We start from the raw sequence: 47,087 nt of genomic DNA on the forward strand, positions 1-47,087 counted from the left end.
TTTCTCCTTGCCCGCGAGGGCGATCGGAGTGACGCCCGCCGCCTTGAGTTTCTTGACGTCTTCGAGGAAATCGGCCCAGGTGGCCGGCGGCGCGGTGATCCCGGCCTTGGCGAAGAGCTTCTTGTTGTACCAGAAACCGACCATGCCGATGTCGTAGGGCACCCCGTAGGTCCGGCCCTCGATCTGATAGGCCTGCAGCGACACCGGGGTGAGGTCGGACGACCAGCCGAACGCGTCGGTGAGGTCCTCGACCAGCCCCGCGTCGACCTGCTGCTGCAGCACGCCGCCGCCCCAGGTCTGGAAGACGTCGGGGAGCTTGCCGGAAGAGGTGGTGGCGGTCAGCTTGGACTTGAACGCCTCGTTCTCCAACGAGGTCGTCTCGATCCTGATGTTCGGGTGAGCGGCCGTGAACGCCGAGGAGATCTGCGGGAAGAGGGACTTGCCCGGTTCCGTCGTGGCGATGTTCCACCAGGCGAAGGTCACCTTGCCGTCGGCCGCCGGCTTGCCGCCGGAGTCGTCACCGCCGCAGGCCGCGGTCAGCGAGACGGACAGGGCGGTCAGGCCCGAGAGCGCCAGGAAGCGTCGTCGACTCGGGGGGGTGCTGGCCATGGGACCTCCGGGGTGGGAAATGCCGACTCGAGCTCGAAAATATTTCGTAACACTCTCGAATTCTGTGCTGCCACAAACTAGGAACGCGAGGCTTCTCGGTCAAGACCTGTCACCAATTTCCCTGAAAACAACAGCTCTTTTTGCTTGACAAGCAGGTCACGCCAACCGGAAACTCTTCGAAAAGTTTGCGGTACATGTCGCCGTCCCCAGGCGCCGCGCGGAGGAGTGAAGTTGAGCGAGCAGCGTCCGACCCTGGCCGTCATCGCCGCGGAGGCAGGGGTCTCCCAGGCCACCGTGTCCAAGGTGGTCAACGGCCGCTCCGATGTCGCGTCCTCGACACGCGAACGGATCGAGACCCTGCTGCGATCCCACAACTACCTCCAGCCCGGCCGGCAGGGCAGGGCCCGCAGGTCGGGCCTGGTCGACTTGATCATCGGCGGTCTGGACAGCGCGTGGGCGGTGGAGATACTGCGCGGCGTCGAGGCCGAGTGCGCCCAGCGGAGCGTCGGCACCGTCGTGTCGCTCGTCCCGCCGGGCGAGGCCACGCCGTCGAGCTGGGCCGCACTGCCGGTCCTGCACCACAGCGACGGCGTCATCCTCGTCACCGCCTCGGTCACCCAGGCCCAGCGCGCCCAGGTCGAACGGGCCGGGGTGGCGCTGGTCGTCATCGACCCGATCGACCTGCCGGGCAACGGTGTGCCGAGCATCGGCGCGACCAACTGGGCGGGCGGCCTCGCTGCCACCGAGCACCTGCTGGAGCTGGGGCACCGCCGGATCGCCGCGATCGGCGGGCGCAAGGAGATGCTCTGCAGCCAGGCCCGCATCGACGGGTACCGGGCCGCGCTGGAGCGGGCCGGGATCGAGGTGGACCGCGATCTGATCCGGTTCGGTGACTTCCAGCACGAGGGCGGGTTCCAGCGCGCCCGGGAACTGCTCGCCCTCCCCGAGCCGCCGACCGCCGTCTTCGCCGGTAGCGACCAGCAGGCGATGGGCGTCTACGAAGCCGCCCGGCAGGCTGGGCTGAGCATCCCGCGGGACCTCAGCGTGGTCGGCTTCGACGACCTGCCGATGTGCGAATGGCTGTCACCTCCGCTGACGACGGTGCGTCAGCCGCTGGAGGAGATGGGCCGGCTCGCCGCCCGCACACTGTTCCAGCTTCTGGAGGACCAGCCCCTGGTCAGCCCCCGGATGGAGCTCTCGACCGAGCTCAAGGTCCGGCTCTCCTCCGCCCCGCCTCGTCCCTAGGAGAACCTCTTGACCGAGCCCTGGCGTGACCCCCTCCTGCCCGCGTCCGTGCGAGTCGCCGATCTGCTGAGACGGATGACGCTGGAGGAGAAGGCGGGGCAACTCGCCGGTTTCTGGGCGTTGCCCTCGAATCCGGGAGCACCTGTCGCGCCGATGGAAGACGATTCCGGCGAGTCCGCGCCCGGCCTCGACGACATCGTCGCCCACGGGCTCGGCCAGCTCACCCGGGTGTACGGAACCGCGCCGGTCACCGCGGAGGCCGGGATGGAGCGGCTCGCCTCACTCCAGCGGCAGGTGACCGGATCCGGCCGGTTCGGGATCCCGGCGGTCGCTCACGAGGAGTGCCTGACCGGGTTCATGACGTTCGGGGCCACGGTCTTCCCAGGGCCGCTCGCCTGGGGTGCGTCCTTCGATCCCGGGCTCGTGCGACAGATGGCCCTCGCCATCGGCACGGGGATGCGGCGGGTCGGCGTCCACCAAGGGCTGGCTCCAGTCCTCGACGTGGTCCGCGACTACCGGTGGGGAAGGACCGAGGAGTGCATCGGCGAGGATCCCTATCTCGTCGGAGCGATCGGCACCGCCTATGTGCAGGGCTTGGAAGGCGCCGGGATCGTGGCGACGCTCAAGCACTTCGCCGGGTACTCGGCCTCGCGCGGCGGCCGGAACATGGCCCCCGTCGCCTCGGGACCGCGCGAGTTCGCCGACGTGCTGGTCGAGCCCTTCGTACGGGCACTGCGCGAGGGGGGCGCCCGGTCGGTGATGAACAGCTACACCGACGTGGACGGTGTCCCGGTGGCCGCCGACGAACGGCTGCTGACCGAACTGCTCAGAGGTGAGCTCGGTTTCAGCGGTGTGGTCGTCGCCGACTACTACGCCGTCTCCTTCCTGGAGACCCGGCACGGCGTCACCGGATCGCGCGGCGCGGCCGGCGCGCTGGCGCTGACCGCCGGAATCGACGTCGAGCTGCCCACGGCCCGCTGCTACGGCGAGCCGCTGACCGAGCTCGTGCGGTCGGGAAGCGTACCCGAGGCGCTCATCGACCGGGCCGCGGAACGGGTCCTGCTGCAGAAGGCCGGGCTCGGCCTGCTCGACCCCGCCTGGGAACCCGTCAAGCCGGAGCCGGTCGAACTCGACCCGCCGGAGAACCGGGCACTGGCCAGGCTTCTGGCCGAACGGTCCACCGTGCTGCTCGCCAACGACGGCACCCTGCCGCTGCGGCCGTGCCGGGTCGCGGTCAGCGGGCCGTACGCCGACGACCCGCAGTCCTTCCTCGGCTGCTATTCCTTCCCCAACCACGTCGCGCTGCCCGGCGACCTCGGGCTTGAGATCCCGACGCTCGGCGAGGCGCTCACCACTGCCGGGTTCACGGTCACCGCGGACGATCCGGACGTGAACGTGGTGGTGCTCGGGGACCGGGCCGGCATGTTCGGCCGGGGCACCTCCGGAGAGGGCTGCGACGCCGAGACCCTCGACCTGCCCGGCGACCAGGCCGCACTCGCCTCCGCCGTCCTGGACTCCGGGGCGCCGACCGTCCTGGTCCTCGTCTCCGGACGGCCGTACGCGCTCGGCACGCTCGCCGAGCGCGCATCGGCCGTGGTGCAGGCCTTCTTCCCCGGCGAGGAGGGCGGGACGGCGCTCGCCCGGATCATCAGCGGGGCCGCGGAGCCGTCCGGGCGGCTGCCCGTCTCCATCCCCCGCCAGGTCGGCGGACAGCCCGGCACCTACCTGCACTCCAGGCTCGGCGGGCACACCGACTGGAGCTCGGTGGACCCGACCCCGCTGTTCCCTTTCGGACACGGGCTGAGCTGGACCAGCTTCACCTGCTCGGAGCTCTCGGTGGATCCCGTCGCCGCGACGGACGGAACCGTCTCCGTTGCGGTCACCGTACGCAACGTCGGCGAGGTGGCCGGGACCGAGGTGGCCCAGCTGTACCTCTCGGACCCTGAGGCGTCCGTCGTCCGGCCGCAGCGGTGGCTCGCCGGATTCTGCAGGGTCGAGCTGCAACCGGGCGCGGCCGCCCGGATCACCTTCTCCGTCCATGCCGACCGGACCTCCTTCACCGGGGTCGACCTGCGAAGAAGAGTGGAGCCCGGGGAGATCGGCGTGGCCGTCGGACGGTCCAGTGGCGATCTTCCGCTCCAGGGCTCCTTCACCCTGCACGGCCCCGTACGTCACCCGGCGGCCGACCGGGTGCTGTCCGTGCCGGTCGAGATCGTCCCGGTTCCATGACCACGTTGTCCGGTGATCCCGCGCTGCCCGGGTTCCGGCCCGGCCCGTCCGTCTGCCCGCGCCGAGTCCCGCGATCGCCACAGGCTGATCGCGGCGACACGCAGGAAGCCCTCCCTCTCCGCCCTGCCGGTCCGGGGAAGGCCGAGCGCCAGGGCTCGTTCAGGGTGGTCCCGTACGGCACCCGCCCGCCCAGGGCGCCGGCCACCAGGGCCTCGTACTCGCCGAAGCGTTCGGCGGTGTCCCGGGCGGGCCAGCCGCCACCAGGCGGCGAAGCAATCGGCGGGGGTGCGCCCGCCCTCGCCGACCGCTCCCCCGATCTGGTACGCCGAGGTGGCGCTGCCCCGCAGGAAGCCCGGGGAAAGCGGAGAGTCAGTCGGCGGCTTCCTGCTCACCGGCTCGCGGCGACGAGGCGACGAGGGCCTGGACTGATGGGGAGATGCGGGAGCGCTCGCCTGCTGACGGTGTGCCGGCTCGTGGAGCCTCCCAGCGGGAGAGGCGGAGGCGCTCGAAGAAGTGAGGGCGGCCTCCGGGCTCTGGAAGCGCTTCCAGGAGGTCACGCCGGGAAGTTTCTGCCGCACGAGAGGACGACGTCAAGACGTGGGGCGGCAATGGCCGGGAAACGCGTGGGAAGCGCGTCCGGTCCGACCGGGCCGGCCCTGACGGAAGCGCCCACCGATCAGGCCGACGCGGGCAGGCCGGGGGCGGACTCGCGCACGGTCAGGCGGGTCGGGAGGATCAGCGGGCTGGGGCGGTGTCCTTCGATGGCACTGACCAGCATTCTGGCCATCTCCTGCCCCAGCGCCCGTACCGGCTGATGGACCGTGGTCAGCGGCGGGCTGGTGTGCCGGGCGCTCGCCAGGTCATTGAAGCCGATCACCGCGACGTCCTCGGGCACCCGGAGCCCTCGTTCCCGCAAGGTGCGCAGAGCGCCGATGGCCATCGCGTCGGAGGCCGCGAACACCGCGTCGGCACCGGGGTGCGCCCGGAGGAGACGCTCCATCGCCTCGGCGCCGCCGTCCTCGGTGAACTGCCCGGGCTCGACCCCGAGCAGCGGCAGGCCGGACAACGTCAGTCCCTCGGTGAACCCCTGCTCCCGCGCGACGGCGGCCCTGGCGTCCACCTGTCCGGTGATCATGACAGGCCGTCGGCGGCCGGTGCGCGCGAAGTGCTCGGCGGCCAGGCGGGCACCGCCCCGGTTGTCGGCGTCCACGTACCACGTGGGCTCCCCGGTGAGCGGGAGTCCGCCGAAGACGACGGGGAGAGCGGCCTCCTCGCTCAGGCGTCCCAGCGGATCGTCGCCGCGCAGCGCCATCAACATGACGCCGTCGGCCCGGCGGGAGCGCAGCAACCGCTCGAACCGCTCCCGGCCGCGCGGGGTGTTGGCCAGCAGCAGGATCAGTTCCAGATCCGTCTGCTCCAGCGCCACGCTGACGCCGACGATGACCTCCGCGAAGAACGGGTCCGCGAACAGCCCCGGCTCGTCGCTGGAGACCGCCAGCACCACCGTTCCGACCCTGCGGGTCGCCAGGGCCTGCGCGGACGGATTGGGCACGAAATCCAGCTCGCGCACCGCCCGTTGGACCGCTTCCCGCTTGGCACGGCTGACGTGCGGGGCGTTGTTGATCACTCGGGAGGCCGCCGTGCGCGACACGCCGGCTCGTGCAGCCACCTCGTCGAGCGTCGGCATGCGCTTGGGTGACGGCTCCATGGAAAACTGCCCCTCAGGCTCACGCGGACGGCGAACAGGGGCCATGATTCCATGCACCGTCCCGATTTCGGACCTGCTCGCGGATGACGCTCTTGTCTCGATTTGGCAGCGCTTCCAACCTATCGAGCCACGCCGACCACCGCGGTGCTGCCGTGTTCAACCTCTTGACACACCTTTGCGACGGCCCCAATCATCCCATCAACGCGGTCCCACTCACGTCAAAACTGGAAGCGCTTCCACTTCCCCGCCCCCACCCATCGGAGGAAGAACCATGCGCAAGTCCGTCCGAGCTGCATCCGTCCTGCTGGCCGGTGTTCTCACCGCCGGTCTCGCCGTGATCAACGCCGGGACGGCGCACGCCGCCGACCCGACCGCCATGACCAGCGGCTTCTACACCGACCCCGACAACTCCGCCCTGCGGTGGGCCAACGCGAACCCCGGCGACGGCCGGGCCGCAGCGATCCGGACATCCATCGCCAACACCCCGGCAGCCCGTTGGTTCGGCAACTGGAGCGGCGACATCGGCGCGGCCGCCGGCGCCTACGTCGGCCGCGCGGACTCCTACGACAAGCTGCCGGTCCTGGTCGCGTACAACATCCCCAACCGGGACATCTGCGCCGGCCACTCCGGCGGCGGCGCCGGGAGCCGCGCCGCGTACGACACCTGGATCGCCGCCTTCGCCAGTGGCATCGGCAGCCGTCCGGCCGTCGTCGTCCTCGAACCCGACGCGCTCGGCCACGAGAGCTGCATGACGGCCGGCCAGATCGCCGAGCGCAACGCCATGCTGAAGAACGCGATCGCCCAGTTCAAGGCCAAAGCGCCCAACACCTGGGTCTACCTCGACGCCGGGAACCCCGGCTGGATCGGCGCCTCGACCATGGCGCAGCAGCTCGCCGCCGCCGGTGTCAGCGGGGCACACGGCTTCGCGCTGAACGTCTCCAACTACTTCACCACCGACCAGAACACCTCCTACGGCAAAGCGGTCAACTCCGCCCTGAGCTCCTACGGCTACACCAAGCCATTCGTCGTCGACACCAGCCGCAACGGCAACGGTTCCAACGGCGAGTGGTGCAACCCCGCCGGCCGCCGGATCGGTACGCCCAGCCAACGCGGCGGCGGTGCCGAGATGCTGCTGTGGATCAAGATCCCCGGTGAGTCCGACGGCAACTGCGGCGTCGGGGCCGGCTCCTCGGCCGGACAGTTCCTGCCGGAGGTCGCCTACAAGATGATCTACGGCTACTGACCCGTTCCCTCACCGAAGGCCGGGCCCTGGCGCCGGGCCGACCGCCACGCGGTCCGACGCCAGGGCCCGCGACACCGAGCACCCCCGCCGAAGGAACTCCGTGTGTATCCCCGTCCCGATCCGTCCCGGCCGCGAGCGCACTCACGCTGCTCCTCGGCGCCGGAGCCCCGGCCTCTGCCGAGGCGAGCTCCGCGCCGGCCTCCCCCGCGCTTCCCGCAAACACCCGCTTCTCCGTCGATCCCGGCAGCGACGCGGCCCACCAGGCCGTCACCGGCCTCCTCCACCGGCATTTCGAGGGCGTCAAGTCCATGGCGAAGCCGACCAGTTGGCCGGCTGCTGCCCGGCTGGTTCACCGACGGCAGCCCGAACCAGGTCGAATCCCGCGTACGCGACCTGGTACGCCGCGCCGAACGAACCCGGACGGTTCCCGTCCTGGTGGCCTGCGACATCCCGCTGCGCGACCGCTCTCCGTACGGCCTTACCGGCGCGATCACCACCGGACGCCTGTGGATCCGGACCGTCGGCCAGCCCGACGGCCGGTGGAACGCCGATCCCACCCCGGAGTTCCACACGGTCTTGCACTGACCGGGGTCCCCACCTCGCCGGACGTCGTTCCCGGCGAACAGTCGGGTACGGCAGCACGGGGCCCGTTCACGGACAGCTCAAGACGGCCCCGGGCATCGCAGGCGACCCGTGAACCACCGGAGGGGGCAGGGGGGCATCCTGCACTCCACCGGCGGTGGGGGCTTGGGCAAGGTCGCGGAGATGCAGCGGGCGAGCGCCGTGGGCTTCGGCAAGCCTGGCCCGGCGAGTGCCGTTACGCCGACGGCGGTCCCGGGGGCCGTCCATCCGTGCCGGCCGCGCACGGCTGCACGTGAAGACACGCTCCCTGCTTCAACGGGGGGGGCGCCCCGGGATGACGGATATCAGTGCCCCAGAGATGCGAAATGAAGAAAATACTCGTTCATGGCGGGAACTCCCCTCAGGAGCAGCCGTTCAGATCCAGCGCCCACTCGTTGGCGCTGATATCCGTGCCCGGCCCGGATTCCTCTCTGTTTGTCCGAAAGCGAATGTGAGGGACGGCCAGGAGCCAACACGAGACGGCAGGGGACGTCACGTGATCGTCTGGTTTTGCCTGAGCTTTCAAAGACACCTCGGCTCGGGCGATCCTCGTCGAAAGACTTTCGATGAGCCTTGCACAGCCGAAAGCCGCCACTGGACCGCATCGAGGGAATGATTCTCGAAATGCTTTCGAAACTCTTGACATGTTTCGGTGAGGTCTCCACGCTGAGTCCCGAGGCGGTGCCACCCGTCTGTGCGAGTGTCGGGTGCCGGCCTTGGATCGTTACGCCCTGCTGGTAAGCGCCCCTTGTCAATGGGCGCGGGCGTCCCTGACGCGGATTCGTTCTGCCGCGCTTTTACCCCTTCCGTGATTTCCTTCCTGGAGGCTCAGTCATGGGCTCAAATGCCATTCCCCCACCCACCGTCCGCCGGAAGGCCGGCCGTCTGTTAACGGCCCTGGTCGTCGGCGTCCTCGGTTCGGCCGCCGCGCTGGTGGCGCCGCAGACCTCACACGCCGCCGAGAGCACGCTCGGCAGCGCGGCGGCGCAGAGCGGCCGCTACTTCGGGACCGCCATCGCCTCGGGCCGGCTCAACGACTCGGCGTACACGACGATCGCGGGCCGCGAGTTCAACTCGGTGACGGCCGAGAACGAGATGAAGATCGACGCCACCGAACCCCAGCAGGGCCAGTTCAACTTCACCGCCGGTGACCGCGTCTACAACTGGGCGGTGCAGAACGGCAAGCAGGTGCGCGGCCACACCCTGGCCTGGCACTCCCAGCAGCCCGGCTGGATGCAGAACCTCAGCGGCAGCGCGCTGCGCCAGGCGATGACCAACCACATCAACGGCGTGATGGGCCACTACAAGGGCAAGATCACCCAGTGGGACGTCGTGAACGAGGCCTTCGCCGACGGCACCTCGGGAGCCCGGCGCGACTCCAACCTGCAGCGCTCCGGCAACGACTGGATCGAGGTCGCCTTCCGTACCGCGCGCGCCGCCGACCCGGCCGCCAAGCTCTGCTACAACGACTACAACGTCGAGAACTGGACCTGGGCCAAGACCCAGGCCATGTACGCCATGGTCCGGGACTTCAAGCAGCGCGGCGTGCCGATCGACTGCGTCGGCTTCCAGTCGCACTTCAACAGCGACAGCCCCTACAACAGCAACTTCCGCACCACCCTGCAGAGCTTCGCCGCCCTCGGCGTCGACGTGGCCATCACCGAACTCGACATCCAGGGCGCCTCGGCCACGACCTACGCCAACGTGACCAACGACTGCCTGGCCGTCCCGCGCTGCCTCGGCATCACCGTCTGGGGTGTGCGCGACACCGACTCCTGGCGACCGGAGCACTCGCCGCTGCTGTTCAACGGCGACGGCAGCGAGAAGCCCGCCTACACCGCCGTCCTCAACGCACTCAACGCCACCTCCCCCACCCCCTCGCCCGGTTCCGGACAGATCAAGGGCGTCGGTTCGGGCCGCTGCCTGGACGTGCCCGGCAGCAGTACCACCGACGGCACCCAGGTCAACCTGTGGGACTGCAACAACCGCACCAACCAGCAGTGGGCCTACACCGCCGCAGGCGAGCTCAGGGTCTACGGCAACAAGTGCCTGGACGCCGCCGGCACCGGCAACGGCACCAAGGTCCAGATCTACAGCTGCTGGGGCGGCGACAACCAGAAATGGCGCCTCAACTCCGACGGATCCATCGTCGGCGTCCAGTCAGGCCTCTGCCTCGACGCCGCCGCCAACGGCACCGCCAACGGCACCCTGATCCAGCTCTACTCCTGCTCGAACGGCAGCAACCAACGCTGGACCCGCACCTGACCTGCCACGGCGAAAAGGTGAAGCGATGAAGACCTACGGTGCGGCTTCCCCCGCCCCTCCACAAAGACATCGTTGGTGGTCCCGGATCGCCGCCGTGGTGGCGGCGACCCTCGCGACCGGCATGCTCGTCGCGGTGAATCCGACGCCCGCCGAGGCGGCGACGGTGGACCCCAACGCCTCGTACGTCCTGGTCAATCGCCACAGCGGCAAGGCGCTGGACGTCCCTGGCGCGTCCACCGCCGACGGCGCGCGAGTCAGCCAGTGGACGCGCAACGACGGAGCCAACCAGCAGTGGCAGTTCGTGGACTCCGGCGGCGGCTTCTACCGGCTCAAGGCCCGGCATTCGGGCAAGGTTCTCGACGTGGCCGACGCCTCGACCGCCGACGGTGCCGCGATCGCGCAGTGGGCCGATGCCAACGGGGCCAACCAGCAGTTCCGCCTGGCCGACTCCGACGCGGGCCACGTCCGTCTGGTCAACCGCAACAGCGGCAAGGCGGTGGAGGTGCAGGGCGCCTCCACCGCCGACGGCGCCCACGTCGTCCAGTACACCGACTGGGGCGGCGCCAACCAGCAATGGCAGATGGTCAAGCTGTCGTCCGGTGGCGGCGGCGGATGCGGCAGCGCCCCGACCCTGGCGAGCGGTACGCACACGATTCAGAGCAGCGGCAAGAGCCGCAGCTTCATCCTCAGGGTTCCCGCCAACTACAACAGCAGCCAGCCCTATCGGCTGATCTTCGCGTTCCACTGGAGAGGCGGAACCGCCGGTGACGTCGCCTCGGGCGGAACGAGCGGAACCGCCTGGTCCTACTACGGCCAGCAGGAACAGTCGAACAACAGCGCGATCCTCGTCGCCCCCCAGGGCCTCGGCAACGGCTGGGCCAATACGGGCGGCGAGGACGTCACCTTCGTCGACGACATGATCCGGCGAATCGAGGGCGGTCTCTGCGTCGACCCGGCACAGCGTTTCGCCACGGGCTTCAGCTGGGGCGGCGGTATGAGCTACGCACTCGCGTGCACCCGGGCGAACGTCTTCAGGGCTGTCGCGGTCATCTCCGGCGGCCAGATCAGCGGGTGCAGCGGTGGCACCCAGCCCACCGCCTACTTCGGAATCCACGGCATCAGCGACTCCGTCCTCACCATCGCGCAAGGACGGTCCCTGCGCGACAGATTCGTCAGCAACAACGGCTGCACCCCCCAGAGCCCGCGTGAGCCCGCTCCGGGCAGCCGGACGCACATCACCACCACCTACTCGGGCTGCCGTGCCGGGTACCCGGTCCAATGGGCCGCGTTCGACGGAGGCCACATACCCGGTCCGGTCGACGGCTCCCCCGCCGAGAGCGGCGTCGCGACCTGGACCAAGGGAGAGATCTGGAGGTTCTTCGCACAGTTCCAGTGACACGCCCGCACCAGGGAGTGGAGCCAGGATGGTCCTGGTTCCACTCCCCCGTCGTCGTCCAGGGCTCTGGCCTCCGCCTCCGTGCTGCCCTCGGCCGAGGCCACCGCGGAGCCGGAGCGGAGCAAGAGCGGTGCCCGCTCCGTCGGGGAGCGGGCCCCTGGGCCTCACCGGTGGTGATCAGCGGGCGGCGGGCGCGGGTGTTGCTTCCGGAGTGCTCCCGTACGCCGGGCCGGTCTTGTCCCCGCTCTCGGTCTGCTTGCCGCGGCCGAGGTGGTTCAGTACGGCAACGGTCTTTGCCGTGATGGCGGGACGGTGTGTGGTGGTGTCTCTCCACGTACGTTTGCAGTGGCTGTTGCGGGCTTGTTGTCGTCGTCTGCGGCGCCAGGCCACCCGCCGGAAGGGAACCTTGTCCGTGACCGCGCGGCAGACCGGCGGGGCATCCCTGTGGGTGGTTGAGGGGGAGCGCGAACCGTCCGGGATCAGTGTGCTGGCACCGTGGTCCGCTCGACTGCTGTTCGCCGGCTTTGTGCCCTCGGTACACGGCGTCGTGGCTCGAAGACGATGCCGGCCACGAAAGCGACCACCATGAAACCCGCGACGGCGATCGCGAGCCAGAGCATGACGCCGGCCCAACGCCGGTACCCGGCACTGACCTTCTGGGACCACTGCGGCCCGTACTCCCCGGGCGGACCGGGCAAGGGCCCTGGCGCCGGGTGTGGGGCCGGCCGCTGATCAGACATGAGGCCCAGTTCTGCGGTGCGCGGCTCCGGAGCACCAACTTCCGCCGCCACAGCACGCACCGCGCCGGAGCGTCGTCCCCCGGGTCACTGCTTCACCGAGTCCCACGCGCCGGCGTTGAAGCTGCGCAGGAGGGCGATCAGTGCGGCCCCGAGCCGCCAGTCCACACCAGGTGCGTGTACGTGCAGTTTGTCGCCCTTGGACCTGAACTCCAGCGGGACCTGCCCGTTCGCGCGCCACCGGATGCGCCGGGGAGCGCGTGCGAAGCCGCCCTCGTTGCCGGGGACGCTGTCGAAGACACTGATCACGAGGACCACCGTCATCAGGGGCAGCAAGAGCCACCACATCCACCACCATACGATCCTCCCCTTGAAGCCGACCGCTTCGGGGCCGCCGGGCTGGTGCACGGTCCAGCGGGTGCGCAGGCCCCTGCCGCGGAGCGCCTTCTCGCGCATGAGCGTGCCGATGACCTCGCCGTGCGCACCGAGCACCTGAAACCTCGCGACGCCACCGCCGGCCGACAGGGTCACCACGGTGGCCACCCGCTCCCGGCGTTGATCGTCGGCCCACAGGGCGAAGGAACGGGCCCCGCCGCCCCGGGCCGCAAGGTACGCGGACGTGCCTCCCGGCGGCAGTTCGCGCTCCACGTACACGGCCGACGGCGCCGGACCCGACCCGTCGGAGAAGCTGACCATGCCCGCCACCTTCGCCTGACCCTGGCCGTCGACTCGTCTCGGCCCGCCGTACATGGTCAGTACGTTGCTGCTCATCCGACGTGCTCCAAGTGGTAGTCGCGTGCCCAGGACGGCCCAGTCTGTCTCACCCGCCGCCCAACGGACAGCCCCGCCCTGCGGAGGTGTCAGCTGCCAGTTCGGGTGACAGGTTCAGTCACGCGGCCACGCACCCGGAGGCCCTGCGGTGCCCACCCGCAGACCAACTGCTTGTCCCCGTGGCCAGTTCGAGGATTCGGATACGGCCGTGGACGCCGGCCATGAGACGACCCGGGCCACAGGTGTCCTGTCACAACAATCCCTTCAGTCGGGGGCTCAGGGGGATGACGCCGTATGGAACGGGTTGGGGCTGCGCGAGACCTCGTGCTCGGTTACGTCCGCGCTCTGAACGCGATTGATCAGGCCATGAGGGTGGCGGTCCCCTCCCTTGAGCAACTGGCGGACGTGGTCGGCCTGGCCCGTTCGCGCCGGATCAGCCGGAGTGATCACACCGGCACCTGCTTCTACACGGTTCATGGGGCAGGGTGCCGCTTCGTGAGCGACAACGGCACTGAGGTCGATGCGGACTTCGCAGGCGGCGGAGGCAGATGAGGCCGCAGGCCAGTTCGGGCAGGCCCTGAGGGAGATCGGCGCGTCATTCGTAGAGGGCGCGGAGTCGTTTGAACCGGTGCAGCCGGGTGAAGGTGCGCTCGACCACCCGGCGCACCTTGCCCAGTCCGGAGCCGCGGCGACGCCGCGTCGGGCGATCAGGGGGTTGATGCCGCGCTTCCGCAGCAGGCGGCGGTATTTGCCGAAGCCGTAGCCCCGGCCGGCGTACCGGCGCCGGGCCTGCGGCGGGGGGGGCGTTCCAGAAGTCCCCGAATCGGTGGGATGGCGTCCAGCAGCGGCAGGAGCTGGGTGACGTCGTGCCGGTTGCCGCCGGTCAGTGTGACGGCGAGCGGGGTTCCGTGGTGGTCGACGATCAGGTGGTGCTTCGAGCCGGGGCGGGCGCGGTCGGCGGGTGAGGGGTCGGCGTGATCCCCCTTTGAGAGCCCGGGCGTGCGACCCGTCCACGGAGCAGTCGTGGAGGTCCAGCAGGCCGGCGCGGCGAAGCTCGCTCAACAGGGCAGCGTGCAGGCGCGGTCACACGCCGGCCTCGGCCCAGTCCCGCATCCGACGCCAGGCCGTCGCACCGGAGCGACCCACCGTCTCCGCGTGGACATCACGCCGTGCGACACCGGCCCGCAGCACGTACATCACACCGGCGCGTGCCACCCGGTCGGGTACGCGCAGCCGCCCGGGGGGCGATGGCGCCGTTCGGGAGCAGGCGGCAGCAGTGAGGCCACCCGCTCCCACAGGTCATCAGGGACAAGACCAGCACGTCCACCGGACACCCTGCCGGCCAAGATCGTCGAGCACGAGACCCACAGCTCAACTCATTCTGAAACGATCAGTAAGTGCCCGCGGGGGAGAACCCGGTGGAACTGCTGCGGGCCGAGGACACCGAGGCTCTGATGAAGCCGGCGGACCGCGCACGGGACAATTTCCCGCTCGGGCTTCTGAGCTGCACAGGCACCCGTCGCATGAGCCGTGACGAGAACCGCCCGCTGCCCCCTCCCTGGAGCAGCCCGGCAGCCGCCGGGCCGGAGGGCATCTGATGCGCAGACCCGACCCGCCGGAGCCTGCACCTTCCCGCCGGGAGATCATGCGGACATGCCCCCTTGGATTCGCGCCTACGACGACCAGAGTGACACCTGGTCGTTCCTCGAACTCGACGACGAAGGATGGGCGCTACGGCAGGTCGACTTGCAAGGACCTCAGCGTTGGCCCGTGACTGCGACCTGTCTGGCGGAGGTCGTCAAGACCCGGGACCACGTCGATCTCGCGGCGATGGCCGCCTACGAGCGGAAGTACGGAGTCCTAGCGGAGGGCAGTCTGGACGGGTGGCAAGACGCGGGCGGCACTGCCGAGATCACCCGGCACGAATATGAGTCGACGTGGGCCGCTGCGCGAGAGACCCTCGACGCGAATCGCACCGAGGAGACAAGTTGATCACGGAGTACCAGCAGAAGCTGCGCGAGCGCTACCTCGCCGCCCCCGTCATGCCGGCCCCGGAACCATGGCAGCCAATACTTGATCGCAGAACTCCCCTCGGCGGCCTGCTCGGCATCGGCTTCGCCGTCCACCCCGACAGCGGGCACGACCTCGTCATGGTCGTCTCCAGCGACGGCCACGGGCTCTTCGACGCGGTCACCGGCGAGAAGATCGCCCGCGACCGGGATCCCGACCCCGACACCAGCACCCCCGACGCCCGGCCAGACCTCACCTGCCCCGGTCTCGGTCCGATCGAGGGCACCCAGGTCCGCATCGCCGGCATCTTCGGCGGCGGCCTCCACAGCACCACCCCCGACGGCTGGACCCTGGACGTCGTCAGCCCGGAATGGCCCCACGACCGCGTCATCCTCTCCGCAGACGGCGGGGCCCGCAAAGGCCCAGCGGGAGAGGCGTGGTGGCACGTCTTCCACTCGGAGTACTCAGAACTTCGCACCGCCGGATTCTCACCCTCCGGCCTCACCATGGCTGTCGCCACCAGCAGCGACCTCACTCTCTGGACCCGCCGGCGGCTCCACTGCAACGACTGAGTGCAGCTTCGGCACCAAGGGTAGGAAGGGGCAGATGAACCGGGCAGCCCCGGCCGAGATGCCCCACGAACAGACCACAGCCTGCGAACCAGCGAAGGCAGCGCTTCTCGGCGGAGGCGACTTCATCATCTGGGACGGCAACACTCCCGGCCGGCAACTTGCCAGCATCTACGCGGCTCGCCACCGTCGCGCGAGGAAACAAGGCACCGAGACAATCGCGCTGTCAGCCACCGTCGACATCCTTACCCAGTACGGCACCCCGCCGCTGCGCATCGGCTGCATCTTCACGCCGGGACAACGCCGGACCGGAGGGCTGTCACGTAGTGGACGATGCGTACTCCGTCGATCTCGTCCGTGCGGCCGCGCAGCAGGGTGCCGGGCGCTTCGATCCCGAGCCACTCGCCGGCGATCCAGGATTCGACCCGTGGCCCGCCCTGGACAGCAGGTGGGACGACGTCGTCGCGAAGGGCGACACCCTGCGCATCGTGCAGCGCCGCTTCGACCTGCTCACCGATGTCCCCGGCCTGGACCGCGCACATGCGACCGGCTGGACTCTGGGACGGCTGCTGCAGAACTCACTCCGGGAGATCGACGACGGCGAGACCCGGTTCGCCCCGTCCTCCGTCACGATCGCGGAATCGCTGCTCAGCCGGTAACCTCCGGCCCACGGCGCACTCGCTTGCACAAGGATCGCCGCGGGTGAGGGCAGTCGTATCGCATGCCGGCGTGGAGGTTTCCGGGTTTGCGGCGCCGAGGTCCCTTGGCGGGAGCGAATCGGTGGCGGTGTCCCTGACCTGCGTGTCTACCCGTCCTTCAGGCGGCGGCCGACTTCCTCCGACACACGGTGGTGCAGTTCGGCGAGCTCTTCGGTGCTGTAGTCGGAAAGGTCACCGGGACTCTGGGGAGGCTTCGGGTTCTCGTCCTTCTGTTTCTGCTGTTCCCGGCGTTTGAGTTCCTTCTCCTCCGGCGATCCGGGCGCGGTGTGAGCGCACCGGATGAGCACTCCGTCAGCCGCTTTGAGGCAGGTCGCCTCTCGGCCGGCCACCTGGCCTCTGCCTTCCACCCGGTAGCGGATGTTCTGCTTGCTGCCGATGGTGGCCGTCCAGGTGCTTCCCCCGGTGGGGACGACCTCGAACACCATGTCGTCGTTGTAACAGCAGACATCCCGGTACTCGGCCTTGATCAGCGCGACGATCGCCTCCGGTGAGGGCCAGGTCGGCTTGAGCCGGTGGATGGTCATCGGGGCGAGCCCGTCGCCCCGATGCCGGGTCGGCACCATTGATACGGCTACGACCGAGCTGGCCTCTCCTTGCGGGGTAAGGGGGGTGACGTAGGCCCCGCGTCCGCTCCCGTCGCGGTACTGCAGGGCGAACTCCGACTCGTTGCCCTCGTTCGCCCCGTCTTCGGAGGCGTCCCAACCGCTGCGTTCGAACCACCAGTCGGCGAAGCTGCCGACCGCAGCCGTCGCTTCCCGCTGCCGGGCTGCGATGCTCATCGGGTAGGACGGGCCTGGTACCGCGCTGGCGTCGGCGGATATTGTGATTTTCCCTGTTCGCCCGTTGTAGAGCGCGAGCCCTGCGGGCCTTTCGGTCACCACCAGGATTCCGGTCTGGCGCTTGAGGGGCACGACCACGATGGGTGTTTCGTCCGAGCAGGTCACGTAAACGTCCTCGGCGTCGAACCGCACGCCGCGCTTTTCGGCCGAGATCTTCCGACCGAGGTTGTGAGTGAACCAGCCACCCACTCTCGCGTCGGCCGCGTCTACGTCGAACTGGCAGCGCTGCTGGCTTCGGCCGTCGCCGCCGAGCGGGATGTCCTGCACGAGACCGACCTCGTACCCGGCCAGCCATCCACGCCGCTCGACCAGCGTGGCGAACTTGTCGGAGTCGGGCAGGTAGGTGATGTCGAAGATCTCGCCGGTGACATCGCCCAGGTGCGGAGCGGCCTGCGCCTCACCGACCAGATAAGGGGCTCGGGCTGCCACTTCGGGCACCGGCCCGGTCACGATCCTGGAACCCTCCATGTACGCGCGGTCCTGCAGGTAGGCGCTGTATACCCACCAGCAAACCATCACGCCCAACCCGATCACGGCACCCAGACAGCCGAATGCCGCTGCCGCGGTGCCGGAACCCGAGCCGCGCTCGCCGCGCCCGGCCCACTTCGCCACCATCCATGGCAGGGCTGCGAACGCCGCGGCCAGCAATGGCACGAACAACCAGGAAAGGATCTTCCGCAACTCCCACACCACGACCGTGGTGAGGTATGAGGCATACCAAAGCGCAAGACCCGCGAGAAGAACGGGTATCGCTATCCGCAGTGCCCGAGCCATTGACCCCCCCGTCGCCGGACGAGTTCAAGTCTGCCTCGTGGAAGAGGACTTGTCATCCGGTTGGCTCTGCCGGAAATCGCGGACTCCGGCGACCTCTCGGCTCGCCGGAGCAGGTCAGGAGAACCGGTACGGGCGCCTGCGGCATACTGATGCGCACGCACGATGGTGGAAGTCCACCGAGATGTCCCAGCCGGTCTCACCCGCCGCATCTGCGGCGACCTGGGCCTGCTGCAGCAGCCGCTCCCACGTCCCGTCGGCCGGCCACCGCCGGTGACGTTCACAGCACGTCTTCCACGGCCCGAACCGTTCCGGCAGGTCACGCCCCTGCACTCCGGTCACGGTTCAGTGTTCCGTGGTGGCGAGGACGGGATGATCGGTGTAGCCGCGGTGGTCGCCGCCGTAGAAGGCGGCCGGGGCGGGCTCGTTGAGCGGGGCACCTGATCGGATACGGCCGGGCAGATCGGAGTCGGCGAGGGCCGTCGTCCGCCCTCCCCTGTTCGACAGGAAAGTCCTGGCGCGAACCGGAAACCAGGTGAAGGGCGACTTCATCCGCGGACAAGTTGTCCCTGGCTTGAACCTGAAGCGTGCGGACATCCAGCGGCGCCCGCCGTCCGAGGTGGCGGGGCAGGGACGGGCAGGACGGTCCCGGGGTTCTGCCCGTGGCCGACACCAGGGCGGGGTAGGCCTTCAGCGCGTCGGTTCGGTGGTCCTCTGGGTCCCGATGACGGCGAGGAGGTCGAGGACGTCGGCGCTGTCGGTGCCGACTGCGGGTGTGAACCAGAGCAGTCGCTGTCGGCCGTCTTCGCTGAACAGGTTGAGGCAGTTGACCTCGATCAGGCCGAGGGTGGGGTGGTTGAGGCGTTTGCGGTCGTTGCGCCGGAACGCCACGTCGTGGTCGGCCCACAGAGCAGCGAATTCGGGGGAAGTGTCGAGCAGCGAGCTGATCAATGAGCTGGCTTCGGTGTCTTTGGTGTCTCGTCTGGCGGCGGCTGCCCGCAGGTCGGCGACGAAGGCGCGGGACTGCTCCTCATGATCGGCTTCGGGATACAGGTGCCGGGCGGCAGGGTCGGTGAACCATCGGTGGACGAGGCTGGCCCGGGGGCCCCGGAGGCCGGAATGGTCCCCGAACAGCGCCACTGCGAGCGGGTTCTGTACGAGAGTGACGTGCAGGTCGGTGATGACCTGTGCGGGTGTCGACGTCAGACGGGTGAGCAGGTCGAGCATGCCGGGGTGGACGTGTGAGGCGGCTGATCCGTGCCCGGGCACCGGACGGTCCGCCAGATGGTAGAGGTAGTCGCGCTCGTCAGCGGTCAGGCGCAGTGCCCTTGCCAGCGCGGCGATCATCTGCTCGGAGGGCCGGGATCCGGCTCCGCGTTCCAGTTCGTTGTAGTAGTCCACTGAAGCTCCGGCGAGCTGTGCGACCTCATCGCGGCGCAACCCGGGCACCCGGCGCCGGGGTCCGCAGGGGAGCCCCACGTCGGCCGGACGGATGCGCTCGCGCCGTGAGCGCAGGAAGGCCCCCAGCTCGGTGTATTTCACAGAACCCATGCCTCCCAGTCTGTGTCTGGCCGGGCCGTGGAACCAGGGGATGACACCCCCTGGTTCCGCCGGCCAGAGCCCCGCATCGTGGAGGACATGACTACGAGACACACCACTCCGGCGGCCGTACGGGGCGCTGTCGTCACCGGCGGATCACGCGGCATCGGCCGAGCGATCTCCCACCAGCTCGCCCAAGAGGGCCTGGCCGTCGTGGTGAACTACGTCCGGGACGCGGCCGCCGCCGAGGAGACAGTGGCGGCAATCACCGACGCCGGCGGGCGCGCGATCGCCGCACAGGCGGACGTGGCGGACGAGAAGGAGGTCGCCGAGTTGTTCGACCGGGCGGAGCAGGAGTTCGGCGGCGTGGACGTCGTCGTGAACTGCGCGGGCCGTCTCGCCCTGTCGCCCATCGCCGACCTCGACCTGGCGGTCCTCGATGCCATGCACCGCACCAACATCCGCGGCACCTTCGTCGTCGCCGAGCAGGCCGCCCGGCGGCTGCGCGCGGGCGGCTCGTTCGTCGGGTTCTCGACCTCAGTGGTCGGCACCCAGTTTCCCGCCTACGGTGCATACGTGGCGAGCAAGGCGGCCGTCGAGGCGATGACGCTGGTCCTCGCCCGCGAGCTGCGCGGGCGGGACATCACCGTGAACACCGTCGCTCCCGGTCCCACGGCCACGGACCTGTTCCTCGAAGGCAAGACGCCCGAGCAGATCGACCAGCTTGCCAAGACCCCGCCACTGGAGCGGCTGGGCACCCCGCAGGACATCGCCCAGGTGGTCGCCTTCCTCACCAGTCCGGCAGGGCACTGGGTGAACGGCCAGGTCCTGCGCGCCAACGGGGGCATGGTGTGATGAAGCAGCCGACCGTGAGGGCGGGCACTGGCGCATCCAGTGGCTTCGGGAACCTCACCGCATGCGCCCTGGCCGAGGCCGGCCACACCGTGTACGCCGGCATGCGCGCCACCGTAGACCGCGACGCACCCGCCGTCGCCGCGCTCACCCAGTTGAGAGGAGACCGCGGCGTACAGACAGCAGCCGTGGAAATGGACGTCCAGGACCAGGAGTCGACCGACGCCGCCATCCACCACATCATGACGGAGCAGCAGCGCATCGACGTGGTGGTTCACAACGCCGGCCAATGGTTCTCGGGCCGGCCGATGCCTTCTCCCCCGTTCAGCTCGCCGATGTCCACGACGTCAACGTGCTGCCCACACAGCGGGTGAACCGCACCGTGCTGCCGATCACGCGCCGTCGACACCCCCATCGATCTCAGCCGCGACGGCAGCGAAGTGGTATCGATCATGTACGACCGGATCCGCGCGGAGTTCTTCCGCCACATCGGCATCGACGAGCTGCCCGCCCCACGCCGGCCTCCGACCACGCAGGCACCGGCCGAGGAGCGGTCTCATGGCCACACACCCTCGGACCACATGCTTCCGTGCTCCGGAAGAAACCCACTCAACCGGGAAGACCCGTTCAAGGAGAAACACTTATGCCTTTCGCCAACTTCAAGGTACCCGCGGGCACCGTCACCGCCGAGGACAAGAAGAAGATCATCGAGCACACCACCGACCTGTACGCGGAGATCTACGGTGAGCGGGCCCGCCCGGCCACCGTCGTGCTGATCGACGAGGTCGTCGACGGCGGCTGGGGAGTCGCCGGCAACGTCCTGACCGCTGCCATGCTCAACCGCGACGCCTGATCTCCACCCCCTGTGGGCCCGGCGTCACGACGCCGGGCCCCATGCAGCCGCGGCTCCCCACGAATCACAGGAGGATCACACCTGTGATGGACGCACTCACGTTCCCGACTCTCTCGTGCCCGCACTCGATGACTATGAGCAGTGTGCTGTCGTCATCTGCAACAACGATCTCCGTCAGTGCCGAAACCCGGATTCGCCAACTGCCCATGACAGCCAGGCCGGTGAGTATGCGGAGGTAGTCGTCCCGTAGCAGGACTGCAAAACGATCGGCTTTCTCTCACATTCGGCAGTAACGCACGGTGAGTATGATTACTAGTGGTAGTACACACAGGCCGTCGCAAGGCTTTACGGCGGCCAGACCGGTCTCCGCAGTCAGGATGCAGTCCGCCGCCCCCTCCTGAGCGGCGAGGTCAGGCACAACGGATCGTGACACACCGTTACCACCGAATCTGAGACAGAGCCCGAGTTGGTTCTGGCCCGACTTCTGTGGAGCTCTCACGTTCTGTGGAGCTCTCACGCTCTGTAACCTTTCGGGACTGGATGGCCCTTCGCGACTCGTTGACAGATCTGTTTGGGATCATGCCCGTATGGACTTCGACCTCGCCCCACCGACCGGCGTCGGCCCGTTGCACATCGGTATGACTCGACACGAGGCCAATACGGCGCTGGACTCGCTCCGCGATCTCTCTGCGATCTCGGAGTCCGACCGGCCGGGCCAGCACATCTTCCGTCCCAGTGGGCTGATGATCAGCATCCACTGCGTGCGCGACATGCTTGAAGCCATCGAGCTGGGCAGACCGTCGTCCCAGACGGACCGAGTGTTGTTCCAGGGTGTGGACGTGTTCGCGCTTCCGGCCCGCGAGGCTGTCCGACGCGTCGGTGAGTTCACCTCGATCGAGGAAGATCCTGACGACGATGCTTCATTCATCGCCCCGGACTTGCTGCTGAGCTTCTGGCGTCCGTTCGCAGCCGACGATGAGCCGGAGGAAGAGCAGGGCTACTTCTTCAGCTCGGTTCTGCTGGCACGGCCTGGCTACTACGACACCCCTGCTCAGGCTGCGGAGCGACTCCAGCAGAGCTCGTGACGGGCCCGTCAGGATGCCGACAGGACTCGTTTCCGCAAGAGGCCGAAGCCGGCCCGGCCGTACATCTGGCGCTTGGTCATTTCGATCCGGTTGACGGGGCCTTCGACGACGCCGGAGCTTCACGGCAGTGTGAGGCCGGCGGTGAGGGCGGCGAGATCGCGTCACAGTCCAGAACCATCAGCCCGAACGCGGTCGGCACCGGCAGTTTCCAGACGATCTCGCGAGACCTACCAGCAAGGCCAAGGGTCACAGGGATTAGGCACACCACAGAAGTTGGGCCAGAACCGCAACTCGTGACGGCGAGCACCTGCGCGGACTCGTAGCAGTTGTCGAGCTCCACGAACAGCAGCGGCACCCCGTCCTCGGGCACGGTACGTCCCCTACGACGGGACCACCGCCTTCCCACCCCCGCCGATCGTCACCCTTGCAGCTGCTGCTTGACAGCCCCTCCACCGAACTGGACGGTCCAGGCACACGAGGAGTCACTCCGGCAAAGGGCTCAACCAGCCGCTCATACGTGGGTTGTCCACCTCTCCCGGGTGCGTCAACCGGATACCGAATGCGTTCTCAACCAGCGACAGGACGCCATAGAGAGGGGGCCACTCGCCGGGGACGAGCCCCAACGGTCGCATGTACTCATCGAGCCGTGTCGGGTCCTGCCCGGTCGGCTCAATCTCCTGACGCAGAGGTGGGGCTGCCCCTACCGTGCTCGGCCCGTTATCCGGACCGTACTCTGACCTGCTGCCCGTATGGCCCGGGGGATCTTGAACCAGCAGGCTGAACACGTCCGGATTCCGAAGTAAGGAACTCTCTGTGTTCAGCTTGAAGTCGGTGCGCCGCCGCGCGGTCAGCACCACTGCCGTAGGCGCTCTCGCCGTCGCGGCATGCGCCACCCTGATGACCGGCAGCGCCGGAGCGATCGTCAACGGGACCGATTCCACCGAGCGCTACGCGTTCATGGCGACGATCCCGGAGTCGGCCCCGAAGCACGGGCTGTACGACGGTACCTGCGGCGCAACGCTGATCGATCCGCAGTGGGTGCTGACGGCGGCCCACTGCGTGCGGGGCGATGGCCTTGAGCTGGACGGCATTGTCCGGATCGGGAGCGAGCACCGGAAGTCCGGGGGCACCGTCCGCGCCATCGAGCGGACCGTCGTCCATCCCGGCTATGTGAACGGCGAGGGGAAGGCTGTCAACAAGGATGACATCGCGCTCGTCCGCCTCGACCGACCGGTCGCCGAGAAGCCCATCCGTATCGCGGAGCGGGCCGGACGGCCGGACACCCCGACCCGGATCCTGGGATTCGGTACCACCGTCGACACCGATCTGAAGTTCGCGGAGCGGATGCAGGAGCTCGCCACACGCAGGGGAGCCGTTGCCGAGTGCGCCCCCGGTTACGCGGACCAAACCCGGCTGTGCACGATCAGCCGCGTGCCCAAGGCCATGGCGTGCTTCGGGGACTCCGGCGGACCGCAGATCCAGAAGGGCAGGCACGGGCGGTGGGAGCTCATCGGAACCACTTCGGGTCCCGGCGCCCCCGGGGTCGCGTGCTCGGACGGGCCGGGCATCTACAGCAACGTGCCCGCCTACGCGGAGTGGATCCGGAAGACCATCAAGCGCAACACCTGATCCACCCCAGCCGCAAAGCGGGCCGACGGGGACGTGAGTTCTGAACTGACGGCACCACGACGACGCTCGTCGCACACCGTGATTCTCACAAGTGACCGGATGCGCGAGTTCGGTGATGGTTTTCGGGTCGCGTCAGGAGAGGGCGTTCTCGCCGGTGAGGCGGCGGACCATGAGATCGGTCATGGCGAGGTGGAACATGGCTTCGGAGCGTTTGGGGAGGGGTTCGTGGTCGCGGACCAGGCGGCGGTGGAGCATCAGCCAGCCGTAGGTCCACTCGACCGCCCACCGTTTCGGGATCGGGGTGAATCCCCCGGTCCCGGGGGGGGTGCGGGCGGTGATCTCCGGGCCGGTGCCGGGGCCGCGGCATGCTCGACGAGGCGTCGGCGGACGTCCCGCCGTCCACCCAGACCTTGCGGACGGCGGGGTGCCCGGCGGCGACCTGGTCCAGGAGCTGGGTGCCGGCGACGGAGTCCTGCACACTCTCGCGGTGACCAGCACCGCGAGCAGGAGACCGATCGCGTCGGTGACGATGCTCCGCTTGCGTCCGACGGTCTTCTTCCCGGCGCCGGCGCCCTGACTGGGGACGGGGACGCGGGTGGAGGTCTTGACGCTTGGTGCGTCGTGCGTCGCTCACGCAGGCCGAGGGCGCGGCGTCCCGTCCTTCCCTCTGCCGCAGAAGCTGCCTGAGCAGGCCGTTGAGCTGGGCGAAGACCTCTTCCTGCTGCCGCTTCGCGAAGTATCCGCAGACCGGGTCCCAGTGCGGGAAGTCGTGACGACTCGGTTCAAGAGACCGTTCGAGGCCGGAAGCTCACCTCACGGAACTCTGGGTTCTCTCCTCGAATCGTGCGTGGTTTTCGGCGCCGATTGAGCAGGACCTTGCTCGGGCGGTGTCGGTACGCTTCGCCGCGTGACAAGAACCAGCACGCATGATGCCCAATTGAACCGGCTGTGGGGCGCCGTGTGTGCCTTCACAGGGGTCTTCCTCCTCGTATGGGCGCTGTCCTGGGTCAAGGCGAGCGTGCGCAACGAGGACCTGCAAAATCGCTGTGGAGAACTGCACACAGCCAGTTTCCCCTTCGAGAAGTCCTGCACCCGCGAGGATGGCACGGTTGAGGGCGCAAACAGTTTGCTCTTTGACGGGATCTTCTTCGGCTCGATGGTCGCAGCTGCGGCCTGCTTGACCGTCGTGTTCACGATCGAGGCCGGCCGGAGGAAGTGGCACCGGGACGCACGCCCGACGTCCAGCTATTTCTGTGGGGCGCGGCGTGGCGTGGATGCGGACGGCCCCGATCAGGAGAGCACGTCGCGCTCGAAAGCTCACACCCTCGATCGAGGATGACAAAGAACAAGCCCCGTGCATGTTTCTGAACCCGCAGCCACCGCCGAAGCGGTCCGGGCCCACCTCGACACCGTCGTGGACATGCTCGGAGAGCAGCTCCCCAAGGTCAGAGAAATGCTTCGCGACGACCTGACCGCGTTCGCGGACTTCCCCCAGCAGCACTGGAAGAAGATCCAGTCGACCCACCCGCGCGAGCGGCTGAAGCGGGAGATCAAGCACCGTTCCGGCGTCGTCCAGGTCTTCCCGAACACCGGCGCCGTCGACCGGCTCGTCACCGCCGTCCTCGTCGAACTCCACGACGAGTGGATCGCCCTCCCCCGCCGCTGCCTGTCCACCGAGAGCACGGACAGTCTCTATCCGGACAGCACCGCCCTCCTGCCCGGAAGGACCGAGTGATCACCTACACCACATCGTGGGACATGCCCCTTGGGGCAAACACCACAGGTCACAGTCGCGGAGCGCAGACACCATCGTCACCATCGGGTGCCTGGACACGCTGTCACCCCCGGCTCCGCCCTGCGCCGCACACGTACGGCAGGATGATCTCGCCTCCCGGGTCGCCTCGGCCAGTACGTCCCTGGGCGCCGGAAACCTCTCACTGAACGCATCGCCGCGGCCGTCGTCGGCGGCACCAGCGTGTTCGGCGGTCGCGCCAGGGTCTGGTCCGCCCTGCTCGGTGTCCCGGTCATCCAGCCGATCGCCTACGGCATGGCCCTCCTGCGTAGCCGGACAGCCGTGCAGTTCATGATCACCGGCGGGATACTGCTGCTCACCGTGGCCATCGACTCCCTGTCCCGCCGCGCCCAGAAACCACACGGACAGGCCTGAGCCGGGCTCTACGCTGGAGGAGACGCCGTCGAGCGGCATCCCTCCGCAGGAGATCCTCATGGACTACTACGATCTCGGAACCCTGACCCGGCCCGTATCGACCCGTTCGCCCGATGCACAGCGCTGGTTCGACCGCGGTCTGGTCTGGAGCTACGCGTTTCACCACGAAGAGGCGGTCGCCTGCTTCGAATCGGCGGTGACCGCGGATCCCGGCTGCGCCATGGCGCACTGGGGCATCGCGTACGCCCTGGGCCCCAACTACAACAAGCCCTGGGAGTTCTTCGACGAAGCCGACCTGCGGCGCACAGTGGAACGCACCCACGCCGCCGTCGAACGGGCCCATGCGCTGCGCGACGGGGCCACGTCGACCGAGCGGGCCCTCATCGAGGCGCTGCGCGCACGCTATCCCTCCGCGCGCGCGGCGGAGGACTGCTCGATCTGGAACGAGCCCTACGCCGACGCGATGCGTGCCGTGTACGAACTTGCGCCCGACGACCCGGACGTCGCCACGCTCTACGCGGACGCGCTGATGAACCTCACCCCGTGGGAACTGTGGGATCTGCGCACGGGCGAACCCGCCGCCGGTGCGCGCACGCTGGAGGCGAAGGCCGTCCTCGACCGCGCGCTGCTGAGCGACACCGGCGCCGACCACCCGGGCATCCTGCACCTGTACATCCACCTACTGGAGATGTCCCCGACGCCGGAGCAGGCCCTCGCGGTCGCCGACCGGCTGCCGGGGCTGGTACCGGACGCAGGGCACCTGCACCATATGCCCTCACACCTCGACGTGTTGTGCGGGGACTACCGACGAGTCGTGTCGGGCAACAGCGATGCGATCAAGGCCGACGAGAAGTATCTGCGCCGGGCCGGGGCGATGAACTTCTACACGCTGTACCGCTCGCACAACTACCACTTCAAGATCTACGGCGCGATGTTCCTCGGCCAGTTCCGGACAGCCTTGGAGACGGCCGCGCAGCTCGAGGCATCCGTCCCCGAGGAACTGCTGCGGGTCGAGAGCCCGCCCATGGCCGACTGGCTGGAGGGGTTCCTCGCCATGCGGGTCCATGTGCTGATCCGGTTCGGCCGGTGGCAGGACGTCCTCGCACTGCCGATGCCGCCCGACCCGGGGCTGTACTGCGTCTCCACGGCGATGCGCCACTACGCGCGCGGAGTGGCGTACTCGGCCACCGGGGCGATCGCCGAGGCCGAGGCCGAGCGAGACCTGTTCCGCCGCGCGGTCGGCCGTGTCCCCGAGACGCGCATGCTGTTCAACAACACCTGCCAGGACATCCTGGCGATCGCCTCCGCCATGCTCGACGGCGAGCTCGAGTACCGCAGGGGCGAGTACGACCTGGCGTTCGCCTCCCTGGAGCGTTCCATCGGCCTCGACGACGGCCTCCCCTACGACGAACCGTGGGGCTGGATGCAGCCGACCCGCCACGCGTATGGGGCCCTCCTGCTGGAGCAGGGCCGTACCGAGGAGGCCGAGGCCGTCTACCGGGCCGACCTCGGGCTCGACGACACCCTGCCCAGGCCCTTGCAGCATCCGGGGAACGTCTGGGCTCTGCACGGCTTCCACGAGTGCCTCACGAAGCTCGGCAAGACGGGTGAGGCTCGCATCGTGGCCCAGCAGCTCACCGTGGCCACCGCACTCGCGGACGTCCCCGTCCAGGCGTCGTGTTTCTGCCGCCTCGACACCACGGGCGGGAAAGACGGCGACTGCTGCTCCGACTGACCAACGCCGGGGCGGTGTTGTCGCGTTGTTGGGTGCGTGAGTGTCTGATGGCGCGGCGGGGCGCGGTGGCCTTGGGTCCGGTCGTGTGTTCAGGCCGTGGTGGGACGGCCGGCAGCGCTCATCAGGTCGGGTGGCGGCGGGGCCGGAGGTGGGGTGAGATGCCGCTGAACGCGGACAGGGGCCGCTGGGCCCCGCCGACGGAGCAAAAGCCCTTCACCGCGCGTTCACGCTGCCGGGTGGGCTGGTGGCTGTTCTCGGCCCGGCTGTTCAGCCCCTTGTGGGAGTGGTGTCCGGCGGAGGGCATGACCTCACGGCGGGCGGCGGCGCAGGAGCGGAGCCTGCCGGTGACGACCACCCGCGGCAGCGCACGCGTATGCGTATGCGTATGCGTCATCAGGCGGCAAAAGAAGCGCCGGTCGGCGGCCTTGTCCCGCCGGCCCTGCACGAGGATGCCCACGACGCTGCCACCCTGGCCGACGGCCCGCCACAGGTACTTCCCCTCTCCGCTGGTCTTAAGGACTGGAGTGACCGGTTCTCGGGGTGCTCACGCTGGTCGTGGGCGGCAGTCTGCGGAGTAGATCGTCTGTCGTACCCGACGCCCGCGGGCACCTCGGGCACGAAATCGCCGCGTACGGCCTGCCTCGGCGTCAGGGAGTGCGCCCCGGCGTCCGGCACGGCGACGGCGAGGGCGGCCGGTGGCTGGCCGTGCCGTGGATCGACGGCCGCAGCGTGCAGGAGGTTTTCGCCCCGGCCCGCGACGGCCACGCCACCGACGAACAGCGCACCGTCATGCGCCAGACGACCCGTGCCGTGCTCGCCGCTCTGGAGCGCCTGCGCCAAACGGGCCGGGTCCACGGTGACGTGCCGGCGGAGAACATGATCGTCACTGGTGAGGTCGTCGCGTTCATCGGCCACGGCAACACCCACCACGTCGATCTCCCGTTGTCCCACGCGTACCGGGGCGGGCTGATCCACGTCATCGCGCCGGAGATCGCGGCACAGTTGCTGACCACCGCGGACGGCCAGCACGTTGCGCTGACGGCGCCGGCGGACCTCTTCGCGCTCGGCGTTTCTCCGTACTGAGCGTGGACCAGGGTCCGTATCACCGACTACCGCCGCGATGCGGCAGGTCTCCTCCCAGCAGTCCAGGCTGTGCCCGCCGTGGACAAGCGACTCCAGCTCCTCGGGGCAGCCGAGGCCGTAGGCGACGCCCTCCCGGATGAGGTGTGTGTCGATGGCAGGATCCAAGGATTCGTCGGCGATCTGACCGGCGGCCCCGTAAGCCAGCGGCCGCTTTGCGGCCCGGGGGTCGCCCACGATCAGCGCATGCCCCCGGAACGGCGTCACCGGGCCGGGATCGGCTGAGTGAGGTTCACCGGGTTGCCGTCGGGGTCCTGGATGTGGGCGACACGCTGCCCCCACGGCATGTCGTTGGGGCCGCCGCGGACCGAGCCGCCCAGCGCCGCCACCCGGCCGAGCGTCTCGTCGACGTCGTCGACACCGATGCTGAGCAGGATCCGCGACACCGCCCCGGTCCCCGGATCCGCCTTGGCCACCAGCCCGAGGTCGGTGTCGCCGATGCGCAAGCCAAGGTAGAAGGCCGGACCTTCCTCCGGCACCCGGAAGATCTCCTCAGCGCCGAACAATTTCGTATAGAAGCCGAGCAGAACGTCATGGTCGGCGGTCACGATCACTGGCTGGATGGTGGACATAGCACTCCTGTCGAGAACGGTCGTGTCACTGGGTAGACCGTTCGAGGACGGTGAACTCATCGGCAGAACCACCCCGCCGGACGGTCGGCACCACAGACTGCCGCCCACGACCAGCACGAGCACTCCAAAACGGAGTCACGCCGCCCCGCCGACCAGTCACTTCAAGATGGCGGAGCTTCATTCACACCAACTGGCCAGTGACCCCGGAGGCAGTCGAGGCCACTCTGACCGGTGCCGGTTTCGAGGTGGCCCGACGACTCGACGCCCTGCGCGGCGCGGACGGGATCATCACGCTGCCGGTACTGAATCCGCCCCCGGCGGTACGGACTGCTGCCGGCACTCAGGTGCTCGAAGCGGTGCCCAACCCGCTCTACACCGCCTACGCCGACTGGTGGCGCGAGCTCCAGGCGGCCCCCGACGCCGACGGCGACGGCCGTGTCAGCGCCGCCGAGTACGCAGCCGCAGTACCCTCCCTGGCCGGTCCGGCGCTGATCAGGGTCGCCGAAGTCCTCTTCGACGTCACCGGCAAGGACGGCAACCAGCACATCGACGCAGACGAATACCGGGCCCTGTTCCGCACCGCCTTCCACCGCGACACCACCAGCGCCGCCGGAACGTACAGCCGCAGCGCTTTCGTCAACGGCTTCCTGTCCTTCATGTCCGGACGCCGCCGTACCCCCCTACGACCCCCTGCTGGCCGAAGCATGACCGCCGGGCACCGGCCGGACAACGACCGAAGCGGACGCTTTCCTGCACCAGCACGGCCGGCGCCGCCCCGGCCGTACCCTGCGACCGGCCCATGGGCAGTGGCGCAGGATGTCACCCTTCGTGATCGGGTGAGTTCGTACGGCCCTCCGGAGGCGTACCGGGAGGGGTTGCCGGGGGCGGGAACAGGAATCCCTCGAAGGCGTCCAGCGCGAACATCAAGCCCCCGAGCGCCAAGGGGACGAGCAGTGCCAACAGCACCATGACGCCTCCTGACAGCGGTACCACGGGCGTGGCGTGACGCAGAGGGTCCAGATCCACCATGAGCCAGACGGACGAAGATCGCATACCCAGCAGTTGCCGGGGCCGCGCGGCGCGGGGCCGGGTACGGCCAGTTACCGAGGTATCTGAGCGTGGCCCTGCTGCTGCCCCGGCTGTACTTCCAGCACTTCACCACCAGTTTTCTGGTCGAACGCGGCAGTGGAGAAGTTGCCGCCTTCCTGGTCGGTTTCCTGTCGCAGACAGAGCCCGAAACCGCCTACGTGCACTTCGTCGGCGTCGACCCGGCGCTGCACGGACAGGGTGTCGGGGGTGCCCTTTACCGGTCCTTCTTCGCGCTCGCCCGGTCACACGGACGCCGTTACGTGCACTGCATCACCAGCCCGGAGAACACTGCGTCGCGGGCATTTCACACCCGGCCCGGCTTCACGGCCTCAGCCGTGAAGCCGGACTACGACGGCCCCGGACTCGACCGGGTGGCGTTCACCCTCGACCTTCCCGCGGAGCCGGCGGCCATCTCCCAGCGGAACGACGCCCCGGTCCATCGCCAGGACCCGCCGACTGCGGTGAGCCACCGTCACATTCGCGGCCGGTCAATTCCCCGCCCACCGGCGCCGAGCGGGGAATCTGAACTGCCACCTGCGGCAGGCTCATCACCGGTCTCTCCGCGATCCGTCACTTGAGGGCGTCCTCGAACGCTTTGCGGTACCCGGAAGTGTGTTCGCGCTCGCGCCGGGACCAGGCGATGTGATCCGAGACCTGCCGGTCGGTTGCCTCGACGGCCATGAGGCCGGCCTGCGCCTCCGCCCAGAAACTGGCCTTGCGGGCCTGTCGTTCCGGCATCGCGTCGACCAGCCCAGCGCGCTCAGGACCAGTCAGGCCATGAGCGTCGGCCAGCACACGCACCTGAGTGGCCCGGACATCCACGGGAGGAGTCCCTGCCTTCGAGGACACACACCACAACCAGAACATATAACCAACATCCTCCGGCGGACTCTCCGGCGCGGCCACGTCGGAATCGATGAAGGCGACCGGCATCTCGTCCTGGAAGACGGCGTTGTCCGGCCCCAGAACGTGGTGGCACACGAGCTGAGGCTGACCGGCAAGATCGCTGCTCCGGGTGGCATCGTGCAGGGCGCGGGCGAGGGTGCCAGCCGCAGTGACCTGCGCGTCGCTCCATGGCCGGAACTTGGGTGGGGCCCAGCCCGGCACAAAGCTGAAGGTGTCCCGGCCTGCCTGATCCCGACCGGGATATCGCGGAGCCCCCGTGAATCCTCGGTTCTCCAGCAGGTCAAGCAAGGAGGCGACGAACGGCGAGACAGCCGAGGCCGGCCTCCGGGCCATGTCACCGATATGGGCGACGTCCGCGGCGACGTCGGCGCCGGGTACGGAGCGTCCGCGGTCTGAGCCGGGCGGAAGCCGGGAAGCGCCCGGGGACGGAGATTTCTCCTCCCCCGGGCGCTGTTCCGTTGGGCGGGATGCCGGACGTGGTGAACCTGGTCCGGGAACGATGCAGCGGCCCGGTGTGCATCCGATGTGCGTCGGAGGCTGTGCACTGAGCCTCCGCCAATTCGAGGTCGCAGGCCAAAGGACAGGTGTGACCGGTTCTCGGGCTGCTCATGCTGGTGGCGGGCGGCAGTCTGCGAAGCGGATCGTCTGTCAGCGGTCGGCTTCGAGGCTCGCGGTGTCCGTCCGCACCGCTGTCCGGGGATGCGTTCGGGGCCGGCATCCGGGCGAGGCGGTGGCCTGCATCCCTTGCGATGCACGATGCGCGCCTTCGGCCCTGCCTTCCGTCGGCCGCGGCCTCAGACCAAGGCCGGCCTCAGCGGCGCTCGGGCAGGTCGGCCTCCGCCGGCAGGGTGGGGAGCGTGCGCTGCTCCTTGGCCGACGACGCCGCGGGCGCGGTCTTCTTTCCGCAGAAGGCCGCCTCCAGCGTCCCGCCGAGCGCCGTGTTCGCCGCGCCCCGGTTCGAGGTGTTCGCCATGGCGGAGAGCGCGCGCCGGCCGTCGCGGGTGGCGAAGGCGTACGTGTAGAAGCCCTGCACGGTGCCGGTGTGCCCGTACACCTGGGTGCCGCAGGACAGGTCGTAGCGGCGCAGCCCGAGCCCGTAGAAGCGGGTCTGGGTGGTGTCCGTCGGGGTGACCGTGGTCATGGCCTCCAGCATCCGGGGCGAGAGCAACCTGCCCCGCATGAGCGCGGTCGTGAAGGTGTTCAGGTCGGCCGGGTCGGAGATGACCGCGCCGGCCGACTGGGCCCAGGAAGCGGTCTGCTCGGTGGAGTCGACGAGCGGCGCCCCCGCCTCGTCGGGGTGGAGGTAGCCGCGCACGTGTGCCCCCTTGATCCGGGTCTGCGGGTGGACGTAAGAGGTGTGACGCAGCTTCAGAGGCTTGATGATGCGCTGCTCGTACTGCTTGTTGACCGTGGTCCCCGTGGCGTTCTCGATGAGCATGCCGACGACGACGAAGTTGGCGTTGGAGTACTTGTAGGCCACACCGGGCTCGGTGGTGCGGGGTTCGGCCAGCGAGAGGTCGACCAGTTCCTGGTAGGTGAAGACGCGGTTGCGCACGGCCTCGAAGCCCGGCACGGTCTTCGCGAACATGGCCTCGGTGTAGTCGGCCAGGCCGCTGCGGTGGGTGAGCAGGTGACGGACCGTGATGCGGTCGTCGGGCAGCAGTCCGGGAAGGTAGCGGTTGACCGGTGCGTCGAGCTCCAGCCGTCCCTCGTCGACCAGTTGGAGCAGCACGACGCTGGAGAAGGTCTTGCTGACACTGCCGATGCGGAAGCGTGCCCGGGTGTCCATGGCCTCGCCGGAGACCCGGTCGCGGACACCGGCAGTGCGCGTCCGGACGCCGTCGGGACCGGTGAAGCGGGCCATCGCGCCCGGAGCGCCGTTGGCCATGGCGGCGTTCAAAGCCGCGGTCACGCCGTCCATGTCGGGGGCGGGCGCGGCGGGGGTCGCGGGGCCGGCGGTGGCCGTGGGGGCTGCCGGTGCCGCGGAGGCCGCGGTGGCGGGGGCGAGACCGCCGGCGAGGGCGGCGATCAGGGTGGCACTCATGGCCAGACGTCGGTGCGTCGACAGGTGCACGTGGCTTCCTCGTTCTCGACTCGTCGGAAAACCGGCACACGCGTGGGGTGTGCCGTGGGGGGCTGGGAGGAGCGATCACTGCGCGCTGTCCGCAATCCCCATGGAGCATGAGTGTCAACGCGTCACGTCGGTTCCTGTCACGGGGCGCCGATATCCCGTCCGGCAGGGTGACAGGACCGTTTCGCCGGTAGGCCGCGGAGCGTCGGCGGGGTTCGGAGGCGGTCCGGGGCACAGAAGATACAGAAGATACCGGGCGTCCATCGTGCTCAACCCGCCAGATCCACTATTGACTCGCCAACTATCGCGCTCAGTCGCATTCGGGCCGGCGGGCTGTTCGGAGTGCGGCTGCTACAGGTCGAACTCCAACTGTTCGATGTCGGTGAAGCGGACTTCTTCCAGGGAGCCGGCGCGGCGGCCGCCGTCCTGGAAGTAGGTCTCTTCGGGGTGATCCCCCCGTGCCCGGAGCGGGCGGCGGTACTTGTCGAAGTCGTAGCCGCGGTCGGCGAACTGCCGGACCGGCCGGTGACGCGGCCGCCCGCGCACACCGCGGATACGGGGTATCGCGTCCAGCAGGGGCACCAGCTGAGTGACGTCGTGCCGGTTTCCGCTGCTCAGCGAGACTGCCAAAAAGGGGTGCCGTGCCGATCGGTGATCAGATGGTGCTTGCTGCCCAGACGTGCGCGGTCGACCGGCGAAGGTCCGGTGCGAGCCCCCTTCGAGGGCCCGGACATGAGAGCCGTCGACCGCCGCACCGTCCATGTCCAGCAGGCCCGCCGCTCGCAGTTCGGCCAGAAGGACCTCGTACAGGCGGGGCCACACCGGCCTCGGTCCCGTCCCGCAGACGCCGCCAGGCCGTCACTCCACTGCAGCCGATCCGCTCCGTGGGCACGTCCGCCCAGCTCACGCCCTTGCGCAGCACGTAAACGATCCCGCGCAGGGCAGCCCGGTCATCCACCGGCAGCCGACCGGGACACCTCCGGCGCCTCGGCGGACGCGGAGCCAGCAGTGGGGCTACCCGTTCCCACAGGTCATCAGGCGCAAGGTCATCCGGCACCCACACAACTCTGCTGCCACCAACGCCAACTGCCGAGCCCGGCAAGCGAACTGATACTGAGTTGATCAGTTAGTCGCTGAGGAGCCGCTCCCACAGCAGCCCGTCCCGCCAGCTCCCGTCGAGAAGGATCGAGGAGTGCGCGACGCCGTACGGACTGAACCCGTTGCGGCGCAGTACCCGCTGCGACGGCAGATTCTCCAGATTGGTGGACGCCTCGGCGCGGTGCAGCCCGAGTTCGTCCGTCATCACCCGGAGCACAAGCCCGACGGCGTGCCCGGCGTGCCCTTGATTCTGGGCGACGCCGGCGATCCAGTATCCGACGGAGCCGCGGCGCAGGTGCGGCTGCGGGAGGATGCCTCCGACGGTGACCTGCCCGATCACCTGGTCGTCGGCGAGCACCACGCCCGGCCAGACCGTGCCGGCCCGGTGTCCGGCCAGCAGGCTGTCGATCCGCTCCGCCTGGCCCTTTGGGGTGAAGAAGTCGGCGGGTTGGGCCGGTTCCCACGGCCGGAAAGCCTCGAAATCCCGCGTCCGATGCGCAGCGATCGGAGCGGCGTCGGTGGACTCGATCAGGCGGATCCTGGTGCTGCTGCCCATGGGCTGATCCTCGTCGCAGTGCGTTAGGTGAGGTGGCCAGCCCATGCGGGGCTGGCCGTGCCGCCGCAGCCTACGCCCGCTGGGGCGTCGAGCGGACCTTCGCCTGGGACTCCTCCGACTCACCTGCAGCGCCATCTGCTTGTGATGACTCCGCATCTCATTCTGAAATGGTCAGTTGTCGAGACCGTCCCCGAACGTGCTCATCGCCTGCTACTCCCCCGCTGTCGACGTCGGTGACGGTACCGTCCTTGAGGTACCGGGCGAGGTTGAGCTCCGGAGCGTTGAACCGCTCACGCGCTCCCTCGCCCCACAGCACGCTCTGGGTGCCCTCGTGTTTCGCCAGGCCCGGGTTCGCCCGAGCTTGAAGCCACCCGGGGCGACCGAGCGACCGATGAGGTCCGCTTTACCGGACCGTGGCCCCGGGGCGGCACCGGCCGTCAGGCCGTCGTCGCCCCGGCCCACGCCGTCACCTTCTCTGCACCGGTTCGAAGGTGCTGATCGTCTGGGCGAGAGGTCAGGCCGGGGTGCGCAGCCCCGCCAGGAGCCGGTCGAGCGCCTGCTCCGCGGCCTGCGGGTCTCCGCCCCGCGCGATCCAGAGCGCGGCCTCGTTCATCGCCCCCGAGAGCAGCCGGGCCAGGGGCTCCACCGGCTGATCGGCGATGATCCCGGCTGCGGCGAGTGCCGTCAGGGCCTCTTCGAGGTGCCGGGCGGAGGACTCCTCGTCCAGGGCCCGCCACTCGTCCCAGCCCAGCACGGTCGGTGCGTCCACCAGCAGGATCTGTCGCACCGCCGGGTCGGTCCCCGCGGCCAGGAAGGCCCGGCAGCCGGCCTGGAGCTGTTCCCAGAGGTTCTCGTACCGGTCGGCTGCGGCCGCGACCCGCTCACCCAGTTCCTGCTGCACCTCGGAGACGACGGCCCGGAAGAGCCCGGCTTTGCTGTCGAAGTGGTGGTAGGCGGCCCCCTTGGTGACCCCGGTGGCCCGCGCCACCTCGGCCAGCACCACGTGGTGGTACCCGTCGGCGGCGAACCGCCGCCGCCCTTCGGCCAGCAGTGCCTGCCGCGTGGCCGCCCGCTGCTCCGCCCGGTTGACCGCCATCGCGCGCACCGCCCTTTCCATTTCGCGTACCGGGGGTATGCTAACGCCACGACTCACATACCCCGGGTATGTGAAATGAAGCGGAAGGACCTCTGCCATGGCGAACGAACGCACGACCATGCCCACGACCCGGCTCGGCGGTTTCTACCCGGTGCTCGCCACCCGGGACGTGGCGGCCTCCCGCGACTTCTACACCCGCCACCTCGGATTCGAGGTGACCTTCGAGGCGGACTGGTACGTCAGTCTGCGCCGCCCCGACGCCCCGGAGTACGAGCTGGCCCTCCTCGACCACACCCACCCGACCGTCCCCCGAGGCCACCGGACCGCGCTCCAGGGCGGCTTGCTGCTGAACTTCGAGGTGGACGACGTCGACTCCGAGCACCAGCGGCTCGTGGCGGAGGCCGGACTGACCGAAGTACTGCCCCTGCGTACGGAGGAGTTCGGCCAGCGCCACTTCATCATCACCGCCCCCGACGGTGTGCTGATCGACGTCATCACCGTCGTCCCGCCCAGCGAGGAGTACGCCGCCCAGTACACCAGCACCTGATTCCCGAACCGGGCCCCAGGGGTTCAGAGCACCTCGCGGACCAGCGCCCTTCTGTGCGGCGGTAGGGCGGGCGGCGGGGCGAAGGATCCACCGTGTCGGCCTGATCCACCAGACGGTGCAGTCAACAGGCCATCCTCCAGCGCGGCGCGGCGGTGCTCGTACGGTTCGGCGAGCAGTTCCTGGCCGTCGATCTGCGGAAGGTCCAAGGCGTCGGCCTCAGGCCGTGTCCGTCGGCTTGAGGCCCTTGCCTGTTCCGGTGAGCTCGCGGCCGATGTCAGCTCCGGCCGGCACGCCTCCGGCCGCCGGTCCCATGCGCCGGAGACCAGGTGTGAGGGCGAGGGTGACCGCGACAGAGGCGGCAGCCATCACGGTCATGGCGGTCGCGGGTGAGGTGAGCTGCGCGATGCCGCCCGCGACCGCCGCGGCGACGCCCTGCATGGTGAACATCCCTGAGGAGTGCAGCCCGAAGGCGTGCCCCTTCAGCTCGCTCGGGACCAGGGACATCAGGCGTTCCTGGAGCAGCAGGTTGGCGGAGAAGCCGATCGACCCCACGGTCACGGCAGCGAGCGCCACGGGCAGCGGCGGGTGCAGGACGAAGATCAGATACGGGGTGGCGAGCAACAGCAGCAGTGGCGGCGCGCCGAATCTGTCGCGCCAGTGTCCGGGCAGGAAGCGGCCGGTCAGGGTGTCCCCCGCCAGCATGCCCACCGCGGTGAAGGCGAACAGGAACCCCGCGTGACGTGGTGCGTAGGAGACGAAGAGGGACTCGCAGCCGACGACGAGTCCGTTGGGCACCCACAGGGCGAGGTAGACGCGGCGCAGCGGTTTCGCTGCCCACAGGCGCGCGTTGGTCCGCCAGGTCTCGCTCGCGGACGGCCTGCCTTTTGCGCGGGGCGGCCGCCGCGTGAGACCGATGCGCGCTACGGCCGCGGCAACGACGTAAAGGGCGGCGCCGGTGAGCAGGGCCCCGCGCGGCGTCAGGACGTTGACGAGTACGCCGCCGAGGGCGTAACCGCAGATCTGCAGGCTTCCCGCGCATATGTTGAGCACCGATCGGCCGAGGAGGTAGCCCTCTGCGGGAAGGATCTCGGTGAGCAGCCCGTAGCGCACTCCGCCGCCGACCGAGCCGACCATGCCCTGCACCGACAGGATCACGAAGATCGCCCCCACGGACAGGCCGGGCAGCGCCAGGGCGGCGGTGGCCACGGCGAAGAAGAGCGCCAGGCCGACGGTCGCGGCGCGCGGCGGCAGGCGGTCCGCCGCCGACAGCAGGACACTCGCGCCGACCATCTGCGCCAGCTTCGGGCCGAACATGCCGAGGGCGGCGAGGAGCGGTGAGCCGGTCGCGTCGTAGACGAGCGTCCCCAGGGCCAGCCCGCTCGCCGTCAGGGCCGCCACGTGGGCGGCGGTGGCCGCGAGCAGTGGGGCGAACTCCGGGACTTCGAAGAGTTCTTGGTAGGTACGCATGGGCGGAGTGTCGGCGGACCTCCGGGCGCGGAGTTAATGTTTCGCGGGGAGGCGAAACCATTGGGCTGGTGGGAAGTCAACGCGGATACGCTCGCGAGCAGCCGGTTCGTCGTGTCGCCCCTCTGCGAGACGACAGCGAGCCTGATGGCCCTGGAGAAGGACTCGTCCGCACATCCGGCCGAGCGCCGCTGGCTGGACAGTCACGGGCCCGCCTACCGGGAACGGCTGTCCGCCGATCCGGTCACCGCCCTGCTGGTGCGCGTCGCGCTGGGCAGGCACCGGTGGATCGCCGACTTCCTGACGCCGGTGCCGTCCCGCGAGGGTGAGGCACAGGGCGGTGCGGAATTCCACGACGAGCTGGCACGGATCCGCGAGACGCCGGCCGGCACCGCCCGCGCCGATCTCGAGACCGCTCATCGCGGGCCGTTGCCGGGCCCGTTGCTGCGCCCCGGCCTGCCGGAGCGCATCGCCGACCTGCTGGAGTGGGTGTGGCAGGAGACTGTGGCGCCCGACTGGTCGCGGCGGCGGCGTGTCATCGAGGCCGATGTGGTCGCGCGTACGGGCCAGTTGAGCCGGGCGGGCTGGGCGGCCGCACTGGACGACATGCACCCGGAGATGCGGTGGCTGGGCGGCAACCGGCTGCAGATCAACACCCGTTCCTTCCCGCCCCGGCAACTGATGGGTTCACGGCTGCTGTTCGTGCCGGTCACGCCGCGCAGGGGATGGATCTCCATGGACCGGCCGGACTCCCACGGCGTGGTGCAGCGGAACGCCGTGGTGTACCCGTGCTCGGGCACGCTGGCGGAGCCGGAGCGGGCCGCCGCCCCGGAGGCGCTGGCCAGGCTGCTCGGTGCCGGGCGGGCGGGCGTGCTGGTGCTCCTGGACAGCCCGATGAGCACGACGCACCTGGTGGCGATGACGGGCCAGGGCCTCGGCTCGGTGGGCCGCCACCTCAAGGTGCTCCTGGACGCCGGTCTGGTCGGCCGCCGCCGTGCGGGACGGTCCGTGCTCTACTACCGCACGGCTGTCGGTGACGTGCTGGTGCGGGCGCAGGACTCCTAGCGACCGCGGGGCCTTACTGATCGTAGATCGTGCGCAGGTTGTGGCAGGCAGGAACTCGTCGTCGCCTACACCCGCGACCCCGAGGACGACAGTCCGCCCCACCATCGCCTGCGCGCCGACCCGGCCGGCAACCGCTCCCTCGACGACCTCGGACGCCAGATCGGTGCCAGTGCCCGCGCCCTCTCCCGCCGCCTCCGCGACGGCCTCGGCCTGACCTGCCCCCGGTGGCGCACTCGGGTCAGGCTCCACCACGCCCTGATCCTCCTGGCCGACGACGCCCCCGTCGCCGCCGTCGCCCACCGATGCGGCTGGTCGTCCGCCAGCACCTTCATCGACCTCTTCCGCCGCGCCTTCGGCCACACCCCCGGCACCCGCCCCACCGCCTGATGCGGGACTCATCCAGCGCCCTCGGTCGGCGGGCGTGCGGCACTCCGGCTACGGGACGAGCGCGACGAACGCCGGGGCCTGCGAGACGTTCTCGGGCTGGGCGTTTCCGTTGCCGCACATCGCTTGCCGGTGCAGGGACTCCAGCGCGTCGTCGATGGGGTGGTGCTGCGGCTGCCCCGAGGAGTCCGGCTTGTTCCACCTCATGAGGTTGATCGCAACGGACATCTGGCGCTTGCCGTCGGCCCGGGTCATGGACATCGTTCCGGCTCCCCAGGCCGAGCCGTCGTGGCCCCAGAAGGTGCCGCAGCCCGGGATGCCGACCCTGTGCAGACCGAGGCCGTAGTCGAGCGTCGTTCCGTCCAGGGCGATGACCGGGACGGTGCGCTGCATCTGCGCCAGCGACGACCGGTTGACGATCGTGCCGTCGAGCAGCTTGCCGTAGAAGCGGTTGAGGTCCTCCATGGTCGATACAAGTGCGGCGCTCGGCCCCACCCAGGACATGTTGTAGACGCTGTAGTCGCGTGGCGGGTCGATCAGGCCGTACATCGCCTCGTACATCCGCGAGTGCGGTCCCTCGATACGCGGCCCGGCCGGGAACCCGGTGTGCCGGAGCCCGGCGCGCTCGATGACGTGCCGGGTGATGTACTCCTCGGCCGTGGCGCCGGTGACCTGCTCCAGGAGTTGGGCGAGGAGCAGGTAATTGGTGTTGGAGTACCCCCCTGTCGGGCCGCCGGGCTCGCCGGCGGGAGGCGCCGTGAGCCCCATCTCGATCAGCTCGGCCGGGCGGAACTGCCTGAACCTGTTGTCGTCCAGGCTCTTGGGCGAGATGTCCGGCAGGGAGGGGAACTCCTTGAGGGACGGGAACGCGTAGCGGATGTAGTCGGGGATGCCGCTGGTGTGGTTGAGCAGCATCCGGACCGTGATCTTCCTGCCGCGCTCCCCCGGTACCAGCCGCGGCAGATAGCGGCCGATCGGTGCGTCGAGCCGGATCCGGCCCTGCTCGACCTGCTGCATGACCGCGGCGGCGGTGAAGGTCTTGGTGATGCTGCCGACGCGGTGCCGCATGTCGGGCCTGACGGGACGGCCGGTCCTGACATCGGCGGCCCCGGAAGCGCCGCGCCATATCCGGCCGGCGTCGCGCACCTCGGCGTACACCCCCGGCATCCCCGCACGGTGGACACCGTCCATGGCGGACTTCAGCTCCGCGGGATCGAAACCGGTCGACGGGCCCGCCGTGCCGGCCGGCACGGCCCTTGTCCCGTCGGGCGCGGGGCCTGCCGCCACCGTGCCCGCACACACACTCAGCGCGGCCACGCTTGCACATAGCACCAGTCGGATCTTCAAGGCATCCGTCCTTTCGTGATCGATGAGTTCAACGGGAATCTCCCCGCGCCGGCGGACGTCCAGGGCTCACTCGGCCAGAGCGCGGCGCAGAGCGGAGCCGAGTTCGGCGTTCTGCCGCTGCGAGACCTCGGCGGACAGGATGGCCTGCGACCCGTGGAAGGTGCCGGGCCACTGGTGCAGCTCGACCGACACGCCCGCCTGCAGCAGACGCAGCGCGTACGCGATGTTCTCGTCGCGGTTCGGACAGAACTCCGCGGTGGCGATGTAGGCCGGTGGCAAACCGGACAGGTCGGCGGCCCGCGCGGGGGCGGCGTACGGTGTGGCGGGCCGGGAGCCCAGGTAGTGCCGCCAGGCCGCGGTGGCCTTGTCGCGGTTGAACCAGGGCGTGTCGGTGAAGTTCCGCGCCGACCACGTCTCCTGCCGGTCGTCGAGTCCCGGCTGGTTGAGCAGTTGGAAGCGGATCGCAGGCCCCTGTTCGTCACGCGCCCGCAACGCCACCGCGGCCGCAAGTCCGGCGCCGGCACTGTGGCCTCCGACCGCGATCCGCGCCGGGTCGACGCCGAGTCCGGCCGCGTGCTCGGCCGCCCAGGTCAGTACGGCGTAGGCATCGTCCAGGGGGGCCGGGAACGGATGCTCGGGGGCGAGGCGGTAGGCCACCGAGATCACCACCGCGCCGGAGCTCTCGGCGATCCGGGTGGCCCACGGGTGTTCGGTGTCCAGGTTCCCCATGACGAATCCGCCGCCGTGCAGCCAGACGACGGCACCCTGCGCCCGGTGCGGTCGGTAGATCCGCACCGCCACATCCGGGTCGGCGGGCACCGTACGGTCCTCGACCGCCATGTTCGTGGTGTCCGGTGCCGGCACCGAGGCGGCCAACTCGGCGAAGTTCTTGCGCGCGGTGACCGCGTCAGTCAGGTCGGTCCTGGGGAACAACGGGATGAATGCTTCGAGTTCGGGATCCATGACGGCCATCCTCACGTCCGCCCCCCGAGGGGTCATCCGCCATCCGTCGCGCATCCCGTCCCGGTCACGCACCGATCGGCGCGCCCCTGTCCTTCTATCCTTCTGCCATGGAGGCACTGGCCGTACGGCTGTCGGGACTGGATCCGTACGTCGACGGCGCGATGCGCATCGTCGCGTTCTACGACACACTGATGCGCCGACGGGTGGATCTCCCGGCACTCGCCCGGGCCTCGGCGGGCTTGGCCGGGTGCGTCGCCGGGCTGCGACTCCACGGCACGGGACGGGCGACCCGCGTCTCGCCCCACGGCACGGAAGCGTCCACCCCGCCGTCACCGGCGTCCACCACGGCGCCGATCACCCTCGACGAGGAGGAGATCGGCACGGTGTGGCTGGAACGCCCCGGCCCGCCCAACCCGCTCGACGAAGTCCTCCTCGACCGGCTCGCCATCGCCGCCGCGGCGGCCGTCGAGCGGTACGGCCCGGCCAGCACCACCATGGCCGACCCCGCCCTCGTCGAACTGGCGATCAGCTCCGACAGCGACGAGGCAGCCAGAGCACGGGCGTTACGGCTCCTGGGGTTCGCCGCCGACCTGCCGGTCCACGTCGTCGCCGTACGCTCGCAGCTCCCGCTCGACCAGATCGGCGGCCTGGTCTGTCCGGCCCGTCCGGTGAAGGCCGCGCCACTCGCCGACGTGGGCGTCATCCTGGCCACCACCATGGATCCGGCCCGGTTTCCGGCAGACGTACGCGCGGGCATCGGCGCCGCCGCAAGCCCCGACCGCTCCTGGCGGCAGGCCCGCACCGCCCTCCGCTTCACCACCCCGGGCGAACCCGTCATCCGCTACACCGACCTGGGCGCTCTGGCTCTCCTGGCCGAGATACCTCGGGACACCTCACGCGACAACGCCGACGTGTCCGCCATCGCCCGAATCGCCGGCAACCCGGAAGATCTGGAGACTCTGGACGCCTACTGCGCCACCGGCTCCCTCCGCCGGGCCGCCGAACTCCTCCACCTGCACCACAGCAGCATCGCCCGCCGACTCGAACAGATCGCAAGGACCCTGGGGATCGAACTCACCGAACCCACCGGACTGACAAGGGCCAAGGTCGCCCTCATCGCATGGCGGCTGCTCAACGACTGAGGAAGACCCGCCTCGCCGCTCGAAACGAGGGCTCATAACGGGGGAGCCAGTCGATCAGCGCGTCCTCAGCCGGCGAGACCAGCGGCGTCTTCCCAGCACGCATCGGCCCGCTCGGGACTGCAAAACGACCGGTGCAACCCCTGATCGAGGAAGATGCACCGATGACCGGCGAGGACGTGGCCGAGGCCGAGTCTGTCGAGCAGTCCGAGGCGACTCCGTCGAAGGCGGTGGACGACCGGCTGATTGACGAGCTGACGGGCCGCTCTCAGGCCGAGGTCCTGCAACTGGCCGGCGAGGACGGGCTGTTACAGCAGCTGACGAAGCGGCTGCTGGAGTCCGCCCTCGAGGGCGAGGACAACAAACCATCACCACAAAGGCCGTTGCAGCATCAAGGAGCCGACGGCGAAGACGATCGCCGGCAAGGGACGGCAGCACCCGAAGACACAGGACGCCACCTCATGCCTTGCGCCCTTCCGGCCTGCCGGGAGCCCGTCGGCAGGCGCTGCGCCACCTGAGCACGAGTGGGCGGCCAGAGGCGAAGGCGCCGGCGAAGCCGACGGTCAGAGCAGGAGATCAGCCAGCCCGGCGGGACGGCCCGGGGGCTTGTCCCCCATGCGAGCCACAGCCAGGTGTCCACCGTGGGGTGACGATCTCCGGCCGCCGGGTCCGTAGCGTCCAGTGCAGCCCGCGGCGCACCGGCCGCGGCCCAGCAAAGGGGTTCCCGTGAGGTTTGTCTGGCAGTTCCTGACCGTCATGGCCGTATACGCCCTGGGCAGCAATGCCGTTAACGCGGTGAAGGAGAACGACTGGCTCACACTCCTCGTCGGTCTCACGACGGCCGCGCTCGCGGTGCTCGTGTACGGGTGGGTGGTGCGACGCACCGAGCACCGGCCGGCCCTGGACGTGGCCCGGGAAGGCGCTGTCGCCAAGACCGGCTGGGGGATGCTGATCGGGGCCGGGATGTTCGGGGCCGTCATCGTGAACCTCTTCGCCGCCGGGTACTACGAGGTCGACGGCCTGGGCTCGCCGACCGGAGCGATGGGACTGGTCGGCTTCATGGCCGCCGCGGCCGTGGCGGAGGAAGTGGTGTACCGAGGCGTCCTGTTCCGGATCATCGAGGAGCGGGCCGGCACGTATCTCGCCCTGGCGCTGACCGGCATCGTGTTCGGCCTCTCGCACCTGCTCAACGAGAACGCGAGCCTCTGGGGCGCCGTCGCCATCGCCATCGAGGCCGGCTTCATGCTCGCCGCCGCGTACGCCGCCACCCGCTCCCTGTGGGTCCCGATCGGCCTGCACTTCGGCTGGAACTTCGCCGCGGCCGGCATCTTCAGCACCGAGGTGTCCGGCAACGGCACCAACCAGGGGCTGCTGGACGCCGTGACGTCGGGACCGAAGCTGCTCACCGGCGGCGAGTTCGGCCCGGAGGGCAGCGTGTACGCGGTGGGCTTCGGGGCGCTGTTGACGATCGTGTTCCTGTGGCTGGCCCATCGGCGCGGCAACATCGTGCCCCGCTCCCGGCGCGCCGCGCGTGTCAACTCCACCGCTACACTTCCCCGGTGACCGATCGTCGGCGGATTCCGGAGCTGTGGCACCGGCTCGATGTCACGGTCCGGGACCTCCCGCTCGGGGTGCTGCTCCTGGTCGCGTCGCTCCTGCCGGCGTTCCGCGGCAACGGGACGGAGATCGGCGGCCTGCCGACCCAGCCCCTCGACGCACTGGGCGGCGTGGCGATCACCCTCCAGTGCCTGCCGCTCGCCCTGCGCCGGCGGTGGCCGGTCGCCTGCCTCGTCCTGGTCTCGGCCGGCTTCGCCGTCGACCAGCTCAACGGCTACCACCTGCTCGCGGGCACCGCGCTGCCCGTCGCACTGATGAGCGCGGGATCGTATCTGGAGCGGTACCGGCACGTCACCCTGCTCGTCCTGTCCGCGGCGTACGTGCCACTGGCGGTCGCGCTGTACCGGCGCGGTCCGGGCGAACCGCCGGGTGAGTTCGTGACGTTCTACCTGGTCCTGGCCCTCGCGTGGGGCGTCGGCGTGTGGCTGCGCTCCGCCCGGACTGCGGAGGCCGAACGCCGGGGCCGCGTCGCCGAGGACGCCCGCAGCGCCGAACGCGCCCGCATCGCGCGCGAGCTGCACGACGTGGTGACCCACCATGTGACGGCGATGGTCGTCCAGGCCGAGGCGGCACGGTATTTGACCGCCACGCCCGATCGCCTGGACCAGACCCTGACCGCCGTCAGCGGCACCGGCCGGCGGGCCATCACCGACCTGCGGCACCTGCTCGACCTGCTCAACCCGGACCACGGCACGGGTCACGGCAGCGAAGGCAGGACGCCACCCGTCGGCAGACTGCTCACGCTCGTCGAGCAGACGCGACGGGCCGGGCAGCCGGTGGAGTTCACCGAGGAGGGCACGCCGGCGTCGTCGACCGGCAGCGCCGACCTCGTGGCCTACCGCGTTGTGCAGGAGGCTCTGACGAATGCCCTCAAGCACGACCACGGAAGCCGCACCTCGGTGCTGGTGCACCATGGTGAAAGGGAGATCACCGTGGAGGTCGGCACGGACGGCTCGGGTTCGCGGGCCGGGTCCCCCGGCGGCAGCGGGCGGGGTCTGGCCGGTCTGCGCGAACGGGTCGACGTCCTGGGTGGCGACTTCAGCGCGGACCGCCGGGTGGGCGGCGGCTTCGTCGTCCGGGCCCGGATACCCGCGGGGAGCCTGTCATGAGTGCGCCGGTCCGGGTCCTGGTCTGCGACGACCAGGTACTGATCCGCACCGGGCTGGCGACGATCATCGACGCCCAGCCCGACCTGGAGGTGGCGGGCGAGTGCGGGGACGGGCAGACCGCGGTCGACCTGGCCGGCGAACTGCGTCCGGACGTCGTGGTGATGGACGTACGCATGCCGGTGCTCGACGGCATCGAGGCCACCCGCCTGCTGGCCGGTGCCGGGGTGGCGCATCCTGTCAAGGTGCTGGTGGTGACGACGTTCAACCTGGACGAGTACGTCTACGAGGCGCTGCGCGCCGGAGCGAGCGGCTTTCTGCTCAAGGACGCGCCGCCGGACCGGCTGCTGCAGGGCATCCGGACCGTGGCCATGGGCGCGGCTCTGCTGGACCCCGAGGTGACGCGACGGCTCGTGGGCCGGTACGCCGCCCGCATCCGGCCCACCGGGGGCACCCCGCACGACATCCCGCTGACCCCCCGGGAAACGGAGGTCCTCCGCCTCATCGCGGACGGCCTCTCCAACAGTGAGATCGCCGCGGCCCTCGTGATCAGCCCCGAGACCGTCAAGACCTTCGTGTCCCGCATCCTCGCCAAACTCGGTCTGCGCGACCGCGTCCAGGCGGTCGTCTACGCCTACCGCCACGGACTGGTGACCTGACACGTCGCGCGCGTACCGGCGTCGGGCCCGTTGACCTCTCCATGCCACCCCCTCACCTTTTCGACGTTCGTAATCACAGATGGCGTTCGACACTACAAATCAGCCGTGTCGTGCGCCCAGTCGAGAGGCGGCCCGCACGAGCGGTGCCGACGACCAGCCGTTCGGGTCTGTCAAGCGAACGTGCAATCAGGGTGGTCGGGGTTACTGACGGGCTGCGGAGAGTCGGCCGTCGAAGGTGATGTCGAAGGTGTTCAGGGCAGTCTCCCGGCGCACGGTCCAGCGGGCCCGGCCCTTGCCGCGGGGTCCGGGGACATGATGGCCATGCAGGCGCACTCCAGGGCGGCGGTCTCGTTCGGGGAGTGGCCGCGGGCCTTGACCGCCCGCCGGATCCTGGTGTTCACGGACCCGATCGCGTTCGTGGTGCAGACGACGCCGCGGATCGAGGTCGTATGCCGCGCCCGCGCCACCTTCTACGCGCGCACGGCGTTGGTGACCGGTTCGCTGACCACGATCAGCACCGCTTGTAGCGGAATCTTCGCCCTCTGCCCATGCCCGGTCCGGTGAGCCGCAGAGAAACGGGCTACGTGGGTCCGGCCTGCCGGTCGGCAGCGGCCAGCAAGAGCCGCGCCTTCTCAACGGTGGAGGCGATGGTGAAGATCTCCTCTGCCCCCACCAG

42 protein-coding genes and 13 pseudogenes (1 of these 55 only partly in view) are annotated in these 47,087 nt (G+C 69.6%); 31 read left to right on the forward strand and 24 right to left on the reverse strand.

The window, feature by feature from the left end:
• Positions 1-609, reverse strand: partial view of an extracellular solute-binding protein gene (locus ACWD0Y_RS11745; RefSeq protein WP_450260188.1) — the start only. The gene continues 684 nt to the left of window position 1, outside the view; 609 of the gene's 1,293 nt are visible here — the first part of the coding sequence; the start codon lies at positions 607-609; its stop codon lies off the left edge, out of view.
• Positions 610-840: 231 nt separating this feature from the next.
• Here ACWD0Y_RS11745 and ACWD0Y_RS11750 point away from each other — a divergent pair, with 231 nt between their 5' ends.
• Positions 841-1,854, forward strand: a complete 1,014-nt coding sequence (locus ACWD0Y_RS11750; protein WP_450260189.1) for a LacI family DNA-binding transcriptional regulator — start codon at positions 841-843, stop codon at positions 1,852-1,854.
• 9 nt (positions 1,855-1,863) lie between these two features.
• Entirely contained in the window at positions 1,864-4,083 is a 2,220-nt protein-coding gene (locus ACWD0Y_RS11755; RefSeq protein ID WP_450260190.1) for a glycoside hydrolase family 3 N-terminal domain-containing protein, read from the forward strand.
• Between the two features lie 676 nt (positions 4,084-4,759).
• On the opposite strand, the gene ACWD0Y_RS11760 is transcribed toward ACWD0Y_RS11755, so the two are convergent.
• On the reverse strand, positions 4,760-5,791 hold the full coding sequence (locus tag ACWD0Y_RS11760; protein WP_450260191.1) for a LacI family DNA-binding transcriptional regulator: 1,032 nt from the start codon (positions 5,789-5,791) through the stop codon (positions 4,760-4,762).
• A gap of 271 nt (positions 5,792-6,062) precedes the next feature.
• Between ACWD0Y_RS11760 and ACWD0Y_RS11765 the strand changes: the two genes are divergently transcribed.
• The 4 genes from ACWD0Y_RS11765 to ACWD0Y_RS11780 all read left to right on the forward strand — a co-directional run bounded on the left by ACWD0Y_RS11765 (position 6,063) and on the right by ACWD0Y_RS11780 (position 11,316).
• A complete protein-coding gene (locus tag ACWD0Y_RS11765) occupies positions 6,063-7,034 on the forward strand; it encodes a glycoside hydrolase family 6 protein (protein ID WP_450260192.1) in 972 nt (323 codons plus the stop codon).
• Positions 7,035-7,469: 435 nt separating this feature from the next.
• Positions 7,470-7,619: a hypothetical protein gene (locus ACWD0Y_RS11770; RefSeq protein WP_450260193.1), complete on the forward strand. Its 150-nt coding sequence runs from the start codon at positions 7,470-7,472 to the stop codon at positions 7,617-7,619.
• 870 nt (positions 7,620-8,489) lie between these two features.
• Positions 8,490-9,920 (forward strand): endo-1,4-beta-xylanase, encoded by a 1,431-nt coding sequence (locus ACWD0Y_RS11775; protein ID WP_450260194.1) that lies wholly within the window; start codon positions 8,490-8,492, stop codon positions 9,918-9,920.
• A gap of 25 nt (positions 9,921-9,945) precedes the next feature.
• Entirely contained in the window at positions 9,946-11,316 is a 1,371-nt protein-coding gene (locus ACWD0Y_RS11780) for an RICIN domain-containing protein (RefSeq protein ID WP_450260195.1), read from the forward strand.
• 824 nt (positions 11,317-12,140) lie between these two features.
• Here the strand turns inward: ACWD0Y_RS11780 and ACWD0Y_RS11785 are convergent.
• Entirely contained in the window at positions 12,141-12,824 is a 684-nt protein-coding gene (locus ACWD0Y_RS11785) for a hypothetical protein (RefSeq protein WP_450260196.1), read from the reverse strand.
• Positions 12,825-13,190: 366 nt separating this feature from the next.
• Here ACWD0Y_RS11785 and ACWD0Y_RS11790 point away from each other — a divergent pair, with 366 nt between their 5' ends.
• Positions 13,191-13,376: a DUF6896 domain-containing protein gene (locus tag ACWD0Y_RS11790; RefSeq protein WP_450260233.1), complete on the forward strand. Its 186-nt coding sequence runs from the start codon at positions 13,191-13,193 to the stop codon at positions 13,374-13,376.
• On the opposite strand, the pseudogene ACWD0Y_RS11795 reads toward ACWD0Y_RS11790, so the two are convergent.
• A pseudogene (locus ACWD0Y_RS11795) lies at positions 13,351-14,158 on the reverse strand (IS5 family transposase); the annotation flags it as partial. The gene ACWD0Y_RS11790 and the pseudogene ACWD0Y_RS11795 sit on opposite strands and share 26 nt — an antisense overlap.
• A 63-nt stretch (positions 14,159-14,221) precedes the next feature.
• Here ACWD0Y_RS11795 and ACWD0Y_RS11800 point away from each other — a divergent pair.
• The 4 genes and pseudogenes from ACWD0Y_RS11800 to ACWD0Y_RS11815 form a co-directional block, all read left to right on the forward strand.
• A complete protein-coding gene (locus ACWD0Y_RS11800; RefSeq protein WP_450260197.1) occupies positions 14,222-14,422 on the forward strand; it encodes a hypothetical protein in 201 nt (66 codons plus the stop codon).
• Between the two features lie 55 nt (positions 14,423-14,477).
• Complete coding sequence (locus tag ACWD0Y_RS11805) at positions 14,478-14,816, forward strand: hypothetical protein (protein ID WP_450260198.1); 339 nt, start codon at positions 14,478-14,480, stop codon at positions 14,814-14,816.
• A complete protein-coding gene (locus ACWD0Y_RS11810) occupies positions 14,813-15,406 on the forward strand; it encodes a hypothetical protein (protein WP_450260199.1) in 594 nt (197 codons plus the stop codon). Before ACWD0Y_RS11805 ends, ACWD0Y_RS11810 begins: the two co-directional genes overlap by 4 nt.
• 350 nt (positions 15,407-15,756) lie before the next feature.
• Positions 15,757-16,062, forward strand: a pseudogene (locus ACWD0Y_RS11815) (hydroxyurea phosphotransferase); the annotation flags it as partial.
• Between the two features lie 146 nt (positions 16,063-16,208).
• Here ACWD0Y_RS11815 and ACWD0Y_RS11820 read toward each other — a convergent pair.
• The 4 genes and pseudogenes from ACWD0Y_RS11820 to ACWD0Y_RS11835 form a co-directional block, all read right to left on the reverse strand.
• Complete coding sequence (locus tag ACWD0Y_RS11820; protein WP_450260234.1) at positions 16,209-17,651, reverse strand: hypothetical protein; 1,443 nt, start codon at positions 17,649-17,651, stop codon at positions 16,209-16,211.
• Positions 17,652-17,863: 212 nt separating this feature from the next.
• Positions 17,864-18,071, reverse strand: a pseudogene (locus ACWD0Y_RS11825) (transposase); the annotation flags it as partial.
• A gap of 6 nt (positions 18,072-18,077) precedes the next feature.
• On the reverse strand, positions 18,078-18,284 hold the full coding sequence (locus tag ACWD0Y_RS11830) for a hypothetical protein (protein WP_450260200.1): 207 nt from the start codon (positions 18,282-18,284) through the stop codon (positions 18,078-18,080).
• Between the two features lie 138 nt (positions 18,285-18,422).
• Positions 18,423-19,283, reverse strand: a complete 861-nt coding sequence (locus ACWD0Y_RS11835; protein ID WP_450260201.1) for a helix-turn-helix transcriptional regulator — start codon at positions 19,281-19,283, stop codon at positions 18,423-18,425.
• A gap of 87 nt (positions 19,284-19,370) precedes the next feature.
• Between ACWD0Y_RS11835 and ACWD0Y_RS11840 the strand changes: the two genes are divergently transcribed.
• The 5 genes from ACWD0Y_RS11840 (at position 19,371) to ACWD0Y_RS11860 (ending at position 23,690) form a co-directional block, all read left to right on the forward strand.
• Positions 19,371-20,126 carry an SDR family oxidoreductase gene (locus ACWD0Y_RS11840; protein ID WP_450260202.1) on the forward strand — a complete coding sequence of 252 codons (756 nt, stop codon included), beginning with the start codon at positions 19,371-19,373 and terminating at the stop codon, positions 20,124-20,126.
• Positions 20,127-20,140: 14 nt separating this feature from the next.
• Complete coding sequence (locus ACWD0Y_RS11845) at positions 20,141-20,497, forward strand: SDR family NAD(P)-dependent oxidoreductase (protein ID WP_450260203.1); 357 nt, start codon at positions 20,141-20,143, stop codon at positions 20,495-20,497.
• A gap of 269 nt (positions 20,498-20,766) precedes the next feature.
• Positions 20,767-20,976, forward strand: coding sequence for a tautomerase family protein (locus ACWD0Y_RS11850; RefSeq protein WP_450260204.1), 210 nt, complete (start codon positions 20,767-20,769; stop codon positions 20,974-20,976).
• Between the two features lie 587 nt (positions 20,977-21,563).
• Entirely contained in the window at positions 21,564-22,061 is a 498-nt protein-coding gene (locus ACWD0Y_RS11855; protein ID WP_450260205.1) for a hypothetical protein, read from the forward strand.
• 813 nt (positions 22,062-22,874) lie between these two features.
• Positions 22,875-23,690 carry a S1 family peptidase gene (locus tag ACWD0Y_RS11860; RefSeq protein ID WP_450260206.1) on the forward strand — a complete coding sequence of 272 codons (816 nt, stop codon included), beginning with the start codon at positions 22,875-22,877 and terminating at the stop codon, positions 23,688-23,690.
• Positions 23,691-23,822: 132 nt separating this feature from the next.
• Here the strand turns inward: ACWD0Y_RS11860 and ACWD0Y_RS11865 are convergent.
• Positions 23,823-24,462: pseudogene (locus tag ACWD0Y_RS11865) on the reverse strand (transposase); the annotation flags it as partial.
• Between the two features lie 135 nt (positions 24,463-24,597).
• Between ACWD0Y_RS11865 and ACWD0Y_RS11870 the strand changes: the two are divergent.
• The 4 genes and pseudogenes from ACWD0Y_RS11870 (at position 24,598) to ACWD0Y_RS11885 (ending at position 27,592) form a co-directional block, all read left to right on the forward strand.
• Entirely contained in the window at positions 24,598-25,029 is a 432-nt protein-coding gene (locus ACWD0Y_RS11870) for a hypothetical protein (protein ID WP_450260207.1), read from the forward strand.
• Between the two features lie 42 nt (positions 25,030-25,071).
• Positions 25,072-25,425: pseudogene (locus tag ACWD0Y_RS11875) on the forward strand (transposase); the annotation flags it as partial.
• A gap of 240 nt (positions 25,426-25,665) precedes the next feature.
• Positions 25,666-25,857, forward strand: a complete 192-nt coding sequence (locus ACWD0Y_RS11880) for a hypothetical protein (RefSeq protein WP_450260208.1) — start codon at positions 25,666-25,668, stop codon at positions 25,855-25,857.
• 58 nt (positions 25,858-25,915) lie between these two features.
• A complete protein-coding gene (locus ACWD0Y_RS11885; RefSeq protein WP_450260209.1) occupies positions 25,916-27,592 on the forward strand; it encodes a hypothetical protein in 1,677 nt (558 codons plus the stop codon).
• Positions 27,593-27,722: 130 nt separating this feature from the next.
• On the opposite strand, the pseudogene ACWD0Y_RS11890 reads toward ACWD0Y_RS11885, so the two are convergent.
• Positions 27,723-28,109 (reverse strand): annotated as a pseudogene (locus ACWD0Y_RS11890) (DDE-type integrase/transposase/recombinase); the annotation flags it as partial.
• A gap of 137 nt (positions 28,110-28,246) precedes the next feature.
• On the opposite strand from ACWD0Y_RS11890, the gene ACWD0Y_RS11895 reads away from it, so the two are divergent.
• Complete coding sequence (locus ACWD0Y_RS11895) at positions 28,247-28,675, forward strand: hypothetical protein (protein WP_450260210.1); 429 nt, start codon at positions 28,247-28,249, stop codon at positions 28,673-28,675.
• Between the two features lie 260 nt (positions 28,676-28,935).
• Here ACWD0Y_RS11895 and ACWD0Y_RS11900 read toward each other — a convergent pair whose 3' ends face one another.
• Positions 28,936-29,304: a VOC family protein gene (locus ACWD0Y_RS11900; RefSeq protein ID WP_450260211.1), complete on the reverse strand. Its 369-nt coding sequence runs from the start codon at positions 29,302-29,304 to the stop codon at positions 28,936-28,938.
• 368 nt (positions 29,305-29,672) lie between these two features.
• On the opposite strand from ACWD0Y_RS11900, the pseudogene ACWD0Y_RS11905 reads away from it, so the two are divergent.
• A pseudogene (locus ACWD0Y_RS11905) lies at positions 29,673-30,012 on the forward strand (EF-hand domain-containing protein); the annotation flags it as partial.
• 111 nt (positions 30,013-30,123) lie between these two features.
• Here the strand turns inward: ACWD0Y_RS11905 and ACWD0Y_RS11910 are convergent.
• Entirely contained in the window at positions 30,124-30,273 is a 150-nt protein-coding gene (locus ACWD0Y_RS11910; RefSeq protein WP_450260212.1) for a hypothetical protein, read from the reverse strand.
• Positions 30,274-30,422: 149 nt separating this feature from the next.
• Here ACWD0Y_RS11910 and ACWD0Y_RS11915 point away from each other — a divergent pair, with 149 nt between their 5' ends.
• A complete protein-coding gene (locus tag ACWD0Y_RS11915) occupies positions 30,423-30,971 on the forward strand; it encodes an N-acetyltransferase family protein (protein WP_450260213.1) in 549 nt (182 codons plus the stop codon).
• On the opposite strand, the gene ACWD0Y_RS11920 is transcribed toward ACWD0Y_RS11915, so the two are convergent.
• From ACWD0Y_RS11920 to ACWD0Y_RS11955, 8 genes and pseudogenes are all read right to left on the reverse strand, one after another.
• A complete protein-coding gene (locus ACWD0Y_RS11920; RefSeq protein WP_450260214.1) occupies positions 30,964-31,587 on the reverse strand; it encodes an aminoglycoside phosphotransferase family protein in 624 nt (207 codons plus the stop codon). The two genes, ACWD0Y_RS11915 and ACWD0Y_RS11920, sit on opposite strands and share 8 nt — an antisense overlap.
• Positions 31,588-32,110: 523 nt before the next feature.
• Entirely contained in the window at positions 32,111-33,343 is a 1,233-nt protein-coding gene (locus ACWD0Y_RS11925; RefSeq protein ID WP_450260215.1) for a serine hydrolase domain-containing protein, read from the reverse strand.
• A 378-nt stretch (positions 33,344-33,721) separates the two neighbouring features.
• Positions 33,722-33,811 (reverse strand): annotated as a pseudogene (locus tag ACWD0Y_RS11930) (telomere-protecting terminal protein Tpg); the annotation flags it as partial.
• Between the two features lie 72 nt (positions 33,812-33,883).
• Positions 33,884-34,132 (reverse strand): annotated as a pseudogene (locus tag ACWD0Y_RS11935) (IS5/IS1182 family transposase); the annotation flags it as partial.
• Positions 34,026-34,433 (reverse strand): transposase, encoded by a 408-nt coding sequence (locus tag ACWD0Y_RS11940; protein WP_450260216.1) that lies wholly within the window; start codon positions 34,431-34,433, stop codon positions 34,026-34,028. The pseudogene ACWD0Y_RS11935 and the gene ACWD0Y_RS11940, both read right to left, overlap by 107 nt.
• 63 nt (positions 34,434-34,496) lie before the next feature.
• Positions 34,497-35,024: a GNAT family N-acetyltransferase gene (locus tag ACWD0Y_RS11945; RefSeq protein ID WP_450260217.1), complete on the reverse strand. Its 528-nt coding sequence runs from the start codon at positions 35,022-35,024 to the stop codon at positions 34,497-34,499.
• Between the two features lie 157 nt (positions 35,025-35,181).
• A pseudogene (locus tag ACWD0Y_RS11950) lies at positions 35,182-35,399 on the reverse strand (hypothetical protein); the annotation flags it as partial.
• Between the two features lie 139 nt (positions 35,400-35,538).
• Positions 35,539-36,141 carry a TetR/AcrR family transcriptional regulator gene (locus ACWD0Y_RS11955; protein ID WP_255306312.1) on the reverse strand — a complete coding sequence of 201 codons (603 nt, stop codon included), beginning with the start codon at positions 36,139-36,141 and terminating at the stop codon, positions 35,539-35,541.
• Between the two features lie 76 nt (positions 36,142-36,217).
• Between ACWD0Y_RS11955 and ACWD0Y_RS11960 the strand changes: the two genes are divergently transcribed.
• Positions 36,218-36,667 carry a VOC family protein gene (locus tag ACWD0Y_RS11960; RefSeq protein ID WP_450260218.1) on the forward strand — a complete coding sequence of 150 codons (450 nt, stop codon included), beginning with the start codon at positions 36,218-36,220 and terminating at the stop codon, positions 36,665-36,667.
• A gap of 216 nt (positions 36,668-36,883) precedes the next feature.
• Here the strand turns inward: ACWD0Y_RS11960 and ACWD0Y_RS11965 are convergent, their stop codons facing one another.
• Positions 36,884-38,134: an MFS transporter gene (locus ACWD0Y_RS11965; protein WP_450260219.1), complete on the reverse strand. Its 1,251-nt coding sequence runs from the start codon at positions 38,132-38,134 to the stop codon at positions 36,884-36,886.
• 60 nt (positions 38,135-38,194) lie between these two features.
• Between ACWD0Y_RS11965 and ACWD0Y_RS11970 the strand changes: the two genes are divergently transcribed.
• On the forward strand, positions 38,195-39,196 hold the full coding sequence (locus ACWD0Y_RS11970; RefSeq protein ID WP_450260220.1) for an ArsR/SmtB family transcription factor: 1,002 nt from the start codon (positions 38,195-38,197) through the stop codon (positions 39,194-39,196).
• Between the two features lie 48 nt (positions 39,197-39,244).
• Positions 39,245-39,583: pseudogene (locus ACWD0Y_RS11975) on the forward strand (helix-turn-helix domain-containing protein); the annotation flags it as partial.
• Positions 39,584-39,631: 48 nt separating this feature from the next.
• On the opposite strand, the gene ACWD0Y_RS11980 reads toward ACWD0Y_RS11975, so the two are convergent.
• On the reverse strand, positions 39,632-40,771 hold the full coding sequence (locus ACWD0Y_RS11980; RefSeq protein WP_450260235.1) for a serine hydrolase domain-containing protein: 1,140 nt from the start codon (positions 40,769-40,771) through the stop codon (positions 39,632-39,634).
• 222 nt (positions 40,772-40,993) lie between these two features.
• The gene (locus ACWD0Y_RS11985) at positions 40,994-41,890 is read right to left on the reverse strand and encodes an alpha/beta hydrolase (RefSeq protein ID WP_450260221.1); all 897 of its coding nucleotides are present in this window, start codon (positions 41,888-41,890) and stop codon (positions 40,994-40,996) included.
• 107 nt (positions 41,891-41,997) lie between these two features.
• On the opposite strand from ACWD0Y_RS11985, the gene ACWD0Y_RS11990 reads away from it, so the two are divergent.
• From ACWD0Y_RS11990 to ACWD0Y_RS12010, 5 genes and pseudogenes are all read left to right on the forward strand, one after another.
• Positions 41,998-43,032: a PucR family transcriptional regulator gene (locus ACWD0Y_RS11990; protein ID WP_450260222.1), complete on the forward strand. Its 1,035-nt coding sequence runs from the start codon at positions 41,998-42,000 to the stop codon at positions 43,030-43,032.
• Between the two features lie 161 nt (positions 43,033-43,193).
• A pseudogene (locus ACWD0Y_RS11995) lies at positions 43,194-43,385 on the forward strand (transposase); the annotation flags it as partial.
• Positions 43,386-43,755: 370 nt separating this feature from the next.
• Positions 43,756-44,592 carry a CPBP family intramembrane glutamic endopeptidase gene (locus ACWD0Y_RS12000; RefSeq protein WP_450260223.1) on the forward strand — a complete coding sequence of 279 codons (837 nt, stop codon included), beginning with the start codon at positions 43,756-43,758 and terminating at the stop codon, positions 44,590-44,592.
• A complete protein-coding gene (locus tag ACWD0Y_RS12005; protein WP_450260224.1) occupies positions 44,589-45,755 on the forward strand; it encodes a sensor histidine kinase in 1,167 nt (388 codons plus the stop codon). Before ACWD0Y_RS12000 ends, ACWD0Y_RS12005 begins: the two co-directional genes overlap by 4 nt.
• Positions 45,752-46,411 (forward strand): response regulator, encoded by a 660-nt coding sequence (locus ACWD0Y_RS12010; RefSeq protein WP_450260225.1) that lies wholly within the window; start codon positions 45,752-45,754, stop codon positions 46,409-46,411. The genes ACWD0Y_RS12005 and ACWD0Y_RS12010 overlap by 4 nt, the downstream gene beginning before the upstream one ends.
• A gap of 201 nt (positions 46,412-46,612) precedes the next feature.
• On the opposite strand, the pseudogene ACWD0Y_RS12015 reads toward ACWD0Y_RS12010, so the two are convergent.
• Positions 46,613-46,851, reverse strand: a pseudogene (locus ACWD0Y_RS12015) (transposase); the annotation flags it as partial.
• Positions 46,852-47,087 lie beyond the last annotated feature (236 nt).

This window comes from Streptomyces altiplanensis, from assembly GCF_053591575.1.

Bases quoted from the DNA above. Each gene is read 5' to 3' on its own strand.
- ACWD0Y_RS11760 (WP_450260191.1), bottom strand. From the start codon at position 5,791: ATGGAGCCGTCACCCAAGCGCATGCCGACGCTCGACGAGGTGGCTGCA.
- ACWD0Y_RS11765 (WP_450260192.1), top strand. From the start codon at position 6,063: ATGCGCAAGTCCGTCCGAGCTGCATCCGTCCTGCTGGCCGGTGTTCTC.
- ACWD0Y_RS11775 (WP_450260194.1), top strand. From the start codon at position 8,490: ATGGGCTCAAATGCCATTCCCCCACCCACCGTCCGCCGGAAGGCCGGC.
- ACWD0Y_RS11780 (WP_450260195.1), top strand. From the start codon at position 9,946: ATGAAGACCTACGGTGCGGCTTCCCCCGCCCCTCCACAAAGACATCGT.
- ACWD0Y_RS11785 (WP_450260196.1), bottom strand. From the start codon at position 12,824: ATGAGCAGCAACGTACTGACCATGTACGGCGGGCCGAGACGAGTCGAC.
- ACWD0Y_RS11790 (WP_450260233.1), top strand. From the start codon at position 13,191: ATGAGGGTGGCGGTCCCCTCCCTTGAGCAACTGGCGGACGTGGTCGGC.
- ACWD0Y_RS11805 (WP_450260198.1), top strand. From the start codon at position 14,478: ATGCCCCCTTGGATTCGCGCCTACGACGACCAGAGTGACACCTGGTCG.
- ACWD0Y_RS11830 (WP_450260200.1), bottom strand. From the start codon at position 18,284: ATGAAGTCGCCCTTCACCTGGTTTCCGGTTCGCGCCAGGACTTTCCTG.
- ACWD0Y_RS11835 (WP_450260201.1), bottom strand. From the start codon at position 19,283: ATGGGTTCTGTGAAATACACCGAGCTGGGGGCCTTCCTGCGCTCACGG.
- ACWD0Y_RS11840 (WP_450260202.1), top strand. From the start codon at position 19,371: ATGACTACGAGACACACCACTCCGGCGGCCGTACGGGGCGCTGTCGTC.
- ACWD0Y_RS11850 (WP_450260204.1), top strand. From the start codon at position 20,767: ATGCCTTTCGCCAACTTCAAGGTACCCGCGGGCACCGTCACCGCCGAG.
- ACWD0Y_RS11855 (WP_450260205.1), top strand. From the start codon at position 21,564: ATGGACTTCGACCTCGCCCCACCGACCGGCGTCGGCCCGTTGCACATC.
- ACWD0Y_RS11885 (WP_450260209.1), top strand. From the start codon at position 25,916: ATGGACTACTACGATCTCGGAACCCTGACCCGGCCCGTATCGACCCGT.
- ACWD0Y_RS11900 (WP_450260211.1), bottom strand. From the start codon at position 29,304: ATGTCCACCATCCAGCCAGTGATCGTGACCGCCGACCATGACGTTCTG.
- ACWD0Y_RS11910 (WP_450260212.1), bottom strand. From the start codon at position 30,273: ATGGTGCTGTTGGCACTGCTCGTCCCCTTGGCGCTCGGGGGCTTGATG.
- ACWD0Y_RS11925 (WP_450260215.1), bottom strand. From the start codon at position 33,343: ATGAGTGCCACCCTGATCGCCGCCCTCGCCGGCGGTCTCGCCCCCGCC.
- ACWD0Y_RS11945 (WP_450260217.1), bottom strand. From the start codon at position 35,024: ATGGGCAGCAGCACCAGGATCCGCCTGATCGAGTCCACCGACGCCGCT.
- ACWD0Y_RS11955 (WP_255306312.1), bottom strand. From the start codon at position 36,141: ATGGAAAGGGCGGTGCGCGCGATGGCGGTCAACCGGGCGGAGCAGCGG.
- ACWD0Y_RS11960 (WP_450260218.1), top strand. From the start codon at position 36,218: ATGGCGAACGAACGCACGACCATGCCCACGACCCGGCTCGGCGGTTTC.
- ACWD0Y_RS11965 (WP_450260219.1), bottom strand. From the start codon at position 38,134: ATGCGTACCTACCAAGAACTCTTCGAAGTCCCGGAGTTCGCCCCACTG.
- ACWD0Y_RS11980 (WP_450260235.1), bottom strand. From the start codon at position 40,771: ATGGACGGTGTCCACCGTGCGGGGATGCCGGGGGTGTACGCCGAGGTG.
- ACWD0Y_RS11985 (WP_450260221.1), bottom strand. From the start codon at position 41,890: ATGGATCCCGAACTCGAAGCATTCATCCCGTTGTTCCCCAGGACCGAC.
- ACWD0Y_RS11990 (WP_450260222.1), top strand. From the start codon at position 41,998: ATGGAGGCACTGGCCGTACGGCTGTCGGGACTGGATCCGTACGTCGAC.
- ACWD0Y_RS12010 (WP_450260225.1), top strand. From the start codon at position 45,752: ATGAGTGCGCCGGTCCGGGTCCTGGTCTGCGACGACCAGGTACTGATC.